Origin of the sequence: Paraburkholderia agricolaris (assembly GCF_009455635.1) — a bacterium.
Lineage (GTDB): Bacteria > Pseudomonadota > Gammaproteobacteria > Burkholderiales > Burkholderiaceae > Paraburkholderia > Paraburkholderia agricolaris.
Genome location: NZ_QPER01000002.1, coordinates 448,996 through 506,666, shown reverse-complemented (window position 1 = coordinate 506,666; position 57,671 = coordinate 448,996). Strand labels below are relative to the sequence as shown.

Below are 57,671 nucleotides of genomic sequence, written 5' to 3'. Positions count from 1 at the left end.
CTGGAGCGACGGGCCGCCGCCCACTGCGGCGAGGCGCGGCGTCTGCTGGACGAGCGGCTGTCCGGATTGATCGCGGCCTATGCCGGGGATCTCGAACGCACGGCATCTAACGCGGCCGAGACTGCTGTCGACCCGGGCAGTGCGGCATCCTTCACTGAACCCGCGCTCGACACGCTGGCCGGCCTGGTCGGCTACATGTCGAACCCTACGCCGGCGGACGGCAACGGCCCGGCGGCGGCTAACGCCATGCCCCGGCGTTCCGCTTATCCGGAACTGGAGGTGCTCGATTACTTCAGGCAGACGTGGGCCAAGGTCCGGTCCGAGAAACAGTTGCGGCAGTCGCTCAAGAAAGCGCCGGATAACGCCGGGCCGCTCAATTCGAGCAGCCTCGTGCATCGGTCGCTCTCGTTGATGCGCGAACTGTCGCCGGGCTATCTCCAGCAGTTTCTGTCGTACGTAGACGCCCTATCGTGGATGGAGCAGATGAACGGCGGCAGCGCGTTGCCGGTGAAAGACGCGCCGCGCGCCACGACCGCGAAGAAGAGTGCGCGGAGCAAATCCCGTTAGCGCGGGATCAGATGCCGTTTCGCCCAGCGACTCCGTACCAGCTGACGGAGAACCGGCGGCGTCAGCAGCATCTACTCAGCCGTGCGCCAGGCCCTGATCCTGCGGTTCAGCGGCTCGGAATAAAGCCGGGCAATACCCGCACTCAATGCTGCCGACAGCACAAAAAATCCCGCCAATAGCAGCAGTTTTACGTCGCCAGTCACAACGCGCGGCGGCCACAGTGTTCGCATTGCGCCAAGCACGATGAGGTGGAAAAGATAAAGCTCGTAGCTGAGCCGCCCGAACCACTCGAAACCCAGCAGAACCCGGCCGACACCAACGGCAGGTGTGGCCGCCCGGCCAGACGCGCCCAACAACAACACAGCCGTTCCCAAGGCCATTCCCGTCACACCGAGGACATTGGTTTCCGCAATCGGCCCACCCAGATACAGGACCACCATGGCCGCCGCCACAACGCCTTGCAGGAGGGTTGCCGCGCGACCGTGCAACGTTATCCGTTTCGCGAGCAAAGCCGTGCAGCAGCCAATAGCGATGCCGTCGAACGAAGCGAAATAAGCGTACAGAAAACCGCCTTCATCCCCCTGATGGGTAAAGCGAGAAACCGGACCGATAACAATGATCGCAGCCCAGAAGATCAGCAGGCGCGCTTCACGCCGCAAGACGAGACAGAGGATCGGGAAGAACAGATAAAACACCTCTTCCACCGACAGCGACCACAGCACACCCAACGGGTAGTTGACCCACCCATGCATGCCGATGAGCACATTCATCCAGAAAGTCAGCGACGCCAGATTGACGAGCCAGAAAGAAACCGCTGTGCCGCCCGGCGCGTGATTCTGAAAGATGGCGACGCCCGCCAGCGCGAGCAGATTGACCGTGCCGAGCAGCAGCACGAGGCACGGGACAATGCGCGCAATACGCAATCGATAGAATGCCCGCGCGTTGATGCCGTCAAGCCCGGACCAACGACGCCCGGCATTCGACGTAATCAGATAACCCGAGATGACGAAGAACATCGTCACTCCATAGTTACCGTTTCGAGCAACCGCCCGCACCGCATCCCAGCCGAATACTTGCGCCAGAAACGTGTCGTTCAGACGGTACGCAATGTTGAAGTGATGGAACAGGACAAGCAGAATCGAGACGCCGCGGATCACGTCGATCCGGGCGTTGCGCCGGCCAATGCTCATCATGTCCGAGCCGCCGTCCACCTCACAAATACGGCGCCGACTTCTCGCAGGACAGCCTCGCGAGCGGGCATGCCAAGCGCGGGAGCATCGTAATAGGCTGCGATCAGAAGTGGAGCGCGTCCTGGTGGACGCACGATTGCATAGTCGTTGGTTTGTTCTTCCACGCTGGTTCCAGGTCGGTCAGCCGCTACCCAGTCCGGTGGCAACGCCGCGCGGAGCCGGTTCAGACCCGGCTTGCAGGCAGTCATCCACTTTTCAAGTTGCGTACGCGATTGAGGGCTCAGCACATTGCCCAAAAGAATCTTGCTCGCCGAGTTCGTGATCGATCGTGGCGTCGTGGTATCGAGCACGCCGCTGTATCGGTTCGACTCGGGCTCGTACCGATCGGAACGCGTCACGGTATCGCCGAGACCGCGAACGAATTGGGTCAGACCGGCGGGACCACCGGCGCTTCTCATCAACAGCACGGCCGCCGTGTTGTCGCTAACTTCGACGATAGCCTGGCACAACGCGCCGACCGGCATCGCACCTTCAGCGACATGCGCCTTCGTCACAGGAGACGTAAAGACAAGGTCCTTTTCGGTGTACCGCACAAGGCGGCCAGGATCGTCCTTGCCGGCATCCACGCGGGCCAGCACCTGCGCGGCGAGCAGTCCCTTGAAGGTGCTGCACATCAGAAAGCGTTCGTCGGCGCGATGAGCCAGGGTTCGGCCTGAACCGGTATCGATCGCGAACACACCGAGGCGTCCGCCATGGCGGCGTTCGACATCGGCTAGCGAAACCTCATTGGCGGCGCGTGCGGCCGTCGCGCCGAGACCGAGTAGTAGAGGCAATCCGAGCGTCAAGCTCCTGCGGGTTGCGGAAATGCTCACAGAATCGTTCCTTTTATTCGAATTTTGACTTCTTCTTCGGAATGCAACGGCTCAACCTTGTTTGTGGCTTTGGCGGTGCAATGCGCAATATCCGATTCGCCCAAAAAAAACGGGCCAGTCCCGCGAAGGACTGGCCCGCTTACCGCATTCAATCACGTCTGAGGATTCGTATCGTCGGTGGCTTGAGCATTGGCGGCGTCGTCCTGCTTCTCGCCGTCTTTCTTCTCGACCAACCCCTCCAATGCACCGGCACCTTCAAAGCCTGCTACCGCTGCAACACCTTTCGTTAGCAGACCTGCATCCGGATCGACTTTTTCTGCTGCTTCAACGGCTGCTACTGCGCCAGCGATCTTGCCTACTTCGTCCAAGAGTCCCATTTCGCCCTCCGCGAGAAAAAGTGAAATGCCATCCTCTCACGAACTCGACGCGTTGTCGCCAAATGTAAAATTGATTTACCAGTTAGCCCAGAAGTCGAAATGACATTGAAAGAAACGTCGAATCCACAGGCTTAAATCGGCTTCGTTACCGGCGCAGTGGCAGCCGGATCCGTAACGCTGATTTGCCCCGTTTCGACGTGACCCGCAATGCGCCTCAACCAGCCTGGATTGCCCGCAACAGTCAATTGAAAGTCATACCACTGGCTGCTGCAGGACAGGTCCCAATGCGCTTCCACACTCTTGCCCGCCGGCACCGTCACCGTGAGCGGCGCCTGACCATAGGCGACGTCGGCCGCGGTGACCGTGAGCGGGGTGCTCCCCGCGTTGGACAGCGTGACATAGACGTTGCCGTTGGCCACGTCGTAGCAGGTCACGACATCCGGCTTTGCGGCTGCATCCGCGGTCGACGAACCCGCGAAGCGCCGGAAGTATCCGTTCGGGCCGTAGACGTTCACCATGTAATTGCCATTCGTGTCGAACGCCCACGTATCGGACAATTGCTTGCCGGCTTCGACGGTGTAGCGACGCGGCATCGCGGTCGGATCACCCGTGTACACCCAGAAATGCGCGCCCTGCTTACCGGTGTTCGCGAACGTCAGCGCATAGCCTTGCGACTGCACCTGGCCGTTCACATGCAGCTCGTACGGCAACGCACGCGCGGGCCGCGTGCCGGGCTCCTGCGCCGTTACCAGCTGCTGCGCGGTACTGGCCGGCGCGGCCTGCGCCGTGGCGCGCGCGCATTGCAAATCGGCCTGTGCAACGTAGGTTTGGGTACTCGGCAGCGACGGCACGGTAGCGTCGGACTTCGAGAAGTCGAGCGCCGAAGACAGGTCGCCGCAAATCGCACGGCGCCATGGCGAGATGTTGGTTTCGATCACGCCGAAACGCTTCTCGATGAATTGCAGCACCGACGTGTGATCGAATACCTGCGAGCAGACGAAACCACCTTTCGACCACGGCGACACCACGGTCATCGGCACGCGCGGACCGAGACCGTACGGCAGATTGTCGGCGGTATAAGTGCCGGCTTGCGTCGCGGTCACAACGCTATGCCGTTCGAGCGAGATGTCCACGGTACTCATACCCGAACCCGGCAACGTGGGTGCTTGCGGCGGCACCACGTGATCGAAGAAACCGTCGTTCTCGTCATACATGATGAACAGAACCGTCTTGCTCCACACATCGGGGTTCGATGTCAGCGCATCGAGAATCGTCGAGATGTAATTGGCGCCGTAGAGCGGTGTGAATTTCGGATGTTCCGAATACGCAGCGGGCGGCAGCAGCCATGACACTTGCGGCAGCGCATTAGCCTGTACGTCGGCCTTCAACTGCGTCAACGTGCGTGTACTCATGCCGCGATTCTGCAGCGACGACCCCGCCGGTGCATTCACGAAGTTCTGGAACGAGGCCAGCATGTTCGTGCCGTAGTTGCCGCTGAAATTGTCGAAGCCGGTACCTTGCTGGTAGATCTGCCACGAGATGCCGGCCGTCTCGAGCCGCTCGGGATAGGTGGTCCAGTTGAAGGGCTGCAGCTTGATCGTGTCGAACTGGTTGTCGATGAAATCGGTGTTGTCGAGCAGCGGGCCGCCACCGGTGGCGAGCGGGTCGACCATCCCCGTCATCAGATACATGCGGTTCGGGTGTGTGTTGCCAGGGATCGAACAGAAGTAGTTGTCGCACACGGTGAAGGCATCCGCGAGCGCGTAATGGAACGGAATGTCCTCACGCACGTGATAGCCCATCGTCATATTGCTCTTCTGCACAGCCCATTTGTCGGCGCGGCCGCTGTCGATCGCACCGTGCGTGGTGGCCCACGTATGCGGCAGGCCGCCGATACATTGCGCGTTGACGTTCGGATTGGTCGTGTCGTAGCGGAACGGCGCGATCACCTTCGTCTGATCCTCCTGACGCGGTTGGAACCACGCCGGCTGGCCATTCGGCAGCGTCACGGGAAAGCGGTCGTTATACCCGCGCACGCCGCTCAGGTGACCGAGATAGTGATCGAACGAGCGGTTCTCCTGCATGAAGACAACAATGTGCTGCACGTCCTGAATCGTCCCCGTCACCGAAGCCGGCTCGATTGCGAGCGCTTTGCGAATCGATTCGGGAAACAGGGTAGTGGCGGCTGTCGCGCCCGCCAGTCCGGCGGACAGCTTCAGAAAATCTCGGCGCGTTTTGGTGACCATGCGATGGACCTAGTTTGAATTCCGGGCTCAGGAGGCGGGCGGGACGAAACCCGGCGGGCAACTCATGCGCGCATTGGCGAGCGTGGCGTTGCCGCATGCTGACTTCGCCGATGCAGCGGGCGTCGACGCAGGCGACGACAGGCCGTCGCCGCACGCGCCAAGAAGCGTTGTCACGGCAATCGCACCGACGAGCGCAAGAAGCCGGAATGCCGAAGTCGGCATGAGTGTCTCCATGGAAATGAATGACGGACGCGAGCGCGCGTCGGCAACCGCCGCGCTCATGCGCCAGCAGTGCCGAGAAGATAATTACGCTTTATTACATGCGAGTGTCGTGGTGAAAAACAGGCGAACTACGGATAACCGTTAGCGCCCCGGCGGCTGAGGATTATTCGCCGGATTGGTATCGAACCGGGCGACGTTCTTAATGCCTTCATCACTGACGAGTGCCAGCAATTCAGCTTCCATCACGTCGGCGATTTCTTTGCCGTATATCTCCTCGCCATTTACATAGAGTGTGAACGACTGCAAGTACTTTGCTTGCTTCTCCGGGTTCTCGATTGTCTGCCGGGTCCATTGATAAAGCGGATAGTTTTCCGTTCCCTGCTTTTCCGCTTCGCTCACGTAATCCGCGAAGGCGTCGAACTGACACTTCAAGCTCGCGTGGTGCCGGCGTAGCACTTCATGAAGCGCGGCATGCGAAACGCCCTGCGGGTTGGCGCGCAGATCGGCGGCAAGTTTGGGCGTGACGGTGATTCTTAGCTGGAATTGCCAGGTGAGTGCCATGTCGACCTCGGTATCGCGCCAGCAGCATGCGCTAGTGGAAATAAGCCGGCGCTATTGGCCGTCATGCAATGGCGACTATAGACCGGTTAATTCTGAATCGACTCGCCAATGGTTCTCGCGCGATTTAATTACGATCTGCTTTCAAATCAAAAGAGAATCAATCTTCAGTCAATTTCTCTGCGGACTTGCCGATAACACGTGAACCCGCCTTCGCATAAGCGCCGAGGCGGGCGGCCACCTCATTCAGACCATAACCAAAGAGGCATTTAGAAGCCCATGTTTGCTTTGCGAAGGATTCTCCTCGTCATTCCGATTGCCACGCTCGCCGCGTGCTCGGTTGTCGCGCCGCCCTATTCGGCTTCCGTCGACAATATCCAGACACTCAAGAACGCATCGCCTCTGGCAACGCGTCTCGGCACGTTCACCAACGATAAAGCCGACGGCGATCATTCGTCCGTGCAACTGCGTGCGAACCGTATGACTTCGCCGGTTGGCGATTCGTTTGCCCAATATCTTTCCGGCGCCTTACAGCAGGAACTGGCCATCGCCCGCGCGTTGTCGCCCGATGCCAAGGTCGAACTGAGCGGCGTGCTGCTGAAGAATAACGTCGACGCCAACATCGGCACGGCCACCGGCACGATCTCCGCTCGCTTCATCGTCAAGCGCGGCGATGAAGTGCGATACGACAGCGTGAAAACCGCAACGACGCAATGGGACTCGTCATTCGCAGCTGCGATCGCGATTCCGCGGGCGACCCAGGAATATCCGCTGATCGTCCAGAAACTGCTCGCGTCGCTCTACGCGGATCCCGCGTTCATGCAAGCCATCCAGTAACCCTCCATTTCTCACAGACCAGAAATCATCATGAAACTGATGCACCTTATTCGCAGTATCGCGGTCACTGGCGCAATCGCGTCGCTCGCAGGTTGCGCACACGACATCACCATCTCCGGCGACCCGGCTGCACTTACGGCGGCCACCACCACCGCGGCAACGGCCACGCCACAGGCGACGGCACCGGCGAGCGCGCAAACGCCGCCGATCAACAAGACGGTCGGGCTTGTGATTACCGACGAACTGCGCACCAAGGAAGTCGTTACGCCGGGCGGCGGTGGCGACAAGGTGGCCTACAAACCGTATCGCGATCTGGAACTGCCGATCTATGTCGAACTGAGCCAGGTGTTCAGCAATGTCGTGAAGCTGAATACCGCGCCGGATCAGGCAACGGTTCAATCAAAAAATCTGAGCTACGTGGTCACGCCGACCATCTCGACGACGTCCTCGTCGCCGAGCCTTCTGACCTGGCCGCCGACCGATTTTTCGGTGACGCTCGTGTGTACCGTGACCGATCCGAGCGGCAAGCTCGTGACGAAAAAGGAAGTGACAGGTAACGGTCACGCGGAGTTTAGCGAATTCAAACGCAATTTCGGTCTCGCCGCGCAACGCGCGACGACTGACGCCGTGCAGAAGCTGCAAGCCGCCATGCAGGACACGCCGGAACTGCGTCAGTAACAGCAGCCCGCGACGGCCAGCGCCCGCTGCGTTCAGCGGGCGCATCGTTTCGTTCAGTCGCGCGAGAACGACTCGCGGCGCACAGTACTCGACGATCTTCAATCCTTCAAAGCGACGCATCGATCAACGGCATCGCTCGCGTTAGCCGGTAACACCCCGGCACCTCTGCTTCAGGCTGCTTTCAGGCCAGCAGCCCATCAGCACACTGCTCCCGGTCCAGCAGCAGAAAACATCTTCCCTGACGTGTAGATCGGCAAGACGGCGCGCTCGTCCCGATGGCATGGCTCGTGCTTTTCAGTTCATACGTAGAGGAGCCTAACCGCTCAGTCTTATTCCACTTATCGACTCAAGAGCAGGCGCATGACAGCACACAACCAGCGTGAAGCATTGCCACTTTCATACGGCGCCGACTACGAACAGTTGCTCGCCAGATTCAAGCCGATCTTCAACCGGATCGCGGAAGGTGCGCTCGAACGCGAGCGCACGCGTGCGCTTCCCTATGAGCCGATTGTCTGGTTGAAGGAAGCCGGCTTCGGCGCCGTCAGAGTGCCGCGCGAATACGGCGGCGCGGGGGCATCGCTTGCGCAACTCGTACAGTTGCTGATCGAGCTGGCCGAGGCCGACTCCAGCTTGCCGCAAGCGTTGCGCGGCCACTTCGCGTTCGTTGAAGACCGGATCAACGCAGCGCCCGGCGCGGCACGGGAAAAATGGCTGCAGCGCTTCGTGACAGGCGAGATCGTCGGCAATGCGTGGACCGAAGTCGGCGCGGTCAAGATAGGCGATGTGATCACGCGGGTATCGCGCCACGACAACCAGTGGGTCGTCAACGGAACAAAGTACTACAGCACAGGCAGTATCTTTGCCGACTGGATCGACGTCTACGCGCAGCGCGACGATAACGGCGCCGATGTGATCGCAGCGGTGAGCACGCACCAGCCGGGCGTCAGACAAAGCGACGACTGGGATGGTTTCGGCCAGCGCACCACCGGAAGCGGGACGTCTGTATTCGAGAACGCCGTGGTCGACGCCGAGAACATCATCGATTTCTCCACGCGCTTCAAGTACCAGACGGCGTTCTATCAACTCGTGCTGATAGCCGTGATCGCGGGAACGGGTCGCGCCGCATTGCGCGATATCTCGCACGAAGTACGCAAACGCACCCGGGTTTATAGCCACGGCAACGCGCCGCGCGTCAGCGAAGACGCCCAGGTGCAACAGGTGGTCGGGCAAATAGCGGCACGCGTGTATGCGGCGGAGGCCACTGCCGTGCGCGCCGCCGAGCCCGCGCAACGCGCGTACGAAACGCGCTTCGGCACGGACCGCGATGCCGAACAGGCCGCCAACGTGGCAGCCGAAATCGAATCGGCCAAAGCACAAGTGGCCGTGGCCAGTTTGATTCTGCAGGCCACCACCGATCTGTTCAATGCGCTCGGGGCGTCAGGCGTGAGCGAAAACAAACTACTGGACCGCCACTGGCGAAACGCGCGTACCGCTGCGTCGCATAATCCGCTGATCTACAAGGAGCGGATCGTGGGCGACTGGGAAATCAACGGCACCCAGCCGCCCTTCGTCTGGCAGATCGGCAACAGCAGATCCGCCACGTAGATCGTGGCACGTGAGCCTACTTCTGCGCGGAAATCTGTTTGGCCCGAATCAGGCGCGCCCGCAGTACATTGCGACTAATGCCCAGCAGGCGCGCCGCCTGAATCTGATTCCGGTAGCAGAACTCGAACGCCACGCGCATCACCGTGTCTTCGATCTGCTCGAACAGGTTGCCTTCCGCCTGATCGAAGAGATGACGCAACGCCCCCTCCAGTTCTTCGATCGGTGTCGACGCAACCGGGTCGGCGCTCGCGCGTCGCGCGGCGTGAATCCCGAACGACGACATCTGCAGATCGCCCTCGCCTAGCGAATCGCTGCGGCACACCAGCAACGCATAGTGAATGACGTTCTCGAGTTCGCGAATGTTGCCGGGCCAGCTATGCTCCAGCAGTTTTCGCTCCGCGCGCGGCTCGATGCCGACCGGGCCGTAACCCAGCCGGCTTCGATACTCGTCAATAAAATAGCGGGCCAGCGGCAATATATCGCCGGGCCGATCGCGCAGCGTGGGCACGGCCAGATGCACGACGTTCAGGCGATAAAACAGATCCTCGCGGAAATGGCCCGCCGCCACCGCATCCTGAAGGTGCACGTTGGTGGCCGCCAGCACGCGCACGTCGATCGGAATGCTCCTGCGCGAACCGAGCCGCACAATCTCGCGCTCCTGTAGTACGCGCAGCAGCTTGACCTGCATCGACAGCGGCAGATCGCCTATCTCGTCCAGAAACAGCGTCCCGCCATTGGCCGCTTCAAACCAGCCGGGTTTGGCGCAGAACGCGCCGGTGAACGCGCCTTTCTCGTGGCCGAACAACTCGCTCTCCACCAGCGACTCGGAGAATGCTCCGCAATTGACCGCCACAAACGGACCGTCCTTGCGAGCACTCAGGTTATGCACATGACGTGCAACCAGTTCCTTGCCGGTGCCGGTCTCGCCGATCACAAGCACGTTCGCCTCGCTCGGCGCGACCATGCGAATGCGTTCGAGCAAAGCCACCGATTGCGGGTCCGAGAAGATCTGGGCGGTGGCGCGAATGGAGGTGGTCAGCGCGCGCTTGTCGGGCATCGTCAACAAAGGCGGGGCTTCCGCTCGCGCGATAGCTGCCCGGTCCGGTAACACGTGATCGAGTGAATAGTTCATGAGTAGAAGCTCGGCGTCGGATATCGTTGCGTCAGCGCCCATTCACCGATTTCCCGGAGCTTATAGGCGAGTGGATCGTGAAGCGTATGAGTGCGCAGATTTCGCCAGTGACGGTCCAGCCTCAGCGCGCCATGCGTCGCACGCGCGCCCGCCACATCGAACATACGGGTGCAGATGGTGAGCCCGATTTCCGTGGCAGCCACTTTGGCCGTTGCGACCGCCAACGCCACTTCGCCGCGCTCGGCGTCGGTCAACGCATCCCCACGGGCCCAGGCCGCGTCGAATCGATCAGCCGCGCGGTCGGTCAGGAGCCGCGCCGCTTCGAGCCCCGCCCAGAACTCGCCGTACTGGCCCAGGATATAAGGATCCGCCGCGGTGGTTTGCACGCCGGACGTGTGCCACGGCCGCGCTTCATGAAGCGTGTAATGGCGGGCGTCGTTAAACGCGCTTTCACCGATGCTCAGATAGACATTCGTCAGGATGAGCTGAGCGAGCAAAGGACGCAGACAGGCAAAAGGCGTCGACAACGGCCCGGGGTCGGTCAGAATCTCGTGACTCTCCACCCGCACCTTTTCCAGCGTCACCGTGCCACTGTCCGTTTGCCGCTGGCCGATATTGTTCCAATCCTCGGCGACGGAGATGCCGGTGCGCCCGGTCGGTATCGCCGCGATCAGCAACGCGCCGGTGCCGGCGTCTCGCGCGGAGGCAATCAGCATTTCGGAATCGAGCGCGCCGGAACAAAAGCTCTTCTGCCCGCTGAATTCCCGCCAATCCGCGTGCGAGTGACTCACGGCTCGCTCATCGAGCGGGTTTAACGCATTGCCCCAGAACCATTGGCGCCGGGCAGTCTGCTCGAACCAGGCACGCCACTGCGCCGGCGAGCCGAACAGACGCACGGTCGCGAGCATCAGATGGTGAAAGCCAAATACATGGCCGAGCGAACTGTCGGCTCGACCGAGCGTGCGCACCACATCCAGCGTCTGCCGCCAGTTGGCCCCGAGGCCGCCGTGCGCCTCGGGAATGCTCATCGACAGCAGACCGCTGGCGCGTAATGCGTCCCGCTCGGCCTTCGGCGTACCGCCCCGCGCGTCGCGTTCGGCGGCGGTTATCGCAAACGTGGCCGCGAGCCGCTGCGCGGTCTGCAAAGGTGTTTCAGTTAGCGATGCACGCTCCGCGTCGAGTAGCACGGAAGCCGGTGCGTCCGGCAGTACGTAGGTCGAATTCATATGAACAAGGGCACTCACACCGCTTGGCGCGGACGTGGACCGTCATCTGACGGCTGACGGGTGGTGAACGGCATCGATCATGCGTTGCTTCCTGAGAGACGTATTCTGACCACCTCCCGCAAATTCCGATGCATTTTGTTGTGGTAACCAAAGTCGAATTGCTGCTTACGCAGCAGCATCGTTATGGATGCTGCCTCTGCATCAGCATGCTGCTGTTAAGCGCCTCCCCCGCAGCAGACCTGTCGGAATACTGAAAGCCCGCACATCACGGCCGGATCAAGGAACTGCTTCTCCAGCAGCAAGGCTGAGGCCATCTTGCTTCGCCAGCTTCATACGTCAGCCTGCAATGGTTCCATGCCACCGCGATATGCGCGGCCGCAAAACCCGCAAACGGTTATGCCATTTGACTCAGCGTGCGATCGGCGTCGATCCTGATTTTCAATCCTCGTCCGTCTGGTCCGCAAAAAACCTGGATGGCACGGTATTCGCTAAATAAGCTGCACTCCCGATTAATTTTCATTCGCCTGAAAGGATCGTTCGAATGGGTAACAGATTGAAAGTGGTCGCCGTCTCCGGCGGATTGCAACGACCATCGCGCACTCTCGTCGTGGTCGAACGCCTGCTTGCCGCGCTCGGCGACGCGCTGCCGATCGATACGCATCTCGTCGAACTGGGACAGATCGCCACGCGCCTCGCCGGCGCGGTTCATCGCTCGCAGGTTCCCGGCGATGTGGAAGCGCACATCGCAGCCGTTGAATCCGCGGACCTGCTGGTGGTGGCGAGCCCGGTTTATCGAGCGTCGTACACAGGACTCTTCAAGCATCTGTTCGATCTCGTGCATCACGAAACGCTGTTCGACGTACCGGTTCTGCTCGCCGCGACCGGCGGCAGCGATCGTCATGCGCTGGTTATCGATCATCAACTCCGTCCATTGTTCAGCTTCTTTCAGGCTCGCACGCTGCCGATCGGCGTGTACGCGTCCGAGGCGGATTTCAGCGACTACGCGATCTCGAACCCCGTCCTGGAAGAGCGCATTGCGCTGGCGGTAGCACGCGCGCTCCCGTGGCTGCATGCCGGACGCGTGCCCGCTTCTTTCCCGCAAACCGCCACGCTGCTTGCATAGATCCCAACATCCAATCATCAGGAACATCATGAGCCAGAACCTCTCTCACGACGACACCGTCAAGTTCGCCTACTGGGTACCCAACGTCAGCGGCGGTTTGGTCGTCAGCACGATCGAGCAGCGCACCGACTGGAGTCTCGAGTACAACCAGAAGCTCGCACAAACCGCGGAGCAGGCGGGTTTCGAATACGCGTTGAGCCAGATCCGCTTCACCGCCGGATACGGCGCGGAATATCAGCACGAATCAGTTTCGTTCAGTCAGGCGCTGTTGCACGCGACCACCAAACTCAAAGTGCTGGCTGCGATTCTGCCGGGTCCATGGCACCCCGCTGTGGTCGCCAAACAACTGGCGACCATCGACCATATTTCGAACGGCCGCATTGCGATCAACGTGGTGAGCGGCTGGTTCAAAGGCGAGTTCACCGCGATCGGCGAGCCGTGGCTTGAGCACGACGAACGCTATCGCCGTTCGAACGAGTTTATTCAGGCACTCAAGGGTATCTGGACGCAGGACAACTTCACCTTCAAAGGGGATTTCTACCGCTTCAACGATTACACGCTGAGCCCCAAGCCCGTACAGAAACCGCATCCGGAGATCTTCCAGGGCGGCAGTTCACGCGCCGCGCGCGACAACGCCGCCAGTGTCTCCGACTGGTACTTCACCAACGGCAATACGCCGGAGAACCTAAAGGCGCAGATCGACGATATTCAGGCGAAGGCGGCAAAGAACAATCACAAGGTGCGTATCGGTGTGAACGCCTTTGTGATCGCACGCGATACCGAAGAAGAAGCCAGGGCCGTGCTCGCCGACATCATCAAGCATGCCCACGTCGAAGCGGTGCATGCCTTCGGCGACGCCGTCAAACAGGCCGGCAAGGCTTCACCCGAAGGGGAAGGCAACTGGGCCAAATCGAGTTTCGAAGACCTCGTGCAGTACAACGACGGTTTCCGCACCAATCTCATCGGCACGCCGCAGCAGATCGCCGAGCGCATCGTCAAGTTGAAGTCGGTTGGCGTCGATCTCGTGTTGACCGGTTTTCTTCATTTCATCGAAGAAGTGGAGTATTTCGGCAAGCGTGTCCTGCCGTTGGTGCGCGAGCTTGAACTCAAACAGCAGGCCAAGGCCGCCTGATCATGACAAACGCACAGCCGTCGACGTTACCGGACTGGCTGCGCCATCAGGCGCAGCACCGGCCGCACGCCGTCGCACTGCGGCACAAGCGGCTGGGCGCATGGCATGCGTTGTCGTGGCAAGACGTCGCCACCGCGGTCGAACATCTGGCCGCCGGTCTCGCGCAACACGGCTTTGCGGCCGGCGACGCACTGCTGCTGGTCAGCCACCCACGCGAGGAGGCGTTGCTGCTGTCACTCGCGGCGCAGTGGAACGGCGGCGTCGCGATACCGCTCGATCCGCAACTCGCCGGCGACACGTTGCGCCCGGTGCTTGCGCAGATCGCCCCGCGCTTCGCGTTCGCCGAAGACGACAGTCAGGTGGATCGGTTGCTGGCCCATGAAGGCTTGCGCGTGGTCGACGCCAATCCGCGCAATCTGGCGCCGCATCCGCATCCGGTTGTGATTGGCTATCGCACGTTGGCCGTTCAACGCGAAGGCGGTTTTGCGTCCGTCGCCCAACCCCACGACGACGCGTTCGCCTTCGTGCGCCTCGATGCCGATGGGCACCTCGTCGAGCAGCGTCTCCCACATGCAAGGCTGGTGCGCGAAGCACAGCAACTCGCAGCCACCGAGAAACTGAGCCCGTACGATGAAGCGTTTGCCGCACGTGCTTTCGCCGCCGCCTCGCAGGCGCGCTACCTGATTGCACCCTGGGTGTCGAGCGGCTTTCGCCTGAATTTTCCGGAGTCGCTCGCGACCCGCGACAACGATCGCCGCGAACTCGCGCCCACGCTCGTGGCCGGCACGCGCGAAACCTATGCCCGCGTGGCGCAACTCGTCGACGACCGCTTGCCCGCCGCGCGCTCATGGCGACGGCGCCTGATCAGCCGCGCGCAACGCAGACAGGGTGGGCCGCTCGTTCGTGCCTTGAGCTGGTGGCTCATTGCGCGTCCGCTGCGCGCGGTGATCGGTTTTTCGCGTACCCATGCCGCGCTCGTCATCGGGCCGCCGCTCGACGAGAAAACCGCCGCGCTATTCGAAGCCTTACGCGTCGATGTGCGCGCGTGGCCCGATGCCGGCGACTGGCGTCGCGTCGAACCCAGGCGTCAGGCGGCGGCGCCACAACGCCATGCGGCGGACAGCGGATTGCAAGATCCGACCCAAGAGTCGGCCCAACAGCCGGCCTATTGATGCATGAGCCAATTTTCAATGACTTCGTCCGCAACCGCCCTGCTCTCGCTCGATCATATTTCGCTGTCGTTCAAAGGCGTGAAAGCTGTCACCGATATCAGTTTCGCTGTGCGCAAGGGTGAAATCTGCGCGCTGATCGGCCCGAACGGCGCGGGCAAAAGTTCGCTGCTCAACGTGATCAACGGCGTCTATCAACCGCAGCAAGGCCGTGTGCTGTTCGACGGCCACGCCTATCGGCGCATGAATCCGTATCACGCCGCGCACCGTGGCATTGCCCGCACGTTTCAGAACATTGCGTTGTTTCGCCGGATGAGCGTGCTGGACAACGTCCTCACCGGGCGCAATCTGCACCGGCGCAGCACGTGGCTCGAGCAGACCTTGAACGTCGGCCGCGCGCGCAGCGATGAGACCACGCAGCGCCACCATGCGGAGGTCGTGATCGAAGCACTGGACTTGCAGCGCTATCGGCATAGCACCGTCGGCACCTTGCCGTACGGCGTTCAGAAACGCGTCGAATTGGCCCGCGCCCTCGCCGCCGAGCCACGCCTCCTGCTACTCGACGAACCGATGGCCGGCATGAACGCGGACGAAAAACACGCCATGGCCGGCTATGTGCTCGACGCCAACACGCAGTTCGGCGTGACCGTCGTACTCATCGAACACGACATCGGCGTGGTGATGGACCTGTCGGATCACGTCGTGGTGCTCGACTACGGCAAGAAAATCGCCGACGGCGCCCCTGCCGACGTGCGCACCAACCCGGACGTGCTGGCCGCCTATCTCGGCACCCGTCACTGAGAGACTGAACACTATGGGATTTTTTCTCGAGGTACTCGTCGGCGGCTTACTGGCCGGCGTGATGTATTCGATGGTCGCGATCGGCTTCGTACTGATCTACAAAGCCTCCGGCGTCTTCAACTTCGCACAGGGTTCGATGGTGCTGTTCGGCGCGCTCACGTATGTAAGCCTCGTCGAACGGCATGTGAACCCCGTGCTTGCATTCGGCGCGACGCTAGCGGCACTGGTGTTGATTGCGTTGCTGATCGGCCGGCTGGTGTTGCGGCCGTTGGTGAACCGGCCGCCCATTGTCCTGTTCATGGCGACACTCGGCCTGAGTTTCATTCTCGAAGGCGCAGCGCAGTTGTTCTGGGGCGCGCAGGTGCACGGTCTGGATCTCGGCATCGACGACAAGCCGCTCAACGTGGCCGGCGTCATGATCAGCCAGTTCGACATCTTTGCCGCCGCGACCGCCGGCGTGCTGGTGATCGGCCTGTCGCTGCTGACCAATCGCACGCGGCTCGGTTTGTCGCTGCGTGCGGTCGCCGACGATCCGCTCGCGGCGCTCGCCATCGGCGTGCGGCTGCCGCGCGTATGGGCGATCGTCTGGGCGTTGGCCGGCTTTGTCAGCCTCGTGGCGGGGCTGCTGTGGGGCGCACGGCTCGGCGTGCAGTTCTCGCTTTCGCTGGTGGTGTTGAAGGCGCTGCCGGTGCTGATTATCGGTGGGTTCTCGTCGATTGGCGGAGCGATCGTGGGAGGCCTGCTGATCGGCGCATCGGAGAAACTTGCCGAGGTCTATGTCGGCAGCCTGCTGGGCGGCGGCATAGAAAACTGGTTCCCCTATCTGCTCGCGATGCTATTCCTGCTCGCGCGCCCTGTCGGCCTGTTCGGCGAACCCGCCGTCGAACGCGTGTGAGGACCGCCATGTCATCCGCTCGCGCCACCCTGAACGCACCACGCAAGTTCAAGCCACACTCGCTGCGATTGCCGCTGCTGAAGTCATTGCTCACAGCCTTGCTCGTACTGATCGCGTTCATCGCCGTGCCGCTCTTCGGCAACGATTACTGGCTCAATGCCATTCTGATTCCGTTCCTCGTGCTGTCTCTCGCGGGGCTCGGCCTGAACCTGGTCACCGGCTACGCGGGCCAGCTCTCGCTCGGCTCCGCGGCGTTCATGTCGGTTGGCGCGTATGCCACCTACAACCTGATGGTGCGGGTGCCCGGCCTGCCGCTGATCGTCGATCTGTTGCTGGGTGGACTGATCACCGCCGCGGTCGGCGCCGTGTTCGGTTTGCCGAGTCTGCGTATCAAGGGCTTCTATCTGATCGTCTCGACATTGGCCGCACAGTTCTTTGTCGAATGGATTTTTACGCGGGTTAGCTGGTTTTCCAATGACGACACCTCAGGCGTACTCAGCGCGCCGCGCCTCACCGCGTTCGGCTGGAAAATCGACACGCCGGCCGCCCGCTATCTGCTCGTGCTGGGCGTCACCACCGTCCTGTTTATTTTTGCGGGCCGCCTCGTGCGCAGCGAACTCGGCCGCCGCTGGATGGCGGTGCGCGACATGGACACCGCAGCGCGCGTGATCGGCATTCCGGCCGGCCGCACCAAGTTGCTCGCCTTCGCGCTGAGTTCATTCGTGATCGGCATTGCCGGTGCGTTGTGGGCATTTGCCTATCTCGGTACGGTCGAGCCCCACGGCTTCGATCTCAATCTGTCGTTTCAGGTGTTGTTCATCATCATCATCGGCGGCATGGGGAGTATCGGCGGGAATTTTCTTGGCGCGGCGTTCATCGTGCTGTTGCCCATTCTTCTCTCGAACGCGGCAGGCACGCTCGCCAGCGTCGGCATCGAAGCCGGTCAGTTGCAGAACCTGCAGAAGATCCTCTTCGGCACGTTGATCATCGTTTTTCTCATCAAGGAACCAGACGGGCTCGCAAGACTGGTTCAGACCGCGCAGAACCGTCTGCGCGACTGGCCGCTGCGCGCATGACGCCGGGTTCATCCATCGTTTTCCACTCCGTAAACCGTCGCTTATCCACTCAAGGCTCATTTAGTATGAATTTCATCGACTCCTTCAAAAGGCGTGGGACAGTCTCGCGCGCCGCCGTTGCCGCGAGCCTGATGCTTGCGCTCACCGCCGCGTTTGTGCCCACCGTGCAAGCCGCCGGCGAAGAATACTTCCCGTTGCAAAGCTATCGCGTCGGACCGTATGCCGCCGGCGGCAGCGGGTTCTTCGGTGGGTTCATCGACTATATGAACCTCATTAACAAGCGCGATGGCGGCGTGAATGGGGTCAAGCTGACGTGGAGCGAATGCGAAACCGAATACGTGGTGGAGAAAGGCGTGGAGTGCTACGAGCGGCTCAAAGGCGGCCTGAACGGCGCACCGGCTGCGGCCACCAATCCGCTCTCGGTCGGCATCGCCTACGCGACGCTCGACCGCTCGACTGCCGACAAGATTCCGCTCGTCACGATCAATCACGGCCGCACGGATTCCACCGACGGCGCGGTATTCCCGTACGTCTTTCCGCTCCAGCTCAATCCGTATAGCGAAGTCTCGGCAATCGTCAATTACATCGGTCAGCAATCAGGCGGGTTGAACCAGCTCAAGGGCAAGAAGATCGTGGTGCTCTATCACGGCTCGCCTTATGGCCGCGAGACGATTCCGGTGCTCGACACACTCGCTAAAAAGTACGGCTTCGAACTCACGCAGATCGAAGTCCCGCATCCGGGTAACGAGCAGGGCTCGCAGTGGCTCACCATCCACCGGATCAATCCGGACTGGGTGATTCTGCGCGGCTGGGGCGTGATGAATCCGGTCGCGTTGAAGTCGGCGCAGAAGGTCGGCTTCCCGGCGAATCACATCATCGGCAACATCTGGAGCAATTCGGAAGAGGACGCGCGCCCGGCCGGCGACGCCGCCAAGGGCTTCATTTCGATCACCACGCACCCGTCGGGCACCGATTTCCCGGTGCTTCAGGCGATCAATCAGTATGTGATCAAACCTGGCAACGGCAACCTGAAGGATCCTGCGCGCTTCGGTACCGTGTACTACAACCTCGGCGTGGTCAACGGCATTCTCAATGTCGAAGCGTTGCGCGTCGCGCAGGCCAGGTATGGCAATAAACCGCTAACTGGCGAACAGGTGCGCTGGGGTTTCGAGCATTTGAATCTCGACGACGCGCGTCTTAAGCAGCTCGGCGCGTACGGCCTGGTTCAGCCGCTGAAACTGTCGTGCTCCGATCACGAGGGTGGCGGCGCCGTGCGCTTCCAGCAATGGGACGGCCAGCAATGGAAGGTGATCAGCGGCTGGGTCCAGGCGGATCGTGCGCTGCTGCGACCGATCATCGAGAAGTCGGCCAATGCGTACGCCAAGGAGAAGGGCATTACACCGCGCGATTGCAGCAAGGACCTCTGAGCATGAGCGCCGCCCCGATCCTGCAGGTCGAAGAGATCGCCGTGACGTATAGCCAGCTCATTGCGGCACTGCGCGGCGTCTCACTGACGGTGCCCACCGGCGCCATCGTTGCCCTGCTGGGCGGCAATGGCGCGGGCAAGACGACCACGCTGAAAGCCGTCTCGAACCTGATCCGTGCCCAACGGGGCGAGCTGACGTCGGGCCGCATCGCCTATCGCGGCGACGCGATTACCGACGTGGACCCATGGACACTCGCCGAACGCGGGCTCGTGCAGGTGCTGGAGGGGCGGCGTTGTTTCGCCCATCTATCGGTCGAGGAGAATCTGCGGCTCGGCGCCTTTGTACGAAGACCCCCGCGTGCCCATCTCGAGGCGGAGCTCGAACGCATCTATGGGATCTTTCCGCGGCTCAAGGAGCGCCGTAAGACGCTGGCAGGCTATACGTCGGGGGGAGAACAGCAGATGGTTGCGATCGGCCGCGCGTTGATGGCGCGGCCCTCGCTGGTGTTGCTCGACGAACCTTCGATGGGCCTCGCTCCGCAAGTCGTCGAGGAAATCTTCGAGACGGTGGCGGCGCTCAATCGCGACGACGATGTCAGTTTTTTGCTGGCGGAACAGAATGCGGCGCTCGCGCTGCGCTATGCGCAGTCCGGCTATGTGCTCGAAGGCGGTCGCGTGGTCGCGCATGGGAAAGCGGACGTTCTGCTGGAACTGGATGTATTGCGCGATGCCTATCTGGGGAGCGGCGAACGGTCTGCACAAGTCACGGGCGGCCCGCGCAGAGGCTCCCGTTACGCGCTTGCTCAGTGACAGCCCGGCCAGCGCCATAGACGCCTGAACCTTGCAACGCTACCGCTCACACCTTATCGGCGGAATGCGCGGCAAGGTTCTTTTCGAGCTGCGGGATCTCCTCACCCCGGACCGATTTGCCGAGAAGAAAACCCTGGGCATGCGTGCATCCGCAAACCCGCACAAAATTCAGCTGTTCCTGCGTCTCGATGCCTTCCGCCGTGGTCGGCATGCCGATTTCCCGTGCCAAAGCCACAATCCCGCGAACCACAGCCGCGGATTCGCGCCGATGTACGGACTCCTTGACGAACGAACTGTCGATCTTGAGCTTGTCGAATGAGAAACGCACGAGTGTCGACATGGTTGAAAAACCCGTGCCGAAATCGTCGAGCGCGAGGCCGATTCCCAACGCACGCAGCTTCTCGACATTTTGCCGGGTGACGCTATCGTCGCTCAACAACACCGTTTCCGTGACTTCGATATTCAGACGTGCCGGCGCCAATCCCGTCTTGCCAAGAATCGCGGCGACAGTCGACGCAAACGACTCCTCCCGCAACTGCACCGGCGAAACATTCACCGCGACGCTCACCGCATCGCGCCAGGTGGCCGCTTCCGTGCAGGATTGCAGCAAGGCCCACTCGCCGAGTGCGAGGATGAGGCCGGTACGTTCGGCAGTGGGAATGAAGGCTGAAGGAGAAAGCTCGCCGCGGGTCGGGTGGGTCCAGCGCAGCAGCGCCTCGCGGCCGGAAATCGTGTCGTCGCTGAGATCGACAATCGGCTGGTACTCCATGCGCAGATCGCGATAAGACTGCATCGCGCCTTCCAGGTCGCTGCGCAGCAAGCTCAAACTTTCGTCGGAGGCGTGTCTAACCGCATCGAAGATCGCGAAGGCGCTCTTGCCGCTGCGCTTGACTGCGTACAACGCGCGGTCCGCGCAGATGAGCAATTGCGGCCCGGTGGTTGCGTGCTCCGGATAGAGCGAGACGCCCACGCTGGCGCCGATGTGCACCAATGCCTCGGTCAGTGCGAAAGGACGCGCGAGTGTTTTGACGATGCGGTCCGCCAGCAAATCGACGTCGCGGGTCGACGCCGTGCCGTCGGTAATGGCGACAAACTCGTCGCCCGCCTGGCGTCCGACCAGGCCGCCGGCCGCCAGCACTTCGCGCAATCGAATCGCGGCTTCCTGAAGAATCTGATCGCCGGCGGCGTGGCCCAGGCTGTCATTGATCGCCTTGAAACCGTCGAGGTCGATCAGCAGAACCGCGAATCGATAGTCCTGCCGCAACGAGCCTGCCGCGGTGCGCTCCAGCAGAAGCTCGTTAATGCGCGCGCGATTGGGCAGGCCGGTGAGACTGTCATGGTGGGCGAGCCGGTGACTGCTTTCGCGCGCCAGCAGTAGCGCAACGATGTCGCGATTGCTGCGCAACGCCACAGTAAAAAAACCTGCGGCGCAAAACGGCGCCTGGAACAGCAGCACGAGCTTGCCGGAACCGGGAGAAAGCGCCGCCCCGCAAGCCAATAGCCCGAGAATGAACGAAATCTGCAGAAGCACGAGCCGGGGCGTGCCCGCGTTGCGTCCGGCCAGTCCGCCGATCACACCCACCGCGCAAACGTTGCCGAGCAGAAAAAGCGTCTGGTCTCCGCTGATATTGCACAAAAACGTGCCAATGCCGAATACGACAGCCCAGAGCAGGCTCGCGAGGAGAAAGGCTGAGGTAGGAGTCGGCAGATTGCGGGCGCTGCGCCGGTCGGATAGCCAGATCAGCGTGAGACGCGCAATCAGCAACGCGACCACGGCGCAGCCCCACGCCGCGTAAAGGGCCGTTGGATACAGGTAGTAGGCGGTCGCGCAAACACTGATTTCGCAAATCGAAGCAAATACAATCGACGCGGTTCGAGTGAACAGATTGGCAAGCAATATTTGCCGATTGTCAGCGCTCAGATTCTGAGCGGAGGACACTACCCATTTAAAAAATGGAGACCTTGGTTCGCTGAAAGCCATGACCTGCGCATTTTTAATGGTTAGTGGAACACCCCGCGCAATTATCACGTAAACCAAAAGTGTCCGGTGCAAAGCCTCAGCCCTGCTCCGGACTCATCAAACTTGTGCAACGACAGTGCCGCTCAAACGACTTCCACCGGCACCCGTTTTGCCAACGCGCACATCAGTTCATATCCGATCGTTCCCGAAGCGTGGGCGACCTCGTCGATCCTGACCTGGTCACCCCATAGCTCGACTTTTGAACCGATCTGCGCATGCGGGCAAGGCGACAGGTCGACGGTCAGCATGTCCATCGAAACACGGCCCACCACTTGCGTCATCACGCCATCGACCGCGATGGGCGTACCCGTGGATGCGTGCCGGGGATAACCGTCCGCATAGCCGCAGGCAACCACGCCAATGCGCATTTCACGATTCGCGGCGAAGGCGCGACCATAGCCGACTGTTTCCTGCGCCGACAACGACTGCACGCCGATCACTTCGCTTCTGAACGACATTGAAGCGCGCAAGCCCACGTCGTCGATGTGGCGCGACTGACCGGTGGGCGAACCGCCGTAGAGCACGACACCCGGGCGCACCCAGTCGCGATGCGCCTGGGGATGCCACAGAACGGCTGCGGAATTCGCGAGACTTCGTTGACCCGGTATGTCTTGAGTCACCGCATCGAAACGATCCATCTGCCATGCAACGTCGCCTTCGTCCGCATTCGCGAAATGGCTCATCAGCGTGATGTCCGCGATACCCGGAATCGATTTCGCTTCGTCCCACGCGGCGCGGTATGCGTCGGGCCGGAAGCCGAGGCGATTCATGCCGGAGTTCATTTTCAGATTCACGTTGACGCGCTTGCCCGACGACGACAGGCGCAACAGATCGAGTTGCTCACGGCAATGCACGGCTATGGAAAGATCGAACTGTTGAGCGATCTGCACATCATCCGGCCGGAAGATACCTTCCAGAAGAAGCACCGGCCTGGTCCAACCCAACTCGCGCACGCGGACCGCTTCGTCGAGATCGAGTAGCGCGATGCCGTCGGCACTCGCGAGCGCCGGGAAAATGCGCTCGATGCCGTGTCCGTATGCGTTGGCTTTGACCACGGCCCAAACCCGTGATCGAGGTGCCCGCTGTTTGACGACGGAGAGATTATGGGCAACTGCGTCGGGATGAATCTGCGCAACGATGGGGCGTGGCATAGGAGGCGTTGATGCTTGTTTGGAAAGGGAATAGATGCCTGTTGCTAACAACCAGCGTTATGCGTGACAGGCAGCGTTTTCCACTATCGTATCGAGCCTCAGCCAGTTTTTGTTAATGTATTGTTTTGATTTTCAGGTTTATCTTCCGTCTGATTGCACCTGATTCTGCCCGGCCGGAAAGTGTCGATTCGCAGCGCAGCACGAACGACACCCTCCGGCGCGAGCGCTCATTGGATATCCAGCACCGGTTGGCTTTTCACGAGATCGTCGATCGCCTTGATCTGCGATAGGAAAGCTTCGAGCAGATGAAGCGGCAATGCGCTTGGACCGTCACAGCGCGCACGATCAGGGTCCGGGTGAGCCTCGAGGAAGAGCCCGGCCAGCCCCACTGCCATCCCGGCGCGAGCGAGGTCGACCACCTGGCGGCGACGGCCGCCGGATGCTTCGCTCGCGGGATCGCGGCGTTGCAGACTGTGCGTGACGTCGAATATCACCGGGCAGTTGTCGCTCGCGTCGCGCATCTCGCGGAACCCCAGCATATCCACGACGAGGTTGTCGTAGCCAAACGAACTGCCACGCTCGCACAGAATCACCTGGCGATTGCCAGCCTCATTGCATTTCGCCACCACGTGTTTGATCTGCGACGGACTCATGAACTGCGGCTTCTTCACATTGACCGGCTTACCGGTGCCCGCAATCGCCACCACCAGATCCGTTTGACGGGCAAGAAACGCCGGCACCTGGAGCACGTCGGCGACGTCGGCAACCGGGCGCGCCTGCGCGACTTCGTGCACGTCCGTAATGACCGGAACGCCAAATCGCTGCTTCACCGCGCTTAGTATCTCGAGCCCTTCATCCAGCCCAACCCCGCGATACGAATGCATCGATGAGCGGTTCGCCTTGTCGAACGAGGCCTTGAATACGAACGGCACGTTCAGCTTATGCGTGACTTCGACATACTTCTCACACACGTCCAGCGTGAAATCGAGGCTTTCGAGTACATTCAGGCCGCCGAAGAGTACGAACGGCAGCGTGTTGCCGAGCGTCACGCCCGGTGCGATATTGATATTCATGATGTTCCCCCTACATTTGATAAACCACATCCGCGCGACCACGCGCGCCGATGTGGAAACAATCTTCGCCGTCGCTCAATGCATCAGCCCGCGTGTGTAGAACGGTGCGAGCTGTTGACATGCAGAGACTACCACCGGAACGCCGGACAACCTTGCTCCAATGACCGGGAGCGGCATTCCTTCGCGGGAAGAAGCAGGAAGAGACACGCAAGTTGTTTGAACTCACGCTGTTGTGAAATCGGCGCTCGCGATCACTGACCGAGCATGAAATCGAGCATCATGTCCTGTACAGCCTCGACCATCTGTACACCATTCGCCGTCTTGCAGCCAGCGGTCTGAGCTACCCGCAGGAATGGCGTCACGCCATGCCCGGCGACAACGTCGCCCACGAACATGGAAGAAGTAAGCAGCTTCGCAGCGACGGGAAACGGATCGCCGGCTGCCATACCCATTGGCGTCGCATTGCAGACCATATCGCAGCCCGCCGGGTCTGCCGGACCGACGCGCACCCGGCCGCGCCCCAGATTGCCTAGCACCGCTATCAACTGCTCGACGCGAGACGCGTTGGCATCGTGAACGATCAGTTCGCGAACGCCTGCTTCGAGCAACGCGATGGCGATCGCACTGCCCGCGGCGCCGGCTCCGACCAGCAGCGCTCGCGCGCCCTCGGGCCTCGCGCCCGCGTCGATCTGCGCTTTCACGAAAGCCAGCCCGTCGAGCATTGCGCCATGCCAGGTCCCGTCTGAATTGCGGCGCATCACACTCACCCCGCCGAGCAATCTCGCCGTCCCGGAGCTACTGGCGCAGTACGTGAACGCCGTAAATTTGTGCGGCATGGTAACCAGCAGGCCGTCGACATTCGGCGTGCTCGTGAGCCCCCGCATGACAACGTCCAGATTGCCTGCCGCCACCTGCATCGGGATGCAGATGCCGTTGTGCCCTCGTGCTGCGAAGCCACGGGTCAGGCGTTGCGGCGATTTGACGAATACGATCGGGTCTCCAATGATCGGAAACAAACGCGACTCGCCAGTCAGATTCTCAGGCATTCTGCTATCCAGGCTCACGCCCCTTAACGTACCGTGTAGCCACCATCGACAGCGAGCGCATGACCGATCACGAAGCTGGCGCCAGGACTGCACAGCCAGAGTACCGCCGAGGCAATTTCTTCGGGGCGGCCGAGCCGTCCAATGGGCTGCTCTTTCATCAACGCATCCATCGCCTCAGGTTCACGCTCGATCATGCCGGTGACCATCGGGGTTGCGATAATGCCGGGGCAAATCGCATTGATGCGAATGCCTCGTGCAGCGTATTCGAGGCCGGCGCTCTTCGTCAGTCCCAGAACGCCATGTTTGGATGCGTGATATACGCCACGGCCCGCAATACCCACCAGTCCACCCAGCGACGAGCAATTGACGATTGCGCCGCTGCCCTGCTTGCGCATCTGCTGCAACTCGTACTTCATGCAGTTCCAGACGCCGCGCAGATTGACCGCCATCACGCGCTCGTATTCTTCGCTGCTGGCATCGGCCGTTTCCGCGACCGGACTATTGATGCCGGCATTGTTGTACGCGGCATCCAGACGGCCGAAGGTGGCTACAGTCAGATCGACCATTTCCTTGACCTGAGCCTCATCGGCCACATCGCATCGCACCGCGATGGCCTTGTGCCCCTCGGATACGAGTTGTTCGGCAGCGGAACGAACTGCCGCTTCATTAAAGTCCGCGAGAACTACCGCAGCACCGGCTTCGGCGAATGCCTGAGCCGTGGTCAGCCCCATGCCGGAGCCCGCGCCGGTCACAAGCGCGACCTGACCTTCGAAAGTGATGTTCATATCTGGCTCGCTTCAATCGTTTAGTAAGCCAGATGATAGGGATAGTTGTTCTTTCTATTAAGCCCATGAAACCGCAAACCCTCATGAACCATAGTCATGAATCCCGGAGACGCTGCGCCACCTTCAATCCGTCTTCGGACGATAACGCAGCGAATCGATAACCAGCGCCAAGGCTCGCGAGGACTCCGAGCGACTCGCGTAGTACGCGTGCAAACCTGGAAACGTTGGACACCAGTCGTCGAGCACGCGAACAAGACGTCCCGCCGTGACGTGAGCTTGCACCAGATCCGATGGCAGGTAGGCAAGGCCATAGCCCGCCAGCGCGGCGTCGAGCATGTGATAGCTGCCGTTGAATGAGAGCTGACCCTCCACGCGCACCTGAACTTCACGACTGCCCTTTTTTAGCTCCCAGGCATAGAACCCGCCGAGTGTCGGCAGACGCAAATTGATGCAGTTGTGCTGCATCAGATCCTGAGGCTTCTTCGGCTGCGGCTTGTTCTCCAGGTACGCCGGCGAGCCGACGATCGACATCTTCATATCCGCGGCAATGCGAACCGCGATCATGTCTTTCGCGACCTGATCGCCATGGCGGATGCCGATATCGTAGCGGTCCGCGACGATATCGGTGAGGCCATAGTCCGTCATGATCTCGACCTTGATCTCCGGATACTTGTGCAGCACTTTGGACAACTTGGGCCAGAGAACCGTGTTGGTGGCGTGATCTGTCGCCGTGATGCGAATCGTCCCGGCAGGCTTGTCGCGGAGTTCGGTTACCGCCATCAGTTCAGCTTCGATTTCCACGAAGCGAGGCGCCACCCTCTGCAGGATGCGTTCACCCGCTTCGGTAGGCGACACGCTGCGCGTGGTCCGCGTCAGCAAGCGCAGGCCAAGCCGGCTTTCGAGTGCACGAATGGTATGGCTCAACGCGGATTGCGACACACCTAGCTGCGCGGCCGCGCGGGTGAAGCTGCGTTCGCGCGCAACAGCGATGAAGGCGAGCAGATCGTTGAAATTTTCGCGTGGCATTGATGAACCGATCTCATGGGTGTTGGTGGGATTTAACCACTAGTCACACGTGAGCGCATTGACTAAATTCGTCATGCCAATCGCGGCTGTACTAGCCCGGCCGCTTCTCCAACACGTCTTTTACAACCGGCAGCGCGGAGAATACGTTGGGCCAACCCGCGTAGAAGGCCAACTGCGTCATCACTTCGGAGGCTTGCGCGTTCGTGAGGCCGTTGTCCATTGCACGGTTCAGGTGATACGTCAGTTGCGCGAACTGCCCCGTGGCGACAAGCGCACTGACCGTCACCAGGCTTCGATCTCGGGGCTTGAGGCCCGGACGCAGCCAGAGATCATGAAAAAGTGCTTGCGTCGTGTAGTGCACGACACCTGGCGCGACCGCACCGAAGTTCTTCTCAACGACTGTTGCCCTTTGAGCTTCCGCGGCCTCGTCGATTGGAAGCTGTTCGCCCGGAACCGCCGGCAGCCCGGATAGCGTGATCCCGCGCTTATCGAAAACCGGCTTTGCGGCCACCACAGCCGACGCCGCATTGCCCCAACCGGAATAGAACGCCAGATGCGTGACGATTTCGGAAAACTCATCCGGCTTCACGCCGCTGTCGAGCGCCAGGTTCAGGTAAAACGGAATATCGGTGGTCTGATTGCGCGCAATCAGCACCGCTAGCGTAACAATGCTGCGATCCCGGGCCGACAGTTGCGGGCGCTTCCAGAGATCGCCGAGCAGTACGCCGTTCGTGTAATGCTCCAGCGCCGGCGAGATAGTGCGCATGGCATCGAGTGTGGATGTCGGCGGAAGAGAAGCTACTTTCGTCATATCGGTTGTCCTTTCGATTTGCGAACAGGCGCCAAGCCCCAAAGAAAGCACCGTCGCTGCTACGGCAAAATATTTCATCTTGCGATTCCGTTCTGTAGATGAGGTGAGCAGCGGTCGAATCGGGCGCGTGGCGCGGGATGTCCGCGGGTTCATGACCAATCTAATCATCTCGCGCGCGCGTGACTAGACGCTAAATTCCGCAAGCACTTATGAATCAGGTTCATAACAGCATGCGGTTTAATGGACTTAATCTCTAGACGATGAGTCTCTATGATCTAAACCACGGGAAAAACCTGCACGGAGAAAAGTAATGGACTATCGATATCTGGGCCGCAGCGCCCTTAAAGTTTCGCCCCTGTGTCTGGGCGCGATGATGTTCGGCGGCGAAACGGACGAAACCACGTCGAAGCGCATCATCGACAAGGCGTTCGATCAGGGTGTCAATTTCATCGATACGGCGGACGTCTACCACGCCGGCCGTTCCGAGGAGATCGTGGGACGCGCGGTCGCCGGGCAACGCGACAGTTGGGTGATCGCCACGAAGTTCGGCTACCCGACCACTCAAGGCCCTAACGAACAGGGGCAGTCGCGCAAGTGGATCATTCAGTCAGTCGATGCAAGCCTCAAACGCCTGGGCACGGACTACATCGACATTCTCTACTTCCATCGCGCGTTACTCGACGCACCGCTCGACGAAGCCGTACGTGCGATCGGCGACCTGATTCGCCAGGGCAAGGTTCGCTACTTCGGCCTGTCTAACTTCCGCGGTTGGCGCATCGCCGAAATCGTGCGTCTGGCCGATCAGTTCGGCATCGATCGGCCGGTCGCAAGCGAGCCGCTCTACAACATGGTGGATCGCACCGCCGAGATCGAGCAATTGCCCGCGGCGGCACACTATGGTCTCGGCGTCATACCTTATAGCCCACTTGCTCGTGGCGTACTGACCGGCAAATATGCGCTGGATGGCGCACCGCCGGCCGACTCGCGCGCGGGGCGCGGCGACAAGCGCATCCAGCAGACCGAATGGCGCCCCGAATCGCTGGCGATCGCGCAGAAGCTCGCGGCTCATGCCGCGGCACGCGGTACGAATTCAATTGCCTTCGCCGTGGCGTGGGTGCTCAAGAACCGATTCGTCAGCTCCACTATCGCCGGTCCTCGCACCGAGGCACATTGGGACAGCTATGTTCAAGCGCTGAATGTGGAACTGGGACCCGAAGACGAGAAGTTTGTCGATAGCCTGGTGCCGCCCGGCCATGCGTCGACGCCGGGGTATACAGATCCGGGGTATCCGATCGAAGGTCGCCGGGTTGGTTGACGCAGCGTAGGGAGTCGAATCGATTTCCTTGGAGGCATTGCTCCCTCGGCACCGGTATTTCCGCACCAGCACGCCTGCTTCTGCAATCTCGGAAATAGCGTCGACGCATTCCCTCGCATCGCTGCAGCACGTATCGCGCCGACTAGAGCAGGCGTTTCATCCAGCGCTGCCGCCAGCATTCTCGCTTTGGAGGCTGGGGTGAACGGTCGTGGCGACTTGAACAGGGCGATTCAATCGCCCTCAAAGAAAAACGGGCGAACCTTGCGGGTTCGCCCTGCGATTGCCGGCTAAATATCGAATGCATGAGTTTAGCGAGCCAGGTTGGCGCGCAGCAAACGCCAGATCACCCGGTTTGCGTGACGCCGGCGCCCGGTTGCGGTACACGCGAGGACGCACGTAGCGCAAGGCTTGCAACCAGCGTGACGAGAGCACAGCCGGTCACGTACCACGCAGGCGCTGCAGGCGAGCCAGTCGCGCGGATGAAGGTCGCGCACAGAAGCGGGGCAAAGCCGCTGAACACGAGCACGGAAACGTTATACGCAAGCGCAATACCGCTGAAACGGATTTGCACTGGAAAGAAGTCCGCAAGTACCGCGGCCCATGTCCCGCTCGCAAGCGAAAACACCAGCGCGGCGAGCACGAAGAGCAGCGTGAGGTTCGTGGTGTGCGCAGCGAGTGCGCTGTAGAACGGCCACGCTAGCGCGGCGAGCAATACGCAGGAAAAACGCAGCAAATAACGACGCGGCACATAATCTCCCGCCCAACCAGCGCCGAGAAGGCCTACCGAGCTGACGACCAGATACGCGTTCTGAGCCACCGCGGCCTCGCGTGGCAGGTAGTGCAGCGTTTCGATCAGATACGCGGGCATGTGCCCATATAGCACGCCGTTGAAACCCGCCATCACGGCGATCGAGAGAGCGCCGGCCACCACCGGCCCGCGATGATGACGCAGGGTCTCGCGAAACGGCTGTTTGACGACGGCGCCGTGCATCTGCTTGAACTCGGGCGACTCGTCGAGATTGCGGCGCAGCAAATAGGACACGACACCGCACAGACCGCCCACGAGAAACGCGATGCGCCAGCCGTAATTGGCTGCGTCGGCGGGCGAGAGTGCCGATTGCACGACAAGGTTCACGATCGTCGCGAGCATGACGCCGGTGTTGACCGCACAGATGATCACGCCCGCCGCAAGGCCCGCGCGGTGCGGCGCTGCTTCCACCGCGTACGTGATCGCGCCGGGCATTTCACCGCCCACGCAGAAGCCCTGCAGCACGCGTAGCGTGATGAGCGCGATGGGCGCGGCAACGCCCCATTGCGCGTAATCTGGCAGCAGACCAATGCAGATAGTCGCCGAAGTCATGATAACGATTGAAGCGATGAACACAGGGCGCCTGCCCATGCGGTCGCCGAGGCTGCTGAGCACGATGCCGCCCGCAGGCCTGATGACGTATCCGATAGCCAGCACCGAGAACGCCAGCAACATGCTGACGAGTGGATCGGTAGCGGGAAAGAAACGGGCGGCGATGTAATGGGCGAAGAACCCATAGATCACGAAATCGTAGAACTCCAGCGATCCGCCCAGGCTCGCGATCAGAATCATCTTCCATTGGGCGCGGTTCAGGCCAGGCGTGCCGGTTGATGCCGCGACACGTATGCGCGAGGGTTTCGTCTCCATTTGTTCTCCTGAATGTTATATAACGGCTCATACGGCACATCGGAATCTCTGCCCGGTGCCCGCGACTATACGAAGCGGCCGGCTGCCGGACCGCTCCGCCGACGATTACGCCGCCTCGTCCCGCTGCACAGATCCGCAATGGGCACCCGCGCGCTTGAGCAGCGCGTCCACGCCCTCCATATCACTCGCGACTCCGGCGATATAACGGTCGGGGCGCAGCAGCACGGCGCCCGCGCCCGCCGAAGCCAATCCCGAAGCCAGCCATTCGCGCAACGCACCGACCGTGGCCGGGATAATCGCGATCCGTTTGCGCTCCGTGTCAGTCATTGCCTGGTAGGCGTGCTGCGCGACCGCTTCCTCGGCGACCAGCGCAAAGCGGTAGCCGACCACATCGTCGAGACGTGAGCCATCGACAAGCGACGGCTGCGCTCCAATCTGCCCACCGGCTTCCCCTGCGTGCCAGCCGACGCCAAGACGCGGTTGCGGTGTTTTGAACTCACGGATAGCCGCAGTCATCTCGCGATCGCGCGCGGCAACCGCATCGCGATCCGTCGTCTGAATCACAGCGCCAAGCTGCACGGCCGTTTCGATGAACTCCCTCACGTGCGGTTGACGTTCGCTTTCATAGGTATCGAGCAGCGACTCGGGCAATGCTCCCTCAATCACATCGGCGAGCTTCCACGCGAGATTTGACGCATCGCGGATGCCCGCCGCCATGCCCTGCCCCATGAACGGCGGCGTCTGATGGGCAGCGTCGCCCGCGATCAGCAAGCGGTCACGTCGCCAACCTTGCGCGATCACCGAATGGAACGTGTAAATCGCTGAGCGCTCAAGCTGACCGTCGACGGGCGTGATCCAGCGCGCGAGGCGTTCCCAGATCCAGTCCGATGTAGCGATGCGGCGCTCGTCGTCGCCCGGCATCACCATGATTTCCCAGCGCCGGCGGTTGTGCGGGCCGCGGGTGTAGGTGATGGGGCGACCAGGATCGCAATACTGGATCGAGTAGTCGCCGAGGTCGGGGCGCTCGCGCTCCAGCAGCACGTCGACCACGACCCAACGTTCGTGCGATTTCAGATCGGCCAGTTCAGTGCCGAGAAAGCGGCGCACCGTCGAGCGCGCGCCGTCGCATCCCACGACGTAACGCGCCGTCGTATGCGAAATGCGCCCTTGCGCCGTGTCCTCGAAACGGATGCGTACGCCGCCGTGGTGCTCGTCGAGAGCAAACACTTCGTGGCGCAGGCGTACGTCCGCGCATCCGCTCGTTGCGAGCTGAGCGCGCAGCGCGCGTTCGAGGTCCGGCTGGTGGAACTTGTAACTCGCACACCAGCCGTGCGGGCCGATGCCTGACGGCCGGCTCCAGTCGATCAGCAGTTCGCCGTCTTCGTTCACGAACTTCATGCCGGGGCCGACGAATAGATTGGGCAGCATTGTGTTGGCAATGCCGATGGTCTGAAATACGCGCATGCATTCAGCGTCGAAGTGCACGGCGCGCGGCAGGACGAAGACGTCCTTGTCGCGCTCGAACACCACGATTTTCAAGCCGCGCAACGCGAGCAGATTGGCGAGGGTCGCGCCCGTCGGTCCGAAGCCGATGATCGCAACATCATATTCCGGCGCCGCGCTCGCCGAAGTCTCGACGAAATCCTTCATCACATTTACCTGCATCAGGGTTGACGATGCCGCGTGCCAAGGCAAGCGGCGCGCTCGTTCTTACGCTTCGTCGGCGATCGGATTGGAAAGCGTGCCGATGCGGTCGACCTCGACTTCGGCCACATCGCCGGCTTTCATAAAAAGCGGTGGATTGCGCTTCGCACCCACGCCGCCGGGTGTGCCGGTGACGATCACATCGCCGGGAAACAGCGGCGTGAAGGTAGAGAGATAGGCAATCTGTTTCGCAATGCCATGAATCAGCATTTCGGTGGTGGCGCGCTGCACTTCCACACCGTTTAGACGCGTGACTAGCGTCATGACCGCGTTCGGTTCGATCTCGTCACTCGTGACCATCCATGGTCCGAACGCGCCCGTGCGGAAGAAATTCTTGCCGGGACCCCATTGACCCGTATGGCGCTGCCAATCGCGGATCGATCCATCGTTATAGCAACTATAGCCAGCGATGTGGTTCCACGCGTCGGCCTCGGCGATACGACGCCCGCCGCGCCCAATAATCACTGCGATCTCACCTTCGTAATCGAACTGCATGGACTCTGGCGGACGCAGCATCGGCTGGCCCGCGCCCACTTGCGACGCCGGCAGACGCATGAAGATCACTGGATTCTCCGTGGTCTCGCGATTGGTTTCCTTCACGTGCTCTGCGTAGTTCAAACCGACGCAAAAGATCTGCTGCGGATTGGAAATGACCGGTTCGAGTGTGACTTCGGCGAGGGGATAGTCGCCCTCGCCCTCACTCGTTACGCGCTGTGCCTCGGCGAACGCGTTGGCTGAAATCAGTGCCTTGAGATCGACGTATTGGCCGTCGAGGCGCTTGCGCAGGTCGAACACGGATCCGTTGCGGACGACACCGAACGACTGGTGTTGCTGGGTAGAAAAGCTGGCGAGTTTCATGATGCTCCGTTGATAAAAGTGTGAACCCAATCTCTAAATTTCGACATTTTTCTTGTGCATTTATCGTTATTTGATAATACACTCACAAACAAGCGACACACAATCCGATTTTTGCCAGGGTTTATCACTACCAAGGAAGACAGCATGTCTCTACCGAACGTTAGACGAACAGGCCTCTCACTGAGCCACATGGGTTTCTATGTATGCGATATGGCCAGGGTCGAAGACTTCTACACACGGGTGCTCGAATTCACGGTCACGGACCGCGGCACCTTGCCGACGCCGCGCGGTCCGGTTGCTCTCGTGTTTCTAAGCCGCGACCCGGCGGTCCATCATCAGATCGTGCTGGCGAGCGGGCGGCCCGAGACGCTACCCTTCAACCCGATCAATCAGATTTCATTCGAAGCGGACAGCCTCGCCACGCTCAAGCGCTTTCATCGGCGCTTCGTGGAGGAAGAGATGGAGGAGATCACGCCGGTTACGCACGGCAACGCGATTTCGTTCTATGCGCGCGACCCGGAAGGCAACCGGCTGGAGATATTCATTGACACGCCGTGGTACGTCGATCAACCAATGCGGATGCCGGTCGACTTCACGCTGCCAGACGCCGAACTGCTCGCGGACGTCGAGCGGCACGCGCGCACGCTGCCCGGTTTCCGGCCACGCAAGGATTGGGAGAGAGAAATGGCCGCTCGCATGGGCATTGCATGAGGGAGGTGTTGCCGACCATACCCTCCATGCAAACACCGAGCGCGGGCTGGCCCACAACCGGTAAACAGATAGACCGCACGCAGTCAACAGTCAATCGGGGCGCTGCTCACAGTTCAAGCTGACTCGCGCGAGCCGAAATGCGCGCGGCCGCCTCCTTTACGGCGCCCGCGATCCGCTCCTGGTTCACGAACTCGAGGCGGTGATCGGGCACGACGAGTGCAAGCGCGGCTACGGCTTCACCCGATGCGTCGACGAAGAGCGGAGACGCGATGGCCGAAACGCCCGCTTCCAGTTCGCCCTTCGACAGATAGAACCCGGCGCGGCGTATCTTTAGCAGACTGGACCGGAATGTTTCGAGCGAGTCGCCGAGACCGCTTGCGCAAATATCTGCGGGGTACTGCTCGAACAATGTGGCGAGCTTCGCCTTGGGAAAGGTCGAGAGAATCGCCTTGGGCGCCGCGCCCAGGAAGAGCGGGCGTGGGCGGCCCCGGCCATAGCGCAGATCAAGCGTAAGGTCGTGCGTTTCGCGATGGGTATCGACGAGATCGTTGCCATACCAACGCGACATGACGGCGTCGAATCCCGAATGCTCGACGAGCTCGCGCATGATTGGCTGACCGGCTTTCAGCAGTGGATCAGAGACACGCAAGTGGTAATCGAGCGTGATGATGCGCGGACCGAGACCATATTCACCACCGACAAACCGCTGCAACATGCCAGACTCGACTAGTTCACGCAGATAGCGGTAGGCAGTGGGCACCGAGCAATCCAGTTCGGCGGCGGCGTCCTCGGCGGAAAGGACGGGCCGGACCTCGGACAGAAGTTCGAGGATGGACAGCAGTTTCGCAATGCTCGACAAAGGTCGGTCTCCGGTCTCGGAAGGGTTGGGTGATTATACCGAGACGCCTTGCGAGCCAGCCGCCCCAATCGGACCGCGGGAAGGTTCAGCCACGAACGTGTACTGTCAGAGTTTCGCTTGCGCTCGCGGCTAGCCCATATCTCCCCGCGCAACGAGCCTGCTTCTACCAGACGTGGCGTATTGCCGCCCGAACAGCCGTCTGATTGCGCGTAGTCGACGGCGTAAAGCTGTAGCCGATCACCGCATCCACACCTTCCGACGCACGCATCCAGTCGACCGACGTATAGAGTTCGGTCCGCTTCGACAGCAGATAATGTGTCGCCAGTGCGACCTCATGCCAATGGTGTCCCTCGAACATGGTGTACCGATAGGCTGAAACAAACGAAAGCGACGGCGTCATCTGATATCGCACACCGGGTTCGAAGACTTTCATCGACGACGAGCGGCCAAACCCGTGGAACGTCGTGTCGCTAAAATCGCCGGCCATGATCAGGTTACCGAGTGTGTAAGACGCGCCGATGCCCAGGATCGCCTGGTAGTCGATGGCGAACGGCGTCGTTGCGTGCGGGTCAGTGACGCGACAAATTGAAGTTGCCGCGCGAGTTCCGCCGGCGACCGATCTCGCTGATCACGACCTGTTTTATCGTGGCCCACTTCGCGCGGATCAATCACGAACTGTGAATCCCCCGCCTTATGAGCAGCATCAGCGTGCCAAAACGGGCGATTCGTCAGAGCATGCGCCGCACGCCACGATGCAACAGACCTTACCGCACGGACGTGACGGGTAGTGCGGTGCTATACATCACCTGTTTCAGCGCGAAGCTTGAGCGGATATTCGACACAGCGGGGATGCGCGTCAATTGGTCCACGATGAGCCGCTCGAGCGCATGAACGTCACGGACGAGGACGCGAATGAGATAGTCCGCGTCACCGGACATCAGGTAACACTCCATGACGTTGGGTAGACCTCGAATGGCACGTTCGAACGTGTCGAGGGCGTCGCGCACCTGTTTGTCGAGCGAAATCTGGATGAATACGTTCACGTTGAGTCCAAGCTGCTCCGCGCCTAGTAACGTGACACGTTGCTTTATGATGCCGCGCGATTCGAGCGACCTCACGCGCGCGAGACAGGGTGACGGCGACAGGTTGACGCGCGATGCAAGTTCGACGTTCGTTATACAACCGTCATGCTGTAGTTCCTCGAGAATTCTGACGTCGATTTCATCCAGTTCATGTTTCGCCATCGCTCACCTCCTCAATACAGCGCGTTCATCGACGCGCTCGACACATGCCACGAGTCGCGCTGCGATCAATCGTGCCCGTGTTCCGTGGCAAAGACTCACCACGGAACCCCAGGCTCATCGCAAAGACATTAACCGGTCGTTGCGCCCTTGTCGGCTGGCGTTGCCAGCGCCGCAAATTTGGCCAGCACGCCTCGTATATGGCGTGGCTTCGGCTGTTGCCAGGCGGCGCGGCGGCGTTCCAGTTCGGCGTCGTCGATATTCAGTTGCAGGAGCAGCTTGTGCGCGTCGATCGTGATCGAGTCACCTTCCTGCACGAACGCGATCGTGCCGCCCACGAACGCTTCCGGCGCGACGTGACCGACCACCATGCCCCACGTCGCACCTGAGAAACGGCCGTCGGTAATCAGGCCGACGCTTTCGCCGAGCCCCTTGCCGATGATCGCCGAGGTCGGCGCGAGCATTTCCGGCATGCCGGGGCCACCCTTCGGCCCGAGGTAGCGCAGGACGACCACGTCGCCGGCGACGATTTTGTCGGCCAGAATGGCTTCCAGTGCACTTTGCTCGTCGTCGAATACGCGGGCTGGGCCGGTAATGACAGGGTTCTTCAGGCCGGTGATCTTGGCGACTGCGCCGTCAACGGCCAGATTGCCCTTGAGGATGGCGAGGTGGCCTTCCTTGTACAGCGCCTGCTCGATCGGGAAGATCACCTGCTGATCGGCACGCGGCTTGCCCGGCACGTCCTTCAGTTCTTCGGCGATCGTCCTGCCGGTGATCGTGAGGCAATCGCCGTGCAGCAGACCTGCGTCGAGCAGAATCTTCATGACTTGCGGAATGCCGCCCGCCTTATGCAGATCCGTCGCGACGAACTGGCCCGACGGCTTCAGGTTGCAGATCACCGGCACTTTCTTGCGCATGCGCTCGAAGTCTTCGATGGTCCATTCCACTTCGGCCGCATGCGCGATGGCGAGGAAATGCAGCACCGCGTTGGTCGAGCCGCCCGTTGCCATCAGCACGGCCACGGCGTTTTCGATCGACTTCTTCGTGACGATGTCGCGCGGCTTCAGGTCCTTCCTGACCGCTTCGACCAGCACGCGCGCCGATTCGGCGGCCGAATCGACCTTTTCCTGGTCGGGGTTGGCCATCGTCGACGAATACAGCAGCGACATGCCCAGCGCTTCGAACGACGAGCTCATCGTGTTGGCGGTGTACATGCCGCCGCACGAACCCGTGGACGGGCACGCATTCTTCTCGATCCCTTCAAAATCTTCCTGTGACATCCGGCCGGCGGTGAATTCGCCCACCGCTTCGAACGACGACACGATGGTCAGGTCGGTGCCCTTCCAGTTGCCCGGACGGATCGTGCCGCCATACACGTAGATGCTCGGCACGTTGGTGCGCAACATGCCGAGCATGCCGCCGGGCATGTTCTTGTCGCAGCCGCCGATCACGACCAAGCCGTCCATCCATTGCCCCTGCACGCACGTCTCGATGCAGTCGGCAATCACTTCGCGCGATACCAGCGAGTACTTCATGCCTTCGGTGCCCATCGACATGCCGTCCGAGATCGTCGGCGTGCCGAAGATCTGTGGATTCGCGTCGGCACCCTTGACTGCGGCCACCGCCGCGTCGGCCAGACGCTGCAGGCCGGCGTTGCATGGCGTGATGGTCGAGTGACCGTTGGCGATGCCGATCATCGGCTTGTCGAAGTCGTCCTTCTGATAGCCGAGTGCGTAGTACATCGAGCGGTTCGGGGAGCGTGCCACGCCTTGCGTGATGTTCTTCGAACGACGGTTGTATTGCATAGCATTTCCTTAGGTTAGCTAATCTCACGCTTCGACAGCATCGGGAGCTGGCTCGATTCTGTTTAGAGCGCGTGCTGCCGCCGACCAGATAATGTCGCGCGAAACGTTGCGAACGTCGGTGGAACCGCTCAATGCCATGCTGACATCAAGCTCGCTTCGCAAGATATCGAGCACGCGCATCACCCCCGCTTCACCGAACGCGCCGAGACCGTACAGAAAAGCCCGGCCCGTCAGGCAGGCATGAGCGCCTGAAGCAAGCGCCTTCAGAATGTCCTGTCCCGAACGAACACCGCCGTCAAATAGAATTTCACACTGTTCGCCCACGCGCTCGGCAATGGCGGGGAGCGCTTCAATTGAAGACGGCGCACCGTCCAGTTGGCGTCCACCGTGGTTCGATACGACGATCGCGTCGGCACCCACTTCGGTCGCCAGTTTTGCATCGACAGGATCGAGAACGCCCTTGAGAATCAGCTTGCCGGGCCACAGCTTGCGCACCCATTCGACGTCTCGCCAACTGAGCGACGGATCGAACTGACCCGCGATCCATTGCGACACGGTGTTCAGATTGTTCGAACCCGGCACGTGTCCGGCAAGATTGCCGAACGTTTTGCGCTTTCCGCATAGCACGCGCTGCACCCAGCCGGGTTTCATCGCGATGTCGAGTGCATTGGCCGGCGTGAGTCGAGGCGGAACGGATAACCCATTTTTTATATCCCGGTGCCGCTGTCCCTGAATCTGCAAATCGACGGTCAATACCAAGGCGGAACAGTGTGCTGCACGGGCTCGCTCGATCAATGATTGACTAAAACCGCGATCACGCATCACGTACAGTTGAAACCAGAATGGTCGGTCAACCGCGGCACGGACATCTTCCAGTGAACAGATCGACATCGTGCTCAAGCAAAATGGAATGCCTGCGGCAAGCGCAGCGCGTGCGGCCAGAATCTCACCGTCGCCTCGCACCAGCCCCGTCAAACCCGTTGGTGCGATTGCCAGTGGCAGCGCGGCGGGTTGGCCGAGAATCGTTGTCGAGAGCGAGCGCTTCGATACGTCCACCATCACGCGCTGGCGCAACTTTATCGACTCAAGGTCCGCGCGGTTGCCGTGCAGTGTGCGCTCGTCATATGAACCTCCATCGACGTAGTCGAATATGGCGCGCGGTATCTTGCGTCTTGCCACCTGCCGCAGATCTTCGATGTTGGTGATATTTTGCATGTCGCCTTCGTCTCCTGAATTTTATTTAGCGTGGCTTATCGCTTCAACTGCTTGCCACGGTTCCCGCTGGCGCATATCAAGAATCCAGTTCCCGGTAGTCCGGCAAGCGGGTATCGATAAAGCGTCCACCGCGCACCACCATCCGGTCAGCTTGCCAACGCGAGCAGGCCTCCGTGCTATCACGCGCATGCAGCAGTACAAAATCAGCCGGGCCGCCTTCACGCAATACGCCGTCCCATGGCAGGTTCAGCGCCGTGGCTGGCGTCGTCGTCACAGTCGAACTCCAACACTCCAACGGCTGGGCCAGATGCGCAGCAAACGACGCGAGCGTCAACGTCTGCAACGGATCGAGATCGCCAAACGGCAGGAACGGGTCACGGTGATTGTCCGACGCCAGCGCGACTCGCACGCCCGCCTCCGCAGCCTCGAGCAGCGGAAAAATGCCGCGTAGCCGCGGCGAGACGCCAGCTCGCCTGTCCTGCAGATAAAGATTCGTGAATGGCAGACTCACCACAGTCGCGCCCAGGCTCGCAAAATCCGCCAGTACGTCGCGAGTGATGTCGAGAGGTGCTACCGCTAACGCGCAACAATGTCCGCACAGCACGCGGCCTCCCATCTGCCGGCGTCGCGCCGCATCGAGAATCGATCTGATGCCCTCCACATTCGTTTCGAGGTGTTCATCGACGTGAAAGTCGAGCCACAAATCGAAACGCTCGGCTAGCGAGAACATATGCTCGATATACTCGCGCTGCCTCGCCATCGGATAGACAAACGCGCCGAGTACCCCGCCGCCGGCGATAGTGCGTGCGACGTGTTCAGCCGTCTGAACGTCACCAAACATCTCAAGAGGAAGCAAGGCCGCGCATTGCAGATCGATGCGGCCTGCCCATTCCTGGCGCAACCCCTGCGCGACATCCCACGCTAATGGCGTCGCGGACTGCTCCCAATCGATATGCGTGCGCATAGCGCGCGTTCCATAGGCCAGCGCACTGCGCAATGAAAACGACATCCGCCTTTCAAGGTCATCATGTGTCCAGTGCCGTAAGTCACCCCGGGTAGCCTCGATCGCGGCAAGTAACCCGCCGCCGCTGACACCGGCACGCGGTGAGATATGGCCTTTGTCGAGATGCGTGTGCGCGTCCACCCATCCTGACAAAAGCAGGCCGCCGTCCAGATTGAAGCAGGGAGAACCGTCATCGACCGCTTCGGGCACGATTCGTTCGATCCGGTCGCCACGCAGCTTAAGTGCGACCGGCACAGGCTGCGACGGATTCTTCTCGCGATGGGCCGATGCCGTTTCGTGGATCAACGCTTGCGGCACGCTAGCGTTGCAGATCCAGTAGCCGTCGTGGGCACCCGCCTGATTCAACGTTTCCAGTTCGCGCGAGATCATGGTATTTCCCCCGGGAACCTTACTGTGGTCCCCAGGCATATTGAAGTGTCAACCGGTTCTGAACGAATTTGCTCTTGTAGGTCGGCGAACTATCATAGGCAAGAAAGTCCGCTATGCTGAAACCCTTGAACTTGCCGCCGAGCGAGTAGATCGCGTAGACGAGATACTCCGACTGGTCCAGACTCGCCGCACCCGGACTGTTCTTCAGGTCCATGAAGGAATATCGAAAACCAACAAACAGGTTGGAAGTCGGCGCACCGTTCAGGTCGATCGCGAAAGCACTCCCCGCGCCAAGATCCTGTGTACTGGATAAGAACGGCTGGGCAAACAGTGGACCCGATGCAACGTAGTGCGCGTAAGGCGTCACGAGTGCACCATTGAGATAGGAGCCGCCATGAGGTTTGATGTAGTCGTACCCGAAACTAAGCAACAGCGAGTTGCGCTTGAGTCCAAGCTGTACGCCGTACACCTGACTGTTGATCGGGCCAAGTAACTGTTTGCCGTCACCGGTTTCATAAAAGAACTGGGCAGCTGCGAAGGGCTGGATCGCACCTTGCGTAAGGTTCACCTGCCCCTCCAGATACGTCATGCGGGCGTAGTCCAGATAGCCCATGTACCACGCCTGACCTTTAAGCGCTATGGGATCCAGCGGAACTGTGCGAACACCTCCTATGCCATAGAATCCGTTGGTCTCCTGATTGCCAACGGGAGAGTACGGGTCAATGTTGGCGTTATAGGTAGTCTGCCTGGTGAACGAGTTGTCGATATAGGATTTGAATCGAAACATCCGGAAAGCGGTGACGTAGTTGTCCGCGTCCCCGTACTTTGCCGTCACGCCCTGAAACAATTGCGGGGCCATCCGCCAGTCATACGTCGATGCGAACGGAACGTCCAACTCCTGATTACCCGCGGTCACGCTGAAATCCTTATGCTCCCACCTCAGGTAGGCCATACCCAACGCCGTAATGTTGGGTCCAAGATAGCTATCGACTTTCGTCGGATCATCCGAGTGATCAATGCCGCGTTGGATGTAGCCGCTAACACCCAAGGAAAATCCGTAGAAGTTAGCGGTCTTGTAGCCGATTCCGCCGCCATAGCTAGCGGTATTCTGATTCAGTCCGGACTGGTAGAAAGCATTGTGCGACGAGAAATAGATTGTTCTGATATCGCCAAAGAACTGACCCTTCGTGAACATCTCTACGAGATTCGCCGCATCCCCATGACTGGGAGGCGTGGCCTGAGAAGCGGCGGCAGCGGCAGCATGCTCGACAGTGTCCTGTCCCTTTTGCTCTGCGAAATCCACACCTGAAGCGGGAACGGTTACATCCGCCGTCTGTGCTAAAACAGAAAGTGGCAACCCCAAGATCCCCGATAGCGTTATCTGCAAGCCGATTCGACAGCAGACGGCGCGTGGTGCATAAGCCTTCATGTTAGTCCCTGACTCAACATTTTGTTTGGCTAGCGTTGCGATGCAACGCACTCTTTATTGCATTCATCATCCAACACTGACAGACAAAAATTCAGACTACAGATCACTACAAAAAGTAATCCTAAATTTATTAATAAAACCAGATTTCTATAAGAGACACGATAACCAGAATGCTATCGTTTCAGCGCCGCTTAGCCCTTCAACGCAATGGCTTCTGACGCGTCACAGGTCTAGCACCAGCGTGGCCGTCTTCGCGCGAGCGCAGCAAAGTGCAACCCTGGTCTCGCGTTCTCGCCTGTTCAGACAAAAATCACGGTGTTCCGGCTCACCGTCGAGATAAGTCGTCACGCAGGTGCCGCATACGCCTTGCTCGCAGGACGTCATGATATCGACGCCGGCATCGAGCAGAACCTGCGCAATCGTTTCGTCTCGGCCAATGTGGAATCTCTCGCCACTACGGGCCAGTTCAATCTCGAACGGCTGGTCCCCGTCCACATGCTCGACGGGCTCCGCGGCAAAGTATTCCAGATGGACATTCTCGTCCGGCCATGACGAAGCAGCTCGCCTGACCGCATCCATGAAACCTTGCGGACCGCACATATACAGATGCGTTGCTGGAGACGCCGCCGCCAGTTCCGCGGCGAGGTCGATAGTCGGGCCGCCGTCGTCTAACTGATAGCGCACTCTGGAAGCCCACGGCGATCCCGCCAGGCGCGTCTTGAACGCCTGGTGCGCAGCCGAGCGAGCGAAGTAGTAAAGCGTGAATTCGGCATCATTTCGCGCGAGGGTTTCCGCCATTGCAAGCAATGGGGTAATTCCAATACCGGCTCCAAAGAGCAGATGTCTGTCCGCTGCTGTCTCAAGCGCAAAGTTATTGCGGGGAATCCCGATCGTCATCGATGCGCCCGGCCGCACTGTGTCATGCATCCACACCGAGCCGCCGCGGCTTTGCGGTTCACGCTTTACGCCGATTACGTAACGGTGCCGCTCCCATGGCGCACTGCATAACGAATACTGCCGAATGCCTGTGCTGCCCGCATACACGTCGATATGTGCGCCTGCCTCGAAGGCGGGGAGCTCCCCGCCTCCTTCTGCCACGAGTTCAAAACGACGTATTTCGGCGGTCTCTTCGATCACTTCCGCGACTCGTACCTGCAGGGTGCTCTCCATCCTTGCCTCCATTATTCCGGCAGCCACGCAGTAGCTTCGACCTCGACCAGAATCGACTCGTCCGGCAGCATGGCCGACACCTGCACCACCGTGGACACCGGAGGATCGCCATCAAAGAACATCCCCCGGATCCGGTTGTAGCTCGGGTAGTCACGAAGGTCGCGAAAATACTGCACAAGCTTGAATACATCAGCCATGCTGCCGCCTGCCGATTCGATCGTCGCGCGAATACGGTCGAGCACATACCAGGACTGCGCCCGAATCTGACCCTCCTTGATATCGACGGAGAACTCCCCGGTCTTTCCGATCTTTTCACGCACGTCGTGAGGAACGTCGCCGTAGCCCTGTACGATCTTCCCTGCTTCAGGATCGACAGCGATGATGCCGGACAGAAAGATGAGGTTGCCTTTGCGCTTGTACGGCGCATACTTTGCAAGCGGCTTTGCAATTGTCGAACTCATACGTCTTTCTCCGTTAGCGCGCGTTTGCCGAAGCAACGCTTTGACCGACCAGTTTCTTGCGCAAATCCAGACCGACTCCTTTGTCGACAAACTGGTTAGTTGCGACCTTACTGATGTCGACGTCCTGCGCTTTGTAGAGACCAGCCTTGACCATCTTGTCGTAGAAACTCTTCACGCGATCGGTATCGATTGCTCCGATACCCTTCGTCAACGCATCGCCGGAATCGATCAGTCCAAGCTGTCGGATCTTCGCGACCTCCGCATCGAGCTTCGCCTGGGTCATTTCGGGATTCTCTTTTTCGATCAGCCCGTAAGCGCCGCTGTGGTCCCCGTAGAGAAAGTTGTACCAACCGATAATCGACGCATCGATGAAGCGGCGCACGACGTCGGGCTTGTTCTTCACCATGTCCCAACGTGTTTCGATCGTCGACGAGTAGGTATTCCAGCCCTCGTCGGCCAGCAGGAATGTACGTGTCTTGACGCCCGCATTTTCGGCGTAAAGTGGTTCCGCTGTCGCGTACGCCTGCTGCACCGCGCCTGGTTCCGCGAGAAACTGCGCGATGCTGTAGTTGTAAGGACGCAATTGCTCGTCCTTAAAGCCCTTTTCCGCAACCATCCATTGCCAGAAGCTGAATTGCCCGTCTTTCGAAACCAGAATGACCTTGGCTTTCTTCAAGTCGGCGAACGTGTTAAATCCGGCCCCTTCATGCGCCATCAACGCTTGCGGATCCTTCTGATTGACGGCCGCCACCACCACCGTCGGAACATGGTTCTTCACATTGTCAAAAGACAGCAGCAAATTTCCGGCAATCAGAAAATCGATCTTGCCGGCGGACAGCATGGGACGGTTGTTCACCTGTGGACCGCCTTCTCGAATCTCGACATCGAGCCCATACTTCTTGTAGGTTCCGTCGGCGAGTGCCTGGTAAAAGCCGCCGTGACCAGCCTGAGCTTTCCAGTCGGTGCCAAGGATCACTTTGTCCTCGGCTGAGGCGCAAGTCGGCCCGCACGCCATGAGTGCGGTCGCGGCAAGTCCGGCGGCAAATAGAACTGCCCGTACAATATTTTTCATGGGTTCTGCTCCATATCGTAGGATCACGAAAACGTTGTCGACGCTCGATTCCCTATTCGGCCACGACCGTCTCCCAGCCGCGCATCTTTCCGGGATTAAGCAAGCCTTTCGGATCCGCCTGCCGCTTGAAGTCGATTTGCGACAGATCGATTTCTTTCATACCGCCGTCCTCAATCGTGACGACATGAGGGTCGAAGGTTGCACAGCCGAGTGATTCGAAGATGCGCATGATTTCGTACTGACGCTCGGCGGTGGTAAAACGTACCAACGGAATGCCGAACACCTGGTACTCGCCGAACTGCTTCGCAAACTCGTGGTGCCAGTAAATTTCGTCACCGAATCGCTGCGCGAGTTGCTCGCAAAGCTCAACGTCGAACGGTTGCGGATGAGCAATCTGAAGATAGGTCCACTGCTTGTCGATCTTCAGAGCCTGCAGCGTCGTATGGTTGTACGCGCATTCATACGCAGGCGGAAGTTCGCTCGCTTCGAGTTCATCCGCATTCATGCTGAGCGATTCCATCCCACCATGGGAGGTCGCCAAGCTACGGTACTGATCGATCGATGCCGGGCTGACCATCGCAAACACAGCGTTACGGTCGTCCGGAAAGCGTTCGCCCAGGTGTTCATAAAACGGTGCGAAACCCTTCTCCACCGACGTCAGCAGAAACAGATCGAGTTCCGGCGTGCTGGCCGCCTTGCAGAAGCGCAATGCATCGCCGTAATGCTCGAATAGCGTGATCGTGTGCAACCAGTCGAGCGCCGGCTTCAGTGTCAGTTCGAGCTCGGTGATGATGCCGTTCGTGCCGAACGCGTGATGCACCTTCTGAATATCGGCACCACGCAGTTCGACAACGCGCGGTATCTCCTCCACAGTAACGACACGAATGCAGCGGACGTTGTCCGTGTCCTTGAGAATGCCATGCCGGATGGAACCGACACCGGCATAGCCGCCTGCAATGAACCCTCCTATTGTCGCGACGCGCAATGTGGAGGGAAACATCAGCAGGTCCTGGCCGGATGCCCTGACCGCTTCCTGCAATTCACCGATCCGCGCACCCGCCTCAACGCGTACCGAACCGGGCCGAATCTCCCGCACTGCTTTCAGTTCCGTCATGTCCATCACGACGCCACCCTGCAGCGGCACGCACTGGCCATAGTTGCCGGTGCCGCCGCCGCGTATGGTTAGGGGCACCCCCCGGCGCGACACCGCCGCCGCGATGCGGATTACCTCCTCTTCATTACGCGGAAAGACAACCAGATCTGCAACGCAGTCCTTCAATTGCGCATTGAGAATTGGGCTATACCACGAGAAATCACGTGATCGCCCACGCAATTGGCCTCCGCTTGCGATCGTCCGGATTCCATTCAACTCACCGGCAAACCGGACCCAATCAATGTCTCTGTTGTTCATATCTTCTATCCTTGATGCCGAATGTCGGTTCTGCTTCATGCGTCACGATCGATTTCGCTCTCGTGCCAGCCTCTAAGCACCGCCTTGGAAAGCCAATTGAAGAGCAAAAAGATACTGATGCCGCACAGCGAGACAAGCAGGAGAGCGGCAAACATCTTCGGGATCTCGTTTCTAAACGTCGCTTCCAGGATGCGCGACGCCAAACCCGTTTGACGGCCAGCCGCGCCTGCCGTGAACTCGGCCACGATGGCGCCGACGAGCGAGAGACCACCGGCGATCTTCAAGCCGCCCAGGAAGTACGGCAGCGCACTCGGAGCAAGCAGATAGCGCAGACGCTGCCACGGTGTCGCCCGGTACAGCCCGAATAAGTCACGCAGATTGTGGTCGGCGCTTCGGAGACCGATAACGGTGTTCGACAGGATCGGGAAAAAGGCGACGATCCATGCACAAATCAACAGCGCGGAAAATGTACTGTCGACGTAGATCAGAATCAGAGGCGCGATCGCAATGACAGGTGTGACCTGCAAGATGACTGCAAACGGAAAGAAGCTAAGCTCAACCCAACGCGAGAGCGCGAACAACATGGCCAGTGCAACGCCCCCCACAATCGCAAGCGCAAGCGACATGAAGGTCAGCTTCAATGTGAACAGCAGCGACAACGACAATGAACCCCAGTTCTCAATCAGTGTGCGCAAAATCACACTCGGTGCCGGAATGATGTAATCAGGCACGTGATTCACACGCACCAGGATTTCCCAGAGCAGCACTGCGGCAAGCAACCAGGCGGTCGGCACCGCGCAGCGCAGGAAGCGTTCGCGCCGTACGCGCTGCCTGGCTGCATCCGCGATTGCGGTCGCATTGGACGAGACGTCCACCTTCAAGGTTTGTACTGAAGAAGACATACCGATTCCTCTCTCATTCAATGATCGATGTCGGACGAGTCCATCGCCCGGTGCAGGCTAGTCGACGTTTCGCGGCATAACTGTGTGTACTGCGCTGATTCGCGATACGCTTCACCACGCGGATAGGGCGCCGGAATAGCGATCTCGTCGATCACACGCCCCGGTCGACTTGCCATCACCACCACGCGATTCGAGAGATAGACTGACTCGTAGACGCTGTGCGTCACAAAGATCACTGTGAACTTGTGCTCTTGCCAAAGCTTGAGCAAATCGTTGTTCAGTTTGATGCGGGTCATTTCGTCGAGAGCCGCGAAAGGCTCATCCATCAACAGCAGACGCGGACGCGTCACCATCGCCCGCGCAATTGAGACCCGCATCTTCATGCCGCCCGACAGTTCACGCGGATAGACATTCGCAAAACGCGACAGTCCGACCATTGCCAGCGCTTCCTCGACCCTGGGACGTGCACGCTCCCGCGATTCGCCTCGCAGCTTCAGAGGCAGGTAGACATTCTCAAATACCGACGACCAGGGCATCAGCGTTGGCTCCTGGAAAACAAAGCTGATGTCATGCGTACGTGCATCTTCAATCCCGGTTTTCGCGGTCCATTCGATCGTGCCGCCAGAGATCGACGACAGCCCCGCGATCATCCGCAGCGCCGTGCTCTTGCCACAGCCAGACGGTCCGAGAAAACTGATAAATTCGTGACTTCCCACCTCGAGCGACATGCCGTTAAGCGCGATCGTGCCGTTCGAATATTTTTTGTGTACGTCCCTTAGATGAACTAACGGGGCCTGCGTCATGCTTGTCTCCATGCCGTCACCGATCAGTTGAAAGAGCCGTTCAATGCCACTCGGGTTCGTTTTCCAGCCATGCGAGCGGCGCGTCGTCGACTTCACGCAGCAACTCGATAAACTGGGTGACGACGTGATCGATCACACGTCGTCCTTTGTCCGCGGTCGCGGCCGCGGCGTTGCCGCAGGCTCCGGCGGGATTCAGATCGTGCGTCTGCCATCCGAGCTTGCCGCTCGCGCCAATTGACAGATAGCGGTAGCGCTCGCTCATTTCCTTCGTGAGCGAAACGAAGTGGCGCGCTTCGTCCATCGCAACAAGCTCCGGCCGCATGGCGAGCAGGATCGACGTTTCGACGTCGCCCGCGTGGATCCCGTGTTTCATTTCCTCGTCATTGAAGAGCGCGTCGGGCATGCCGAGCGTGTACCAGTTCGACGCGACGACCATCATCCCGAAACGTTGACGCAGATCGCGCGCGACGATATCCATCACGGCCCCCTGTCCGCCATGACTGTTGAACAGCACTAGTTTCTTCACGCCGGCCGCTGCGACGCAGGCACCGATCTCGCTCCACATGCGAATCAAGGTCTCGGCTGAAAAAGTCAAGGTGCCAGGATAGCGAGCGTGTTCATTGCTCTTGCCGATGCTTTGAGTCGGCAGAAACACCACCGGCAACTCGCCGGACAGACGCGGAATGATCGCTTCGACGAGTCCATCGATCGTCGTGGTATCCACAGACATAGGCAGATGCGGCCCATGCTGCTCGATGGCGGCGACCGGCAGCACCGCGATCAGCCGCTCGCGGTCAAGACGGGAGAACTCCTTGCTCGTGTATTCGGCCCAAAAACGCTTGGTGATCGACGACATCTCCTGCTCCTCTTTTCTCGGCATTCACCGAATGCCTGGTTTCGCGAGCCGGTTGAAGCGAGGGCTCCCGCTGGCTCAGATCTGTGCTGCAACGACTGGCTTCGAAATCATGATAGACGATTTGACCAATCGGTCAAACCATATGGTCATTTATTTTCCGGTTGACATTGTTTTTGGCTGCAATGTCTTTTGGGTAGGATGCCAAATGAAATAATCGTGCGGCGCAGCAAGTCCTGCCGCGTTGAATCATCAGAAGAATCGCGGCGGGCGCAAGTGACTCGCGGGAAGACGTGAAAGGGTGAATTGACGCGCCGCGGAAATCGGCGGCGGCGTGTGTCGACTAGCGACGAAAGAGGGATGTTGGGAAAAGGTGACGCCGCCCTAAGAATCGGAACGGCGGTGTATTACGCAGAGCGTGTGATGCCGCAACCGTGCATGACGAATGCGGTCACTTCCGCGACGATGTGTTCGCGATCGAGCGGCTGCCCCTCTTTCACGCGCAACATGTAGCGCGCCTGAAATTCAAAGTCGGCAAAGTGCTGGGTCAGAGACCAGATATTCATCATCAGGAGCATCGGATCGAGTGGCCGCATGAGACCCGCCTCGATCCAGCTATTGATGCATGCAACCGCCTGAGCGGTACGCATGCGTGGACGGCTCATCATCGGCATTAAGACGGGTGCCCCACGCATCATCTCGTTGGCGAAGATACGAGACAGGAGCGGCTGGTCGAACGAGAAATCCAGCTTCTTGCGAATGTAATCGGACAGGACCTGCTGGGGACCGCGGTCGACTTCGCCAAACGAAAACACACGAGTCCATTCCTCGACCACGTGCTGAAGAATTTTTTCGTACAGGTCTTCCTTACTCTCGATGTAGTAATGGAGTTGTGGCTTCGATAAGCCTGCACGCTCAGCGATGCCCTGGGTCGATGCCCCCTTCAGCCCATGCAGCGCGAACTCCGCGATCGCTGCATTTCGTATCGCGTCCATCACTTCGGAGCGCGAGCGTTTCGTTTTTGTCTGCCCGGTGTGCGCCACAGGATCCGTCCTCGAATGATCCGTCTGGATGTTTCCAGTGACGCATTCTAACGCATGGAGCACCGGGCACCCGTTGGACGCCCGCCCTCAATCAGCCGCGCAACACCTCCGGGTTCAATGGTGACGGAGGCTGGCCGGCACACGCTCCGTACCCCAAGGCGGCGATCAGGTTGTCGGCGGCGAGATCGGCCATCGCAAGGCGCGTCTTCAGACTTGCGCTCGCGATATGAGGTGTGGCGACCACCTTCGCGTTGGCAAGCAACCTCGGACAGACGAAGGGCTCTCGTTCGAATACGTCGAGGCCGGCTCCTGCCAGCCGGTTCTCGGCTAGCGCATCGGCGAGCGCGTCTTCGTCGACCAGACCGCCACGAGAGATGTTGATGAGTGTGGCCGTCGGCTTCATCAACGCAAGCTCACGCTGCCCGATCGTATGATGCGCTGCCGGGCCATACGGCATCGTGATGATCAGATGGTCCGACATGCCCAGCAGTTCCTCCTTACTGCAAAACTGCGCACCGCCTTCGTCTGCCAACGCGATAGGCCCGCGATCGTGATACCTCACCGTCATACCGAAGCCGCGGGCCCGCTGCGCCACCGCGCGCCCGATACGACCCATGCCGAGAATACCCAGCGATGTGCCATGAATGTCCACCCCGAGAAACATGTCAAGGGCCCATTTGTCCCATAGACCCAGCCTCAACCAGCGCTCTGCTTCGCCTGTGCGGCGCGCGGTCGCCATGAGGAGCGCCCAGCCGAAATCGGCCGTGGTTTCAGTCAGCACGTCCGGCGTATTGGTCGCCACGACGCCAGCCGCCGACAGCGCCGCCAGATCCAGATTGTTGTATCCGACCGCAATATTGGCAACGGCTCGTAGCGTTGAGCAATCCTGCACAAGTGGCGCGTCGATTATTTCCGTCGCGCTCACGAGTGCCCCGACTTTGCCCTGTAGACGCACGCGTAATTCTTTCGGCGCATATATGTGGTCCGCATCGTTGATTTCGACGTCAAAATGCTCCCGGAGGCGCCCAACCACGGACGGAAACACCTTGCGGGTAATCAGGATTTTTTCTTTCACACCAGGTTCCTTGAGAGTCGACAGGATTCTCATGCTTGTCCGTCCCGCTAGACCGTAGCCGGGTTGGGCTTGTTTGCGTCCATGCCGTACCGGATCAGCGCGTCGCTCACGACTGATGCCGGCAACAGCCCCTGATCGGCAAGCGCGCGCAGCGACGTCACACAGATGTAGGCGCGGTCGACTTCAAAGAAGCGGCGCAATGAAGCACGATTGTCGCTTCGACCAAATCCGTCGGTACCCAGAACTGAGAACGGAGCAGCAAGATACGGTGCGATCAATTGCGGATATGCCCGGACATAGTCGGTGGCGGCAATCACCGGCTCCTTGCCCGCCAGCATCGTCTCGAGGTGCGCACGCGGAGTGATCGCATCCGGATGATGCAAGCGCTGACGTGCAGTCTCGCGTGCGTCGCGCTCGAGTTCGGAGAAACTCGTTACGCTGAACACTTCGCTTTCGATTTGCCAGTCGTCGGCGAGAAGCTGCGCGGCGGCCTCCACCTCGCGCAGGATGGTACCGCTGCCGAGCAGACGAACCTTACCGCGTGACTGAGCAGGTTGCACGCTCGCAAGGCGGTACATCCCGCGCACGATATCCTCTTCGACTCCCTCCGGCATCGTCGGCTGAGCGTAGTTTTCGTTCATTACCGTGAGGTAGTAGAAGACATCCTCCTGCCGCTCCATCATTCTGCGCATACCATCGTCAACGATCACTGCCAGCTCGTATGCATACGCCGGATCGTACGCCCGGCAGTTGGGAATGGTTGCCGCCATGACGTGACTCGTGCCATCCTGGTGTTGCAAACCTTCGCCCGAGAGCGTCGTGCGACCGGCCGTGGCGCCTACCAGAAACCCCCGCGCGCGCTGGTCGGCTGCCGCCCAGATCAGATCGCCGATGCGCTGGAAGCCAAACATCGAGTAGTAGATATAGAGTGGCAGCATCGCGGTACCATGCGTGCTGTAGGACGTGCCGGCTGCGATCCATGACGACATCGCACCGGCTTCGGTAATACCCTCTTCGAGAATCTGACCGCTGACGTCCTCGCGGTAGTACAAAATCGAACCCGCATCTTCCGGCTCGTATAACTGCCCCTGCGACGAATAGATCCCAACTTGCCGGAACAGGCTTGCCATCCCGAAGGTGCGCGCCTCGTCGGCGACGATCGGTACGATACGCGGCCCAAGCACCTTGTCTTTCAGGAGTGTGGTCAACATCCGCACCATCGCCATGGTCGTTGACATCTCCTTGTCGCTCGCTGCCAATGCGAACTGGGCATGTTGCGCAAGCGGCGGCACAGCGACCGCCTCCGCTCGTTTCTGCCGTGCCGGGAGATAACCGCCGAGCGCTTCGCGACGTTCATGCAGGTAACGCATTTCCTCGCTGTCGTCGGCCGGCTTGTAAAAGCGCATGTGCTCGAGGTCATCGTCCGTGAGGCCAAGCTGGAAGCGGTCGCGGAACTCCTTCAGGGCCTCGACATCGAGTTTTTTCTGCTGATGCGTCGTGTTTTGCGCCTCCCCGGCGCGACCCATGCCGTAACCTTTAATCGTCTTCGCGAGGATTACGGTGGGCTGCCCCTTGTGTTTGCGTGCCGCGTCGAAGGCTGCGTAAAGCTTGCGCAAGTCATGTCCGCCGCGGTTCAGTGCCGCAACATCACCGGGTGTCATGTGGGTGACGAGCGACTTCAGCGCGTCGTTCTGGCCGAAGAAATGGTCGAGCCCGTACTGCCCGTCCTTCGCCTTATAAGTCTGATACTGGCCGTCCATTGTCGACGCAAATGCACGAAGCAACGCGCCCGAGTGGTCGCGAGCGAAAATCGGATCCCACGCGCTGCCCCACAACACCTTGATCACATTCCAGCCCGCGCCGCGAAACAGCGCTTCCAACTCCTGCACGATTTGCCCATTGCCCCGCACCGGACCATCGAGACGTTGCAAGTTGCAGTTGATCACGAAGGTCAGGTTATCGAGCTTCTCACGCGCTGCCAGCGGGATGGCGCCGATCGACTCCGGCTCATCCATCTCGCCGTCGCCGAACACGCCCCATACGTGCCGTTCGCCCGTTTGCGCCAGCCCTCGATGTTGGAGGTAGCGCATGAAGCGCGCCTGGTAGACAGACTGGATCGGGCCTAACCCCATCGACCCGGTGGGAAACTGCCAGAAGTCGGGCATCAGCCAAGGGTGCGGATACGAGCACAACCCCTTGCCACCTGTCTCACGGCGAAAGTTCTCCAGTTGCTGTTCCGACAAACGCCCTTCGAGAAATGCGCGGGCATATACGCCGGGCGCCGAATGGGGCTGAAAGTAGACAAGGTCGCTGCCCTGGTTGCTGCCGCCGACCGTGCTTTTCGCGCGGAAGAAATGATTGAAACCGAGTTCGAAGAGGTCTGCCGCCGATGCATAGCTCGAGATGTGTCCACCGAGCTCACCATAGGCCTTGTTCGCCCGTACCACCATAGCGAGTGCATTCCAACGCACAATAGCCGTAATACGCTCCTCGATTTTCAGATTACCTGGATAGGGTCGCTGGCGCTCAACGGAAATTGTGTTGGCATAGGGTGTATTGCTTGGCACCGTTGTCGTCAGTCCCAGCAGCGGCGCTGCGTCAAGCAGTTTGCGCAGCAGGAAAAGGCCGCGTTCCTGCCCACAATGCGCTACGACAGCTTCAAGCGCCTCAAGCCACTCAAGCGTTTCCTGCGGATCGTCGTCTACCGGTGCGGCGGTTTGGGGTAAAGCGAACTGAGGAGGAAGGGCAAGATTCGTCATCGCAGAGTCTCCGTTTTGTGATATTCATTTTATGGAAGCTCCGTAAAAATTTGATGCCGCATTGCACGGCACGCCGCAGTGAATTCAGCATGGATGCGCTGTTGTTCGGTGCTTTTCGATTCAAGTATGCCGCGGTCGTCGAAACCTATCGGCCAAACCTCTCGGCACGCACCTGCGCCCCCTCCCAATCTGCCGTGCTACTGCGTCGCCGGCGCATGGGCCCGCGCTAGCTCAACAGCAAAGCGGCGACCGTTTTCTTGCGCCCGGCATCGGGCCCATCGAGGAGCTTGACCGGAACGCCGCGCTGAACGCCGGGACCGTGTTTATGGCGGCGCGATCTCGATCGAGACTCATTTCAATCGTTCGCGGCACTCTCCAGTTGCTGGCAACGGGACGGTTGGATGTCTATATTTCACCCCGACCGACTTTATTTCTTCCGATCACCCCAAGCCCACCCATACGATTACCCCGTCAATTTACTTGACACTTAAACTATCTAAGCCTAAATTACTTTCCAGAGCAAAGTCCACTGGAGAGTCAGCATGCGTATCGTATGTATCGGCGGCGGCCCGGCCGGCTTGTACTTCGGCCTGTTAATGAAGGGCCGGAACCCGGCGCATGACGTCACGGTGGTCGAACGCAACCGCCCCTACGACACCTTCGGCTGGGGCGTCGTGTTCTCCGACCAGACGCTCGGCAACCTGCGCGCCGCCGACGCCCCGAGCGCGGACGCGATTCTCGACGCCTTCAATCACTGGGACGACATCGAGATCAATTTCCGCGGCAGCCAGATTCGCTCGTCGGGCCACGGTTTCTGCGGCATCGGCAGAAAACGTCTGCTGAATATCCTGCAGGCGCGTTGCGAAGAACTGGGCGTCAAGCTGGTTTTCGAAACCCTGGTCACGGACGACACCACCTACGAAGCCGACCTGATCATCGCCTGTGACGGCGCCAACAGCGCGATCCGTCAAAAGTATGCAGCGACTTACAAGCCCGCAATCGACATGCGCGATTGCCGCTTCGTCTGGCTCGGCACCAAAAAGCTGTTCGACGCCTTCACGTTCGCCTTTGAAGAAACGGAGTTCGGCTGGTTCCAGGCTCACGCTTATCGTTTCGACGATCAAACCTCCACGTTTATTGTGGAAGCACCGGAGCGCGTTTGGCGTGCCGCCGGACTCGACGAAATGAGCAAGGAAGACAGCATCGCGTTCTGCGAGAAGCTGTTCGCCAAATACCTGGACGGCAACGCGTTGCTCTCGAACGCCGCGCATTTGCGCGGGTCGTCACAATGGATTCGCTTCCCGCGCGTCGTCAATGAGGAATGGGTGCACTGGCGCAGCAATGCCGACGGCACGCAAACACCGATCGTGCTGATGGGCGATGCAGCGCACACCGCGCACTTCTCGATCGGCTCGGGCACCAAGCTCGCACTCGAAGATTCGATCGAACTCGCCAACAGCATGGGCGCGCATCCGGGTGACCTGGCCGCCGCGTTGCAGCACTACACCGACGTGCGCAGTATCGACGTGCTGCGCATCCAGAATGCCGCGCGCAATTCGACGGAATGGTTCGAGCATGTCGATCGCTATACGTCGTTCGAGCCGGAACAGTTCGCCTACTCGCTGCTTACGCGCTCGCAGCGCATTTCGCACGAAAACCTGCGGGAGCGCGATGCAAGCTATCTATCGACGTTCGAAGACTGGCTCGCGCACCGCTCGGGCATTGATCGCGCGCCTGAAAAACACTCCGTTCCACCGATGTTCACGCCCTTCACATTGCGTGGCGTCACACTGAAAAACCGCGTCGTCGTTTCACCGATGGCGCAATACTCCGCTGTCGACGGCGTAGCCGGTGACTATCATCTGATGCATCTCGGTGCCCGCGCCATGGGCGGCGCCGCGCTCGTCATGACGGAAATGACCTGCGTGTCGCCCGAAGCGCGCATCACGCCCGCCTGTCCCGGTATGTACGCGCCGGAACATCTGGCGGCGTGGAAGCGTATTGTCGATCTCGTACATCATCAGTCGGATGCGAAAATCGGCATTCAGCTCGGGCACTCGGGCGCTAAAGGCTCGACACGTGTCGCGTGGGAAGGCATCGACCAGCCGCTTGACGAAGGCAATTGGCCGCTCGTGTCCGCTTCGCCCCAACAGTATTTAAGCGGTATCAGCCAGACCTCGCATGAAGCCACCCGGGACGAACTCAATGAAATCGAAGCGCAGTTCGTACTCGCTACGAAAATGTCTGCAGAGGCAGGCTTCGATTGGCTCGAATTGCACTGCGCACATGGCTATTTTCTGTCGAGCTTCCTGTCGCCGTTGACCAACCAGCGGACCGACGAATACGGCGGCTCGCTTGAAAACCGTCTGCGCTATCCGTTACAGGTTTTCAAGGCGATCCGTGCGGTCTGGCCGCAAGACAAGCCGATCTCCGTGCGCATCTCCGCTAACGACTGGGTCGGCGGAGGCACCACGCCCGACGACGCCGTGCAGATCGCGCGCGCCTTCAAAGCGGCAGGTGCCGACATGATCGACGTCTCGTCGGGCCAGGTCAGCAAGCAGGAAAAACCCGTGTACGGCCGCATGTTCCAGACGCCCTTCTCCGACCGCGTGCGCAACGAAGCCGGCATCGCCACGATCGCCGTTGGTGCGATCTCGGAAGCGGACCATGTCAACAGCATCATTGCGGCGGGCCGGGCCGATCTCTGCGCGATAGCGCGGCCCCATCTGGCCAATCCGTCCTGGACGTTGAATGAGGCCGCAAAAATAGGCTACTTCGACGTGGCATGGCCGAAGCCCTATACGGCGGCCAAGTCGCAACTCGAGCGCAATCTCGAACGCGAACGCGCCCAGGCCGCGGCGAACGCGGGTCTGTCGGCCCAGGAACGCGCGCAACGCGCTGAAGGAACCACGTGAATACGCCAACCTTGACGCTCGCAGGGCAGCATGCCGTCGTCACCGGCGGTGGCAGCGGCATCGGTGCAGCCGTGGCCGAAGCGTTGCTGCGGGGCGGCGCCCGCGTCACGTTGATGGGCCGTAACGCACAACGTCTCGATGCGCAGCGGGAAAAACTCCAGGGGCTCGGTGAGGTTGCCTGCATCAGTGTCGACGTCACCAGCGAAGAATCGGTCGAGAAAGCCTTCGCACAAGCCGGTGCAATCGACATCCTCGTCAACAACGCGGGTCAGGCGCAGGCTGCCCCCTTCACCCACACCGATATGGCGCTCTGGCAGCGCATGCTCGACGTGAATCTCACCGGCGTGTTCCTCGGCACGCGTGCCGTGCTGCCCGGCATGCTCGAACGCGGTCACGGCCACATCGTCAATGTCGCGAGCACGGCGGGGCAAATCGGTTATGCGTACGTCGCGGCGTACTGTGCCGCGAAACACGGGGTGATCGGCCTGACGCGTTCGCTCGCGTTGGAAGTCGCGACCAAAGGCATCACGGTCAATGCCGTTTGCCCCGGTTATACGGAAACAGAACTGCTGCACGCGTCGCTCGAACAGATCACCAGCAAGACCTCGCGCACGGAACAGCAAGCGCGCGAAACCTTGCTTCGCTCGAATCCGCAGCGTCGGTTCGTGAGCCCGGAGCAAGTCGCTAACTCAGTGCTTTGGCTCTGCCAGCCCGGCTCGGACGCGATCACGGGCCAATCCATTTCCATCTCCGGTGGAGAAGTAATGTGACCAAGTCATCGAATATCAAAACGCCCCCATCGGCCGAGGCCAAGCCGGCGCGCAAAGGCGTTGCCAAACCTGCGGAGAACGTCGTGGATCTGGAAATGAGCACCGGCGCCGATAGTCATATGGGCCTGCGTTTGTGGCTGCGCATGCTGACCACGACCAACCTCGTGCAAGCCGAATTGCGCAAACGCCTGCGCAACGAATTCGACACCACGTTGCCGCGTTTCGACCTGATGGCACAGCTCGAACGTCATCCGGAAGGGTTGAAGATGACCGAGCTGTCGCGCCGTTTGATGGTGACGGGCGGCAACGTGACCGGCATTACGGATCAGCTCGAAAAAGAAGGGCTGGTTTCGCGCGACACCGATCCGAACGACCGCC

General features: G+C 60.2%; 52 protein-coding genes (2 of these 52 only partly in view). 17 read left to right on the top strand and 35 right to left on the bottom strand.

All coding sequences use genetic code 11. The features are described 5' to 3' along the window. Positions 1–567 carry the 3' portion of a DUF2894 domain-containing protein gene (locus GH665_RS23785; RefSeq protein ID WP_246216342.1) on the top strand. The gene continues 129 nt to the left of window position 1, outside the view, so 567 of the gene's 696 nt are visible here — the last part of the coding sequence; the start codon falls outside the window, past its left edge; its stop codon occupies positions 565–567. 71 nt (positions 568–638) lie between these two features. On the opposite strand, the gene GH665_RS23780 is transcribed toward GH665_RS23785, so the two are convergent. The 6 genes from GH665_RS23780 to GH665_RS23755 form a co-directional block, all read right to left on the bottom strand. Next, positions 639–1,757 carry an acyltransferase family protein gene (locus tag GH665_RS23780; protein ID WP_153142265.1) on the bottom strand — a complete coding sequence of 373 codons (1,119 nt, stop codon included), beginning with the start codon at positions 1,755–1,757 and terminating at the stop codon, positions 639–641. After that, the gene (bla, locus tag GH665_RS23775; RefSeq protein ID WP_153139477.1) at positions 1,757–2,629 is read right to left on the bottom strand and encodes a class A beta-lactamase; all 873 of its coding nucleotides are present in this window, start codon (positions 2,627–2,629) and stop codon (positions 1,757–1,759) included. The genes GH665_RS23780 and bla overlap by 1 nt, the downstream gene beginning before the upstream one ends. Positions 2,630–2,781: 152 nt before the next feature. Then, the gene (locus GH665_RS23770; protein ID WP_153139476.1) at positions 2,782–3,006 is read right to left on the bottom strand and encodes a hypothetical protein; all 225 of its coding nucleotides are present in this window, start codon (positions 3,004–3,006) and stop codon (positions 2,782–2,784) included. A 131-nt stretch (positions 3,007–3,137) separates the two neighbouring features. After that, positions 3,138–5,252 (bottom strand): phosphocholine-specific phospholipase C, encoded by a 2,115-nt coding sequence (locus tag GH665_RS23765; protein WP_153139474.1) that lies wholly within the window; start codon positions 5,250–5,252, stop codon positions 3,138–3,140. Between the two features lie 27 nt (positions 5,253–5,279). Beyond that, positions 5,280–5,474 carry a hypothetical protein gene (locus GH665_RS23760; protein ID WP_153139472.1) on the bottom strand — a complete coding sequence of 65 codons (195 nt, stop codon included), beginning with the start codon at positions 5,472–5,474 and terminating at the stop codon, positions 5,280–5,282. A gap of 141 nt (positions 5,475–5,615) precedes the next feature. After that, positions 5,616–6,035: a hypothetical protein gene (locus tag GH665_RS23755; RefSeq protein ID WP_153139470.1), complete on the bottom strand. Its 420-nt coding sequence runs from the start codon at positions 6,033–6,035 to the stop codon at positions 5,616–5,618. A 276-nt stretch (positions 6,036–6,311) separates the two neighbouring features. On the opposite strand from GH665_RS23755, the gene GH665_RS23750 reads away from it, so the two are divergent. The 3 genes from GH665_RS23750 to GH665_RS23740 all read left to right on the top strand — a co-directional run bounded on the left by GH665_RS23750 (position 6,312) and on the right by GH665_RS23740 (position 9,152). Beyond that, positions 6,312–6,869 carry a hypothetical protein gene (locus GH665_RS23750; RefSeq protein ID WP_153139468.1) on the top strand — a complete coding sequence of 186 codons (558 nt, stop codon included), beginning with the start codon at positions 6,312–6,314 and terminating at the stop codon, positions 6,867–6,869. A 30-nt stretch (positions 6,870–6,899) separates the two neighbouring features. Further along, positions 6,900–7,547 (top strand): hypothetical protein, encoded by a 648-nt coding sequence (locus tag GH665_RS23745; protein WP_153139466.1) that lies wholly within the window; start codon positions 6,900–6,902, stop codon positions 7,545–7,547. Positions 7,548–7,907: 360 nt separating this feature from the next. Next, positions 7,908–9,152: an acyl-CoA dehydrogenase family protein gene (locus tag GH665_RS23740; protein ID WP_153139434.1), complete on the top strand. Its 1,245-nt coding sequence runs from the start codon at positions 7,908–7,910 to the stop codon at positions 9,150–9,152. Positions 9,153–9,168: 16 nt separating this feature from the next. Here the strand turns inward: GH665_RS23740 and GH665_RS23735 are convergent, their stop codons facing one another. Together GH665_RS23735 and GH665_RS23730 are read right to left on the bottom strand one after the other, a co-directional pair. Continuing rightward, positions 9,169–10,284: a sigma-54 interaction domain-containing protein gene (locus GH665_RS23735; RefSeq protein WP_281357309.1), complete on the bottom strand. Its 1,116-nt coding sequence runs from the start codon at positions 10,282–10,284 to the stop codon at positions 9,169–9,171. After that, entirely contained in the window at positions 10,281–11,510 is a 1,230-nt protein-coding gene (locus tag GH665_RS23730) for an acyl-CoA dehydrogenase family protein (RefSeq protein WP_153139430.1), read from the bottom strand. Before GH665_RS23730 ends, GH665_RS23735 begins: the two co-directional genes overlap by 4 nt. A 541-nt stretch (positions 11,511–12,051) precedes the next feature. Here GH665_RS23730 and msuE point away from each other — a divergent pair. The 8 genes from msuE (at position 12,052) to GH665_RS23690 (ending at position 19,942) form a co-directional block, all read left to right on the top strand. Beyond that, entirely contained in the window at positions 12,052–12,633 is a 582-nt protein-coding gene (gene msuE, locus GH665_RS23725) for an FMN reductase (protein WP_153139428.1), read from the top strand. 28 nt (positions 12,634–12,661) lie between these two features. After that, positions 12,662–13,765 carry a dimethylsulfone monooxygenase SfnG gene (gene sfnG, locus GH665_RS23720; protein WP_153139426.1) on the top strand — a complete coding sequence of 368 codons (1,104 nt, stop codon included), beginning with the start codon at positions 12,662–12,664 and terminating at the stop codon, positions 13,763–13,765. 2 nt (positions 13,766–13,767) lie between these two features. Next, on the top strand, positions 13,768–14,937 hold the full coding sequence (locus GH665_RS23715; RefSeq protein ID WP_153139423.1) for an AMP-binding protein: 1,170 nt from the start codon (positions 13,768–13,770) through the stop codon (positions 14,935–14,937). Positions 14,938–14,955: 18 nt separating this feature from the next. Beyond that, positions 14,956–15,735: an ABC transporter ATP-binding protein gene (locus GH665_RS23710; RefSeq protein ID WP_153139421.1), complete on the top strand. Its 780-nt coding sequence runs from the start codon at positions 14,956–14,958 to the stop codon at positions 15,733–15,735. Positions 15,736–15,748: 13 nt separating this feature from the next. After that, on the top strand, positions 15,749–16,630 hold the full coding sequence (locus GH665_RS23705) for a branched-chain amino acid ABC transporter permease (RefSeq protein ID WP_153139419.1): 882 nt from the start codon (positions 15,749–15,751) through the stop codon (positions 16,628–16,630). Between the two features lie 8 nt (positions 16,631–16,638). Continuing rightward, entirely contained in the window at positions 16,639–17,706 is a 1,068-nt protein-coding gene (locus tag GH665_RS23700) for a branched-chain amino acid ABC transporter permease (protein WP_153139418.1), read from the top strand. A 65-nt stretch (positions 17,707–17,771) separates the two neighbouring features. Further along, on the top strand, positions 17,772–19,133 hold the full coding sequence (locus GH665_RS23695; protein ID WP_153139416.1) for an ABC transporter substrate-binding protein: 1,362 nt from the start codon (positions 17,772–17,774) through the stop codon (positions 19,131–19,133). 2 nt (positions 19,134–19,135) lie between these two features. Next, the gene (locus GH665_RS23690; RefSeq protein ID WP_153139414.1) at positions 19,136–19,942 is read left to right on the top strand and encodes an ABC transporter ATP-binding protein; all 807 of its coding nucleotides are present in this window, start codon (positions 19,136–19,138) and stop codon (positions 19,940–19,942) included. Positions 19,943–19,988: 46 nt separating this feature from the next. Here GH665_RS23690 and GH665_RS23685 read toward each other — a convergent pair whose 3' ends face one another. The 7 genes from GH665_RS23685 to GH665_RS23655 form a co-directional block, all read right to left on the bottom strand. Further along, on the bottom strand, positions 19,989–21,923 hold the full coding sequence (locus GH665_RS23685) for a putative bifunctional diguanylate cyclase/phosphodiesterase (protein WP_153139412.1): 1,935 nt from the start codon (positions 21,921–21,923) through the stop codon (positions 19,989–19,991). A 122-nt stretch (positions 21,924–22,045) separates the two neighbouring features. Next, a complete protein-coding gene (gene alr / locus GH665_RS23680; protein ID WP_153139410.1) occupies positions 22,046–23,113 on the bottom strand; it encodes an alanine racemase in 1,068 nt (355 codons plus the stop codon). A gap of 227 nt (positions 23,114–23,340) precedes the next feature. Next, on the bottom strand, positions 23,341–24,186 hold the full coding sequence (gene kdsA / locus GH665_RS23675; RefSeq protein WP_153139408.1) for a 3-deoxy-8-phosphooctulonate synthase: 846 nt from the start codon (positions 24,184–24,186) through the stop codon (positions 23,341–23,343). A 251-nt stretch (positions 24,187–24,437) separates the two neighbouring features. After that, positions 24,438–25,232, bottom strand: coding sequence for a shikimate dehydrogenase family protein (locus GH665_RS23670; RefSeq protein ID WP_153139406.1), 795 nt, complete (start codon positions 25,230–25,232; stop codon positions 24,438–24,440). A gap of 23 nt (positions 25,233–25,255) precedes the next feature. Continuing rightward, entirely contained in the window at positions 25,256–26,017 is a 762-nt protein-coding gene (locus GH665_RS23665) for a glucose 1-dehydrogenase (protein WP_153139404.1), read from the bottom strand. Between the two features lie 123 nt (positions 26,018–26,140). Next, entirely contained in the window at positions 26,141–27,043 is a 903-nt protein-coding gene (locus tag GH665_RS23660) for a LysR family transcriptional regulator (protein WP_153139402.1), read from the bottom strand. Between the two features lie 91 nt (positions 27,044–27,134). Next, positions 27,135–27,854: a carboxymuconolactone decarboxylase family protein gene (locus GH665_RS23655; protein ID WP_246216341.1), complete on the bottom strand. Its 720-nt coding sequence runs from the start codon at positions 27,852–27,854 to the stop codon at positions 27,135–27,137. 310 nt (positions 27,855–28,164) lie between these two features. Here GH665_RS23655 and GH665_RS23650 point away from each other — a divergent pair, with 310 nt between their 5' ends. Beyond that, a complete protein-coding gene (locus tag GH665_RS23650) occupies positions 28,165–29,169 on the top strand; it encodes an aldo/keto reductase (protein WP_153139398.1) in 1,005 nt (334 codons plus the stop codon). Positions 29,170–29,512: 343 nt separating this feature from the next. Here the strand turns inward: GH665_RS23650 and GH665_RS23645 are convergent, their stop codons facing one another. The 3 genes from GH665_RS23645 to GH665_RS23635 all read right to left on the bottom strand — a co-directional run bounded on the left by GH665_RS23645 (position 29,513) and on the right by GH665_RS23635 (position 33,406). Continuing rightward, positions 29,513–30,844 (bottom strand): MFS transporter, encoded by a 1,332-nt coding sequence (locus GH665_RS23645; RefSeq protein WP_246216340.1) that lies wholly within the window; start codon positions 30,842–30,844, stop codon positions 29,513–29,515. 105 nt (positions 30,845–30,949) lie between these two features. Further along, positions 30,950–32,494, bottom strand: coding sequence for a bifunctional 3-(3-hydroxy-phenyl)propionate/3-hydroxycinnamic acid hydroxylase MhpA (gene mhpA, locus GH665_RS23640; RefSeq protein ID WP_153139396.1), 1,545 nt, complete (start codon positions 32,492–32,494; stop codon positions 30,950–30,952). A gap of 60 nt (positions 32,495–32,554) precedes the next feature. Beyond that, complete coding sequence (locus GH665_RS23635) at positions 32,555–33,406, bottom strand: fumarylacetoacetate hydrolase family protein (RefSeq protein ID WP_153139394.1); 852 nt, start codon at positions 33,404–33,406, stop codon at positions 32,555–32,557. Between the two features lie 144 nt (positions 33,407–33,550). Here GH665_RS23635 and GH665_RS23630 point away from each other — a divergent pair, with 144 nt between their 5' ends. Beyond that, positions 33,551–34,117, top strand: a complete 567-nt coding sequence (locus tag GH665_RS23630) for a VOC family protein (protein WP_153139392.1) — start codon at positions 33,551–33,553, stop codon at positions 34,115–34,117. A 106-nt stretch (positions 34,118–34,223) separates the two neighbouring features. Here GH665_RS23630 and GH665_RS23625 read toward each other — a convergent pair whose 3' ends face one another. The 17 genes from GH665_RS23625 to mdeB all read right to left on the bottom strand — a co-directional run bounded on the left by GH665_RS23625 (position 34,224) and on the right by mdeB (position 53,608). Further along, on the bottom strand, positions 34,224–34,976 hold the full coding sequence (locus tag GH665_RS23625) for an IclR family transcriptional regulator (protein ID WP_153139390.1): 753 nt from the start codon (positions 34,974–34,976) through the stop codon (positions 34,224–34,226). Between the two features lie 163 nt (positions 34,977–35,139). After that, entirely contained in the window at positions 35,140–35,502 is a 363-nt protein-coding gene (locus GH665_RS23620) for a porin (RefSeq protein WP_281357407.1), read from the bottom strand. 238 nt (positions 35,503–35,740) lie between these two features. Continuing rightward, positions 35,741–36,220 (bottom strand): Lrp/AsnC family transcriptional regulator, encoded by a 480-nt coding sequence (locus GH665_RS23615; RefSeq protein ID WP_153139387.1) that lies wholly within the window; start codon positions 36,218–36,220, stop codon positions 35,741–35,743. Positions 36,221–36,348: 128 nt separating this feature from the next. Further along, on the bottom strand, positions 36,349–38,022 hold the full coding sequence (gene ilvD / locus GH665_RS23610; protein ID WP_153139385.1) for a dihydroxy-acid dehydratase: 1,674 nt from the start codon (positions 38,020–38,022) through the stop codon (positions 36,349–36,351). A gap of 24 nt (positions 38,023–38,046) precedes the next feature. After that, the gene (locus GH665_RS23605; RefSeq protein WP_153139383.1) at positions 38,047–39,237 is read right to left on the bottom strand and encodes an alpha-hydroxy acid oxidase; all 1,191 of its coding nucleotides are present in this window, start codon (positions 39,235–39,237) and stop codon (positions 38,047–38,049) included. Between the two features lie 76 nt (positions 39,238–39,313). Beyond that, the gene (locus tag GH665_RS23600; RefSeq protein WP_167530997.1) at positions 39,314–40,630 is read right to left on the bottom strand and encodes a cytosine deaminase; all 1,317 of its coding nucleotides are present in this window, start codon (positions 40,628–40,630) and stop codon (positions 39,314–39,316) included. Positions 40,631–40,649: 19 nt separating this feature from the next. Beyond that, on the bottom strand, positions 40,650–42,059 hold the full coding sequence (locus GH665_RS23595; RefSeq protein WP_153139378.1) for an OprD family outer membrane porin: 1,410 nt from the start codon (positions 42,057–42,059) through the stop codon (positions 40,650–40,652). 222 nt (positions 42,060–42,281) lie between these two features. Further along, complete coding sequence (locus tag GH665_RS23590; protein ID WP_153139376.1) at positions 42,282–43,229, bottom strand: PDR/VanB family oxidoreductase; 948 nt, start codon at positions 43,227–43,229, stop codon at positions 42,282–42,284. An 11-nt stretch (positions 43,230–43,240) separates the two neighbouring features. Next, positions 43,241–43,690: a RidA family protein gene (locus GH665_RS23585; RefSeq protein ID WP_153139374.1), complete on the bottom strand. Its 450-nt coding sequence runs from the start codon at positions 43,688–43,690 to the stop codon at positions 43,241–43,243. A 13-nt stretch (positions 43,691–43,703) separates the two neighbouring features. Continuing rightward, positions 43,704–44,762 carry an ABC transporter substrate-binding protein gene (locus tag GH665_RS23580; protein ID WP_246216338.1) on the bottom strand — a complete coding sequence of 353 codons (1,059 nt, stop codon included), beginning with the start codon at positions 44,760–44,762 and terminating at the stop codon, positions 43,704–43,706. A 52-nt stretch (positions 44,763–44,814) separates the two neighbouring features. Continuing rightward, positions 44,815–46,173 carry an FAD-binding oxidoreductase gene (locus tag GH665_RS23575; RefSeq protein ID WP_153139371.1) on the bottom strand — a complete coding sequence of 453 codons (1,359 nt, stop codon included), beginning with the start codon at positions 46,171–46,173 and terminating at the stop codon, positions 44,815–44,817. A gap of 35 nt (positions 46,174–46,208) precedes the next feature. Continuing rightward, on the bottom strand, positions 46,209–47,075 hold the full coding sequence (locus GH665_RS23570; protein WP_153139369.1) for an ABC transporter permease: 867 nt from the start codon (positions 47,073–47,075) through the stop codon (positions 46,209–46,211). 17 nt (positions 47,076–47,092) lie between these two features. Next, a complete protein-coding gene (locus GH665_RS23565) occupies positions 47,093–47,890 on the bottom strand; it encodes an ABC transporter ATP-binding protein (protein ID WP_153142262.1) in 798 nt (265 codons plus the stop codon). Positions 47,891–47,918: 28 nt separating this feature from the next. Continuing rightward, entirely contained in the window at positions 47,919–48,734 is an 816-nt protein-coding gene (locus GH665_RS23560; RefSeq protein ID WP_153139367.1) for a creatininase family protein, read from the bottom strand. A gap of 404 nt (positions 48,735–49,138) precedes the next feature. Then, positions 49,139–49,726, bottom strand: coding sequence for a TetR/AcrR family transcriptional regulator (locus tag GH665_RS23555; RefSeq protein ID WP_153139365.1), 588 nt, complete (start codon positions 49,724–49,726; stop codon positions 49,139–49,141). A gap of 139 nt (positions 49,727–49,865) precedes the next feature. Next, complete coding sequence (locus tag GH665_RS23550) at positions 49,866–50,849, bottom strand: 2-hydroxyacid dehydrogenase (RefSeq protein WP_153139363.1); 984 nt, start codon at positions 50,847–50,849, stop codon at positions 49,866–49,868. A 47-nt stretch (positions 50,850–50,896) separates the two neighbouring features. Further along, positions 50,897–53,608: an alpha-ketoglutarate dehydrogenase gene (mdeB, locus tag GH665_RS23545; protein ID WP_153139361.1), complete on the bottom strand. Its 2,712-nt coding sequence runs from the start codon at positions 53,606–53,608 to the stop codon at positions 50,897–50,899. A 542-nt stretch (positions 53,609–54,150) separates the two neighbouring features. Between mdeB and GH665_RS23540 the strand changes: the two genes are divergently transcribed. The 3 genes in view from GH665_RS23540 to GH665_RS23530 are tightly spaced (each overlapping or abutting the next) and all read left to right on the top strand, a layout consistent with a single transcriptional unit that may run on beyond the window. Further along, positions 54,151–56,523 carry a bifunctional salicylyl-CoA 5-hydroxylase/oxidoreductase gene (locus GH665_RS23540; RefSeq protein ID WP_153139359.1) on the top strand — a complete coding sequence of 791 codons (2,373 nt, stop codon included), beginning with the start codon at positions 54,151–54,153 and terminating at the stop codon, positions 56,521–56,523. Continuing rightward, positions 56,520–57,293 carry an SDR family NAD(P)-dependent oxidoreductase gene (locus tag GH665_RS23535; protein ID WP_153139357.1) on the top strand — a complete coding sequence of 258 codons (774 nt, stop codon included), beginning with the start codon at positions 56,520–56,522 and terminating at the stop codon, positions 57,291–57,293. Before GH665_RS23540 ends, GH665_RS23535 begins: the two co-directional genes overlap by 4 nt. Then, on the top strand, positions 57,290–57,671 hold the 5' portion of the coding sequence (locus tag GH665_RS23530) for a MarR family winged helix-turn-helix transcriptional regulator (RefSeq protein WP_030099533.1). 176 nt of this gene lie beyond the right edge of the window; only the first 382 of its 558 coding nucleotides appear in the window; its start codon is at positions 57,290–57,292; its stop codon lies beyond the right edge, outside the window. The genes GH665_RS23535 and GH665_RS23530 overlap by 4 nt, the downstream gene beginning before the upstream one ends.

Coding starts and splice junctions, on each gene's coding strand:
- msuE (WP_153139428.1), top strand. CDS start 12,052: ATGGGTAACAGATTGAAAGTGGTCGCCGTCTCCGGCGGATTGCAACGA.
- GH665_RS23540 (WP_153139359.1), top strand. CDS start 54,151: ATGCGTATCGTATGTATCGGCGGCGGCCCGGCCGGCTTGTACTTCGGC.
- GH665_RS23700 (WP_153139418.1), top strand. CDS start 16,639: ATGTCATCCGCTCGCGCCACCCTGAACGCACCACGCAAGTTCAAGCCA.
- GH665_RS23615 (WP_153139387.1), bottom strand. CDS start 36,220: ATGGCGAAACATGAACTGGATGAAATCGACGTCAGAATTCTCGAGGAA.
- alr (WP_153139410.1), bottom strand. CDS start 23,113: ATGCCACGCCCCATCGTTGCGCAGATTCATCCCGACGCAGTTGCCCAT.
- GH665_RS23650 (WP_153139398.1), top strand. CDS start 28,165: ATGGACTATCGATATCTGGGCCGCAGCGCCCTTAAAGTTTCGCCCCTG.
- GH665_RS23740 (WP_153139434.1), top strand. CDS start 7,908: ATGACAGCACACAACCAGCGTGAAGCATTGCCACTTTCATACGGCGCC.
- GH665_RS23565 (WP_153142262.1), bottom strand. CDS start 47,890: ATGGAGACAAGCATGACGCAGGCCCCGTTAGTTCATCTAAGGGACGTA.
- GH665_RS23595 (WP_153139378.1), bottom strand. CDS start 42,059: ATGAAGGCTTATGCACCACGCGCCGTCTGCTGTCGAATCGGCTTGCAG.
- GH665_RS23750 (WP_153139468.1), top strand. CDS start 6,312: ATGTTTGCTTTGCGAAGGATTCTCCTCGTCATTCCGATTGCCACGCTC.
- GH665_RS23555 (WP_153139365.1), bottom strand. CDS start 49,726: ATGGACGCGATACGAAATGCAGCGATCGCGGAGTTCGCGCTGCATGGG.
- GH665_RS23600 (WP_167530997.1), bottom strand. CDS start 40,630: ATGATCTCGCGCGAACTGGAAACGTTGAATCAGGCGGGTGCCCACGAC.
- GH665_RS23585 (WP_153139374.1), bottom strand. CDS start 43,690: ATGAGTTCGACAATTGCAAAGCCGCTTGCAAAGTATGCGCCGTACAAG.
- GH665_RS23580 (WP_246216338.1), bottom strand. CDS start 44,762: ATGAAAAATATTGTACGGGCAGTTCTATTTGCCGCCGGACTTGCCGCG.
- GH665_RS23690 (WP_153139414.1), top strand. CDS start 19,136: ATGAGCGCCGCCCCGATCCTGCAGGTCGAAGAGATCGCCGTGACGTAT.
- GH665_RS23670 (WP_153139406.1), bottom strand. CDS start 25,232: ATGCCTGAGAATCTGACTGGCGAGTCGCGTTTGTTTCCGATCATTGGA.
- mdeB (WP_153139361.1), bottom strand. CDS start 53,608: ATGACGAATCTTGCCCTTCCTCCTCAGTTCGCTTTACCCCAAACCGCC.
- GH665_RS23655 (WP_246216341.1), bottom strand. CDS start 27,854: ATGACGAAAGTAGCTTCTCTTCCGCCGACATCCACACTCGATGCCATG.
- GH665_RS23605 (WP_153139383.1), bottom strand. CDS start 39,237: ATGCAAAATATCACCAACATCGAAGATCTGCGGCAGGTGGCAAGACGC.
- GH665_RS23710 (WP_153139421.1), top strand. CDS start 14,956: ATGACTTCGTCCGCAACCGCCCTGCTCTCGCTCGATCATATTTCGCTG.
- GH665_RS23780 (WP_153142265.1), bottom strand. CDS start 1,757: ATGAGCATTGGCCGGCGCAACGCCCGGATCGACGTGATCCGCGGCGTC.
- GH665_RS23715 (WP_153139423.1), top strand. CDS start 13,768: ATGACAAACGCACAGCCGTCGACGTTACCGGACTGGCTGCGCCATCAG.
- GH665_RS23755 (WP_153139470.1), bottom strand. CDS start 6,035: ATGGCACTCACCTGGCAATTCCAGCTAAGAATCACCGTCACGCCCAAA.
- GH665_RS23590 (WP_153139376.1), bottom strand. CDS start 43,229: ATGGAGAGCACCCTGCAGGTACGAGTCGCGGAAGTGATCGAAGAGACC.
- GH665_RS23745 (WP_153139466.1), top strand. CDS start 6,900: ATGAAACTGATGCACCTTATTCGCAGTATCGCGGTCACTGGCGCAATC.
- GH665_RS23695 (WP_153139416.1), top strand. CDS start 17,772: ATGAATTTCATCGACTCCTTCAAAAGGCGTGGGACAGTCTCGCGCGCC.
- GH665_RS23760 (WP_153139472.1), bottom strand. CDS start 5,474: ATGCCGACTTCGGCATTCCGGCTTCTTGCGCTCGTCGGTGCGATTGCC.
- sfnG (WP_153139426.1), top strand. CDS start 12,662: ATGAGCCAGAACCTCTCTCACGACGACACCGTCAAGTTCGCCTACTGG.
- GH665_RS23735 (WP_281357309.1), bottom strand. CDS start 10,284: ATGAACTATTCACTCGATCACGTGTTACCGGACCGGGCAGCTATCGCG.
- GH665_RS23560 (WP_153139367.1), bottom strand. CDS start 48,734: ATGTCGTCGATCACCAAGCGTTTTTGGGCCGAATACACGAGCAAGGAG.
- mhpA (WP_153139396.1), bottom strand. CDS start 32,494: ATGAAGGATTTCGTCGAGACTTCGGCGAGCGCGGCGCCGGAATATGAT.
- ilvD (WP_153139385.1), bottom strand. CDS start 38,022: ATGCAATACAACCGTCGTTCGAAGAACATCACGCAAGGCGTGGCACGC.
- GH665_RS23630 (WP_153139392.1), top strand. CDS start 33,551: ATGTCTCTACCGAACGTTAGACGAACAGGCCTCTCACTGAGCCACATG.
- GH665_RS23635 (WP_153139394.1), bottom strand. CDS start 33,406: ATGAAACTCGCCAGCTTTTCTACCCAGCAACACCAGTCGTTCGGTGTC.
- GH665_RS23765 (WP_153139474.1), bottom strand. CDS start 5,252: ATGGTCACCAAAACGCGCCGAGATTTTCTGAAGCTGTCCGCCGGACTG.
- GH665_RS23705 (WP_153139419.1), top strand. CDS start 15,749: ATGGGATTTTTTCTCGAGGTACTCGTCGGCGGCTTACTGGCCGGCGTG.
- GH665_RS23570 (WP_153139369.1), bottom strand. CDS start 47,075: ATGTCTTCTTCAGTACAAACCTTGAAGGTGGACGTCTCGTCCAATGCG.
- GH665_RS23660 (WP_153139402.1), bottom strand. CDS start 27,043: ATGCCACGCGAAAATTTCAACGATCTGCTCGCCTTCATCGCTGTTGCG.
- GH665_RS23665 (WP_153139404.1), bottom strand. CDS start 26,017: ATGAACATCACTTTCGAAGGTCAGGTCGCGCTTGTGACCGGCGCGGGC.
- GH665_RS23770 (WP_153139476.1), bottom strand. CDS start 3,006: ATGGGACTCTTGGACGAAGTAGGCAAGATCGCTGGCGCAGTAGCAGCC.
- GH665_RS23730 (WP_153139430.1), bottom strand. CDS start 11,510: ATGAATTCGACCTACGTACTGCCGGACGCACCGGCTTCCGTGCTACTC.
- GH665_RS23575 (WP_153139371.1), bottom strand. CDS start 46,173: ATGAACAACAGAGACATTGATTGGGTCCGGTTTGCCGGTGAGTTGAAT.
- GH665_RS23645 (WP_246216340.1), bottom strand. CDS start 30,844: ATGGAGACGAAACCCTCGCGCATACGTGTCGCGGCATCAACCGGCACG.
- GH665_RS23685 (WP_153139412.1), bottom strand. CDS start 21,923: ATGGCTTTCAGCGAACCAAGGTCTCCATTTTTTAAATGGGTAGTGTCC.
- kdsA (WP_153139408.1), bottom strand. CDS start 24,186: ATGAATATCAATATCGCACCGGGCGTGACGCTCGGCAACACGCTGCCG.